50 protein-coding genes and 1 tRNA gene are annotated in these 57284 nt (G+C 59.0%); 22 read left to right on the plus strand and 29 right to left on the minus strand.

Annotation, left to right across the window (positions count from 1 at the left end; translation table 11 throughout):
* Nucleotides 1-194 precede the first annotated feature (194 nt).
* The 3 genes from BLQ12_RS13975 (at nucleotide 195) to BLQ12_RS13985 (ending at nucleotide 2372) form a co-directional block, all read left to right on the plus strand.
* Complete coding sequence (locus BLQ12_RS13975) at nucleotides 195-950, plus strand: alpha/beta fold hydrolase (RefSeq protein ID WP_175469790.1); 756 nt, start codon at nucleotides 195-197, stop codon at nucleotides 948-950.
* 104 nt (nucleotides 951-1054) lie between these two features.
* Complete coding sequence (locus tag BLQ12_RS13980; protein WP_092211287.1) at nucleotides 1055-2065, plus strand: HDOD domain-containing protein; 1011 nt, start codon at nucleotides 1055-1057, stop codon at nucleotides 2063-2065.
* 231 nt (nucleotides 2066-2296) lie between these two features.
* Nucleotides 2297-2372: transfer RNA gene (locus BLQ12_RS13985), tRNA-Ala, on the plus strand.
* A gap of 348 nt (nucleotides 2373-2720) precedes the next feature.
* Here the strand turns inward: BLQ12_RS13985 and BLQ12_RS13990 are convergent.
* From BLQ12_RS13990 to BLQ12_RS14010, 5 genes are read right to left on the minus strand one after another with little or no spacing between them, the layout of a single operon-like run.
* Nucleotides 2721-3869 (minus strand): ABC transporter permease, encoded by a 1149-nt coding sequence (locus tag BLQ12_RS13990; protein WP_092211288.1) that lies wholly within the window; start codon nucleotides 3867-3869, stop codon nucleotides 2721-2723.
* On the minus strand, nucleotides 3866-5056 hold the full coding sequence (locus BLQ12_RS13995; RefSeq protein WP_092211289.1) for an ABC transporter permease: 1191 nt from the start codon (nucleotides 5054-5056) through the stop codon (nucleotides 3866-3868). The genes BLQ12_RS13990 and BLQ12_RS13995 overlap by 4 nt, the downstream gene beginning before the upstream one ends.
* 1 nt (nucleotide 5057) lies before the next feature.
* Nucleotides 5058-6044, minus strand: coding sequence for an HlyD family secretion protein (locus BLQ12_RS14000; RefSeq protein WP_092211290.1), 987 nt, complete (start codon nucleotides 6042-6044; stop codon nucleotides 5058-5060).
* Nucleotides 6044-7474: a TolC family protein gene (locus tag BLQ12_RS14005; protein ID WP_092211291.1), complete on the minus strand. Its 1431-nt coding sequence runs from the start codon at nucleotides 7472-7474 to the stop codon at nucleotides 6044-6046. The genes BLQ12_RS14000 and BLQ12_RS14005 overlap by 1 nt, the downstream gene beginning before the upstream one ends.
* Nucleotides 7474-8058 carry a TetR/AcrR family transcriptional regulator gene (locus tag BLQ12_RS14010; protein ID WP_175469792.1) on the minus strand — a complete coding sequence of 195 codons (585 nt, stop codon included), beginning with the start codon at nucleotides 8056-8058 and terminating at the stop codon, nucleotides 7474-7476. The genes BLQ12_RS14005 and BLQ12_RS14010 overlap by 1 nt, the downstream gene beginning before the upstream one ends.
* A 681-nt stretch (nucleotides 8059-8739) precedes the next feature.
* Between BLQ12_RS14010 and BLQ12_RS14015 the strand changes: the two genes are divergently transcribed.
* From BLQ12_RS14015 to BLQ12_RS14035, 5 genes are all read left to right on the plus strand, one after another.
* Nucleotides 8740-9810 (plus strand): HD-GYP domain-containing protein, encoded by a 1071-nt coding sequence (locus tag BLQ12_RS14015; RefSeq protein ID WP_092211293.1) that lies wholly within the window; start codon nucleotides 8740-8742, stop codon nucleotides 9808-9810.
* Nucleotides 9811-10207: 397 nt separating this feature from the next.
* A complete protein-coding gene (locus tag BLQ12_RS14020; protein WP_092211294.1) occupies nucleotides 10208-10927 on the plus strand; it encodes a hypothetical protein in 720 nt (239 codons plus the stop codon).
* 638 nt (nucleotides 10928-11565) lie between these two features.
* Nucleotides 11566-12537, plus strand: a complete 972-nt coding sequence (wtpA, locus tag BLQ12_RS14025; RefSeq protein WP_092211295.1) for a tungstate ABC transporter substrate-binding protein WtpA — start codon at nucleotides 11566-11568, stop codon at nucleotides 12535-12537.
* Between the two features lie 464 nt (nucleotides 12538-13001).
* Nucleotides 13002-13805, plus strand: a complete 804-nt coding sequence (locus BLQ12_RS14030) for an ABC transporter permease (protein WP_254782055.1) — start codon at nucleotides 13002-13004, stop codon at nucleotides 13803-13805.
* Complete coding sequence (locus BLQ12_RS14035; RefSeq protein ID WP_092211296.1) at nucleotides 13802-14512, plus strand: ABC transporter ATP-binding protein; 711 nt, start codon at nucleotides 13802-13804, stop codon at nucleotides 14510-14512. Before BLQ12_RS14030 ends, BLQ12_RS14035 begins: the two co-directional genes overlap by 4 nt.
* A gap of 129 nt (nucleotides 14513-14641) precedes the next feature.
* On the opposite strand, the gene BLQ12_RS14040 is transcribed toward BLQ12_RS14035, so the two are convergent.
* Entirely contained in the window at nucleotides 14642-15481 is an 840-nt protein-coding gene (locus tag BLQ12_RS14040; protein ID WP_092211297.1) for a radical SAM protein, read from the minus strand.
* Between the two features lie 158 nt (nucleotides 15482-15639).
* Entirely contained in the window at nucleotides 15640-16845 is a 1206-nt protein-coding gene (locus BLQ12_RS14045) for a GGDEF domain-containing protein (RefSeq protein WP_092211298.1), read from the minus strand.
* A 315-nt stretch (nucleotides 16846-17160) separates the two neighbouring features.
* Between BLQ12_RS14045 and BLQ12_RS14050 the strand changes: the two genes are divergently transcribed.
* The 5 genes from BLQ12_RS14050 to BLQ12_RS14070 all read left to right on the plus strand — a co-directional run bounded on the left by BLQ12_RS14050 (nucleotide 17161) and on the right by BLQ12_RS14070 (nucleotide 23880).
* Nucleotides 17161-17628, plus strand: coding sequence for a hypothetical protein (locus tag BLQ12_RS14050; protein WP_092211299.1), 468 nt, complete (start codon nucleotides 17161-17163; stop codon nucleotides 17626-17628).
* A gap of 119 nt (nucleotides 17629-17747) precedes the next feature.
* Entirely contained in the window at nucleotides 17748-18242 is a 495-nt protein-coding gene (locus BLQ12_RS14055; protein WP_092211300.1) for a MarR family winged helix-turn-helix transcriptional regulator, read from the plus strand.
* 514 nt (nucleotides 18243-18756) lie between these two features.
* Nucleotides 18757-21510, plus strand: coding sequence for an efflux RND transporter permease subunit (locus tag BLQ12_RS14060; protein ID WP_092211301.1), 2754 nt, complete (start codon nucleotides 18757-18759; stop codon nucleotides 21508-21510).
* A gap of 298 nt (nucleotides 21511-21808) precedes the next feature.
* Nucleotides 21809-22657 carry an outer membrane lipoprotein-sorting protein gene (locus BLQ12_RS14065; RefSeq protein WP_092211302.1) on the plus strand — a complete coding sequence of 283 codons (849 nt, stop codon included), beginning with the start codon at nucleotides 21809-21811 and terminating at the stop codon, nucleotides 22655-22657.
* Nucleotides 22654-23880 carry a DUF1302 domain-containing protein gene (locus tag BLQ12_RS14070; RefSeq protein ID WP_092211303.1) on the plus strand — a complete coding sequence of 409 codons (1227 nt, stop codon included), beginning with the start codon at nucleotides 22654-22656 and terminating at the stop codon, nucleotides 23878-23880. The genes BLQ12_RS14065 and BLQ12_RS14070 overlap by 4 nt, the downstream gene beginning before the upstream one ends.
* Nucleotides 23881-24138: 258 nt before the next feature.
* Here BLQ12_RS14070 and gcvA read toward each other — a convergent pair whose 3' ends face one another.
* The gene (gcvA, locus tag BLQ12_RS14075; protein ID WP_092211304.1) at nucleotides 24139-25035 is read right to left on the minus strand and encodes a transcriptional regulator GcvA; all 897 of its coding nucleotides are present in this window, start codon (nucleotides 25033-25035) and stop codon (nucleotides 24139-24141) included.
* Nucleotides 25036-25618: 583 nt separating this feature from the next.
* On the opposite strand from gcvA, the gene BLQ12_RS14080 reads away from it, so the two are divergent.
* Nucleotides 25619-26086: a superoxide dismutase [Ni] gene (locus BLQ12_RS14080; protein ID WP_092211305.1), complete on the plus strand. Its 468-nt coding sequence runs from the start codon at nucleotides 25619-25621 to the stop codon at nucleotides 26084-26086.
* Between the two features lie 286 nt (nucleotides 26087-26372).
* On the plus strand, nucleotides 26373-27239 hold the full coding sequence (locus tag BLQ12_RS14085; RefSeq protein ID WP_092211306.1) for a protein phosphatase 2C domain-containing protein: 867 nt from the start codon (nucleotides 26373-26375) through the stop codon (nucleotides 27237-27239).
* An 11-nt stretch (nucleotides 27240-27250) separates the two neighbouring features.
* On the opposite strand, the gene BLQ12_RS14090 is transcribed toward BLQ12_RS14085, so the two are convergent.
* Complete coding sequence (locus BLQ12_RS14090; RefSeq protein WP_092211307.1) at nucleotides 27251-28516, minus strand: glycosyltransferase family 4 protein; 1266 nt, start codon at nucleotides 28514-28516, stop codon at nucleotides 27251-27253.
* Nucleotides 28517-28667: 151 nt separating this feature from the next.
* Here BLQ12_RS14090 and BLQ12_RS14095 point away from each other — a divergent pair, with 151 nt between their 5' ends.
* Nucleotides 28668-29270 (plus strand): transposase, encoded by a 603-nt coding sequence (locus tag BLQ12_RS14095; protein ID WP_175469794.1) that lies wholly within the window; start codon nucleotides 28668-28670, stop codon nucleotides 29268-29270.
* A 467-nt stretch (nucleotides 29271-29737) separates the two neighbouring features.
* On the opposite strand, the gene BLQ12_RS14100 is transcribed toward BLQ12_RS14095, so the two are convergent.
* From BLQ12_RS14100 to BLQ12_RS14130, 7 genes are all read right to left on the minus strand, one after another.
* Nucleotides 29738-30832 (minus strand): SO_0444 family Cu/Zn efflux transporter, encoded by a 1095-nt coding sequence (locus tag BLQ12_RS14100; RefSeq protein WP_092211309.1) that lies wholly within the window; start codon nucleotides 30830-30832, stop codon nucleotides 29738-29740.
* An 89-nt stretch (nucleotides 30833-30921) separates the two neighbouring features.
* Complete coding sequence (locus BLQ12_RS14105) at nucleotides 30922-31278, minus strand: ArsR/SmtB family transcription factor (RefSeq protein ID WP_092211310.1); 357 nt, start codon at nucleotides 31276-31278, stop codon at nucleotides 30922-30924.
* A gap of 106 nt (nucleotides 31279-31384) precedes the next feature.
* Nucleotides 31385-31846 carry a GNAT family N-acetyltransferase gene (locus tag BLQ12_RS14110; RefSeq protein ID WP_092211311.1) on the minus strand — a complete coding sequence of 154 codons (462 nt, stop codon included), beginning with the start codon at nucleotides 31844-31846 and terminating at the stop codon, nucleotides 31385-31387.
* Between the two features lie 4 nt (nucleotides 31847-31850).
* Nucleotides 31851-33455, minus strand: a complete 1605-nt coding sequence (locus BLQ12_RS14115) for an RNA-binding domain-containing protein (protein ID WP_092211312.1) — start codon at nucleotides 33453-33455, stop codon at nucleotides 31851-31853.
* A gap of 102 nt (nucleotides 33456-33557) precedes the next feature.
* Complete coding sequence (locus BLQ12_RS14120) at nucleotides 33558-34154, minus strand: N-acetylmuramoyl-L-alanine amidase (RefSeq protein WP_092211313.1); 597 nt, start codon at nucleotides 34152-34154, stop codon at nucleotides 33558-33560.
* A gap of 28 nt (nucleotides 34155-34182) precedes the next feature.
* Nucleotides 34183-35505 (minus strand): acyl-CoA dehydrogenase family protein, encoded by a 1323-nt coding sequence (locus BLQ12_RS14125; protein WP_092211314.1) that lies wholly within the window; start codon nucleotides 35503-35505, stop codon nucleotides 34183-34185.
* 258 nt (nucleotides 35506-35763) lie between these two features.
* Nucleotides 35764-36663 carry a LysR family transcriptional regulator gene (locus BLQ12_RS14130; RefSeq protein ID WP_175469796.1) on the minus strand — a complete coding sequence of 300 codons (900 nt, stop codon included), beginning with the start codon at nucleotides 36661-36663 and terminating at the stop codon, nucleotides 35764-35766.
* Between the two features lie 208 nt (nucleotides 36664-36871).
* Here BLQ12_RS14130 and BLQ12_RS14135 point away from each other — a divergent pair, with 208 nt between their 5' ends.
* The gene (locus BLQ12_RS14135; protein WP_092211316.1) at nucleotides 36872-37351 is read left to right on the plus strand and encodes a PACE efflux transporter; all 480 of its coding nucleotides are present in this window, start codon (nucleotides 36872-36874) and stop codon (nucleotides 37349-37351) included.
* A 34-nt stretch (nucleotides 37352-37385) separates the two neighbouring features.
* On the opposite strand, the gene BLQ12_RS14140 is transcribed toward BLQ12_RS14135, so the two are convergent.
* The 5 genes from BLQ12_RS14140 to BLQ12_RS14160 form a co-directional block, all read right to left on the minus strand.
* On the minus strand, nucleotides 37386-37694 hold the full coding sequence (locus BLQ12_RS14140) for a hypothetical protein (RefSeq protein WP_092211317.1): 309 nt from the start codon (nucleotides 37692-37694) through the stop codon (nucleotides 37386-37388).
* A 372-nt stretch (nucleotides 37695-38066) separates the two neighbouring features.
* A complete protein-coding gene (locus tag BLQ12_RS14145; protein WP_175469797.1) occupies nucleotides 38067-38702 on the minus strand; it encodes a TetR/AcrR family transcriptional regulator in 636 nt (211 codons plus the stop codon).
* 529 nt (nucleotides 38703-39231) lie between these two features.
* Nucleotides 39232-39546 (minus strand): hypothetical protein, encoded by a 315-nt coding sequence (locus BLQ12_RS14150; RefSeq protein WP_092211319.1) that lies wholly within the window; start codon nucleotides 39544-39546, stop codon nucleotides 39232-39234.
* A 440-nt stretch (nucleotides 39547-39986) separates the two neighbouring features.
* The gene (locus BLQ12_RS14155; protein WP_092211320.1) at nucleotides 39987-40430 is read right to left on the minus strand and encodes a YqaA family protein; all 444 of its coding nucleotides are present in this window, start codon (nucleotides 40428-40430) and stop codon (nucleotides 39987-39989) included.
* Nucleotides 40431-40578: 148 nt separating this feature from the next.
* Nucleotides 40579-41136, minus strand: a complete 558-nt coding sequence (locus BLQ12_RS14160; protein ID WP_092211321.1) for an outer membrane beta-barrel protein — start codon at nucleotides 41134-41136, stop codon at nucleotides 40579-40581.
* A gap of 778 nt (nucleotides 41137-41914) precedes the next feature.
* Here BLQ12_RS14160 and BLQ12_RS14165 point away from each other — a divergent pair.
* From BLQ12_RS14165 to fdhF, 5 genes are all read left to right on the plus strand, one after another.
* A complete protein-coding gene (locus BLQ12_RS14165; protein WP_092211322.1) occupies nucleotides 41915-42295 on the plus strand; it encodes a hypothetical protein in 381 nt (126 codons plus the stop codon).
* Nucleotides 42292-43632, plus strand: coding sequence for a ferredoxin reductase family protein (locus BLQ12_RS14170; RefSeq protein WP_092211323.1), 1341 nt, complete (start codon nucleotides 42292-42294; stop codon nucleotides 43630-43632). Before BLQ12_RS14165 ends, BLQ12_RS14170 begins: the two co-directional genes overlap by 4 nt.
* Nucleotides 43633-43667: 35 nt before the next feature.
* Nucleotides 43668-44252, plus strand: coding sequence for a YceI family protein (locus tag BLQ12_RS14175; RefSeq protein ID WP_092211324.1), 585 nt, complete (start codon nucleotides 43668-43670; stop codon nucleotides 44250-44252).
* Nucleotides 44253-44348: 96 nt separating this feature from the next.
* Nucleotides 44349-45146 carry an acyl-CoA thioesterase gene (locus BLQ12_RS14180; protein WP_092211325.1) on the plus strand — a complete coding sequence of 266 codons (798 nt, stop codon included), beginning with the start codon at nucleotides 44349-44351 and terminating at the stop codon, nucleotides 45144-45146.
* A gap of 246 nt (nucleotides 45147-45392) precedes the next feature.
* Entirely contained in the window at nucleotides 45393-48218 is a 2826-nt protein-coding gene (gene fdhF, locus BLQ12_RS14185; protein ID WP_092211326.1) for a formate dehydrogenase subunit alpha, read from the plus strand.
* A 432-nt stretch (nucleotides 48219-48650) separates the two neighbouring features.
* Here fdhF and nqrF read toward each other — a convergent pair whose 3' ends face one another.
* From nqrF to BLQ12_RS14225, 8 genes are all read right to left on the minus strand, one after another.
* Nucleotides 48651-49871, minus strand: a complete 1221-nt coding sequence (gene nqrF / locus BLQ12_RS14190) for an NADH:ubiquinone reductase (Na(+)-transporting) subunit F (protein ID WP_092211327.1) — start codon at nucleotides 49869-49871, stop codon at nucleotides 48651-48653.
* A gap of 16 nt (nucleotides 49872-49887) precedes the next feature.
* Nucleotides 49888-50496 (minus strand): NADH:ubiquinone reductase (Na(+)-transporting) subunit E, encoded by a 609-nt coding sequence (nqrE, locus tag BLQ12_RS14195; RefSeq protein WP_092211328.1) that lies wholly within the window; start codon nucleotides 50494-50496, stop codon nucleotides 49888-49890.
* A gap of 3 nt (nucleotides 50497-50499) precedes the next feature.
* Nucleotides 50500-51123: an NADH:ubiquinone reductase (Na(+)-transporting) subunit D gene (locus BLQ12_RS14200; RefSeq protein ID WP_092211329.1), complete on the minus strand. Its 624-nt coding sequence runs from the start codon at nucleotides 51121-51123 to the stop codon at nucleotides 50500-50502.
* A 2-nt stretch (nucleotides 51124-51125) separates the two neighbouring features.
* A complete protein-coding gene (locus BLQ12_RS14205; RefSeq protein WP_092211330.1) occupies nucleotides 51126-51842 on the minus strand; it encodes an FMN-binding protein in 717 nt (238 codons plus the stop codon).
* A complete protein-coding gene (locus tag BLQ12_RS14210; protein ID WP_092211331.1) occupies nucleotides 51835-52998 on the minus strand; it encodes an NADH:ubiquinone reductase (Na(+)-transporting) subunit B in 1164 nt (387 codons plus the stop codon). Before BLQ12_RS14210 ends, BLQ12_RS14205 begins: the two co-directional genes overlap by 8 nt.
* Before the next feature lies 1 nt (nucleotide 52999).
* Nucleotides 53000-54337: a 4Fe-4S dicluster domain-containing protein gene (locus tag BLQ12_RS14215; protein ID WP_092211332.1), complete on the minus strand. Its 1338-nt coding sequence runs from the start codon at nucleotides 54335-54337 to the stop codon at nucleotides 53000-53002.
* Nucleotides 54338-54920: 583 nt separating this feature from the next.
* Entirely contained in the window at nucleotides 54921-56006 is a 1086-nt protein-coding gene (locus tag BLQ12_RS14220) for an FAD:protein FMN transferase (RefSeq protein WP_092211333.1), read from the minus strand.
* A gap of 2 nt (nucleotides 56007-56008) precedes the next feature.
* Nucleotides 56009-56986 (minus strand): DHH family phosphoesterase, encoded by a 978-nt coding sequence (locus BLQ12_RS14225; protein ID WP_092211334.1) that lies wholly within the window; start codon nucleotides 56984-56986, stop codon nucleotides 56009-56011.
* Between the last annotated feature and the right edge of the window lie 298 nt (nucleotides 56987-57284).

A 57284-nucleotide genomic window follows, 5' to 3' on the forward strand; every position in this document is an offset into this window, starting at 1 on the left:
CCCGGCAGGGCCGCCGGAGGCTTCTTTAAGACCTGTTTGTTAAACTTTTCAAAAGTTTAGCCCCCGGCAGGGCCGCCGGAGGCTTCTTTACACCATACCCCGTGCGTGGTATGACGGTTCTCACTGCTGAAGCAGGCCTTTGGCCCACGGGACCACCCAACAGGCAGAACCCCTTACCGCACCACGGAGCCCCCATGATGTCTTCACGTCTCAACGGGTTTGGTTTCCTTGCCGGGCAACCCCACCCCGATCCGCACCGGAAAACCCTTCTTTTCATTCACGGCGCCGCACAAAACAGCCTGTTCTGGAAACACCAGGTGAGCGGGCTGGCCTCGCACTTCAACACTGTGGCCCTGGATCTTCCCGGTCACCATCAGAGCAAGGGGCCCCTGTGCACAACCGTTGAAGCCATGGCCTCAGCCGTCCTGGAGTTTGTGGACGCCGCCGGACTTTCCTCGGTGGTGCCCTGCGGCCTCAGCATGGGGGGCGGCATCGTCCTTCGGCTTCTCCTTGATCACCCGTCCCGGTTTCCCGAAGCGATCCTTGCCAATACCGGGGCCCGCCTCAAGGTCCTGCCCGATATCCTGGAGGCGGCTCGCACCAACTACGACGCCTACCAGAAAGCCCTCTTCCACTTTGTGGTTCCCGAACCCCATCGCACCCCGGCCCTCCAGGCTGCCCTCGGCACCGCCACAGAACCCGACAATGCCCCGGCTGTTGCGGACCTTTCAGCCTGCGATAGCTTTGACGTGATGCACATGCTCACCGAAATCCAAAGCCGGGTGCTGGTGCTGGCCGCGGAAAAAGATATCTCCACGCCCCTAAAGTACGGACAGCTTTTGAGCGATAAGATACCTGATGCCTCCCTTCGAATCATTCAAGGATGTGGCCATTTCTCCCCCATGGAATCCCCGGAGGAGTTCAACAATCATATTTCGGCGTTTTTCTGATGACACGGCAACGGTCAGGACACCTTTCATAACGTATGGCTGAACCAGCACGTCCCTGCCCCTGTCAACGTCGTCGTTTTTGATCACCCTGGAGTGTCGAGTCAATGAAAGTCACATGCAGCGGATGCGGCAGAAGCTATAACGTGGATGATGAAAAAATCCCCGAGGGGCGACGAATCGAAACCCCCTGTCCGGGATGCAAGACCCCCATTGTGGTGGTAAAGCGCGGAGTGGATGCGCAGTGCAAAGAAGCAGCCCACGGACTGCCCGACCACGGAGAGGCCCTCCTCAGAAAAATCGTTCGGGAATCAAGGGCCCTGCCCCCCATGCCCGAGGTCATGGGAAGAGCCATCACCGTCCTGGCCGATGAGACCTGCGGATTCAACGAAATAGGCGAGGTGATCAAAACCGACCAGGCCCTGGCCACCCGGGTCCTTAAGATTGCCAACTCCGCGTACTACAGCCTGAGCGTTCCCGTATCCACGGTGAAGCAGGCGGCCGCCATCATGGGCTGCCAGGCCATTTCCGATCTCATCACCGTGGTCAGCACCTCCAAGATGCTGGGGAAAAACCTTTCGGGCTACAGGCTCTCTTCACGCCAGATCTGGGAACACAGCCTGGCTTGTGCCTACACCTCCCGGCTCATTGCCGAAGCCAAGGCCCCCTCCCTTGCCAACGATGCCTTCAACGCAGGCTTGATCCACGACTCCGGCCTGCTGATGCTCGACCCCTTCATCGGCATGCTCAAGCCCGCCTTTGACGAGGCCATGAAACAGGACGGCACCACCTTCTGCGATGCGGAAAAAGAGCTCTTCGGGTTCACCCACGCAGAGGTGGCCGGTCTCTTCTTTCAGAAGTGGAACCTCCCCAAGGTCCAGACCGAAGCGATCCGCTTTCAGCACACCCCCGAGGAGGGAAACAGCCCCCTGGCCCACATCATCCACGTGGCCGATGTCATCGCCATGGGCATCATGGAGAGCCCTGACCCCACAGGCGCCCACAGCCGCACCAACCCTGTTTCGGTGCAGGAGCTGGCCCTCTCGCCCGAGGAGATGGAAGAGATCGGCGCCAGGGCCAAAGGGGCGGTGGCCTCGGTCACCCAGTCCCTGGACTGACCCGCCCTCGCCCTCGGCAAAGGCAAATTCGGGCCCGTCGCCCAAAAAAATCTATCCCGCCCCCCCACAGCCCAACCCGCTGTGGGAACGGAACATTTCGCCTGCCGCAGGCACAACGCGGGGGGTTGCCCGGCCCTGCCGGTACATTTTCCAATTGACAGACCCACCCGGTTTTCCCTATGTAAAGAGCCACGCGTCACCGCAGTCCTGCTGCGGTCGCCACCCGGTTTCGGGGCTGTAGCTCAGCTGGGAGAGCGCATGACTGGCAGTCATGAGGTCAGGGGTTCGATCCCCCTCAGCTCCACCAAATATAAAAAAGCCTGCTGATAACATATCAGCAGGCTTTTTTTGTCTTGTACCGATTCAAATTGCCTCCGGCGGCCCTGCCGGGGGCCAAACGTTTAAAAAGTTTCACAAACAGCTTTTAAGCAAGCCTTTCCAGGATCCGCCGAAACAATGTCGCCTTTTTCCATTAGGAAAGTTTTTTGCGGAGCTTTTTTTTAAAAAAAGCGACCCGCCGGAGGCAAGCTGAACAGTCACCATCCCCATTGCATTTCATTTTAAAGGGGACTGTGATTTGACCCGAGGAACGAGGGGCAAATCACAGTCGCAACCCGCTTTCAAGGTGGCACACCCTGCCGCCGGAGGCTGGTTTTTATTCCCTGCCTTTTTTGTAAAACACCCAGGTCGCGGTGATAAAATAGACCAGGGTCAGACCGAGCAGAATCGTTACATCCCCAGCCACATCCCCCAGACCGGCCCCCATGGTGGAAACCCTTAAAAAACCATCGATACCCGCAGTGCTTGGGATCACGAGAGAAGCAGCCCTCAGCCAGGCCGGAAGGGCCTCCACCGGCCAGGAGATGCCGGAGAGAAAAATCGCCGGCATGGAGGTGCCGATGAGCACAAACAGGCTGGTCTCCCGGTGGGGAAAAAGCACGGACAGGGTCAGGGCAAAGAGGATGACGGCGGCCAGGAACAGGGCCATCATCAGGGCCATCTCAAAAACGGCACCCCGCTCCACAAAATCGTAGAACCGGTGCAACACCCCGAAATAGGCCAGGGCGTGGATGCTGTAGAGGAGCAGATAGGCCGCAAGCTTTGCCGACACCATGGATACCGCCCCGAAGAGGCCCGGGCCTGCTGAAAACCAGGCGCTGTCCCCGGCCTCAGACCGCGCCCCGGCCACCATCCCCACCCCCATGAGCAGGGTCTGTTGAAGGATCAGGGCAAACACCAGGGGCACCACATAGGTGCCGTACCCCCCTGCGGGGTTGAAGAGCTGAACAATCTGCAGGGGAAGGGGATCCATGGCGGCAAAGGCCGCCTCCCCACCCAGACCCGCCGCCCTCAGTCGCTTGATCTCAATGCCTGCCGAAAGGGTTTTGGAAGCGGTCAAAAGCCCCGTGGCCACCTGCCGATAGGTAAAAAAACTCAAGGCCTCGCTCCATACGCCCACCTCGGCCTTTTCTCCTTTAAGGACCTTGCCCTGGAACCCTTCGGGTACGAGAAGGATGCCCTGGACCTCTCCGGCACTGCACAGCGCCTTGGCCTCGGCAAGGGTGGCGGTCCGCCGGGCCACCCGCACCCTGTCCCCTGCACCTGCCATGCGGATCAACTGCCGGGAGAGGCTGGAGTGGTCCAGGTCCACCACGGCCACCGGCACATGGGTCTGCACCTCCGGCGAGTAGGGATACGGATAAAAAAACGCGTAGAGCGCCACTGAGCCCAGCAGCAGCAAGCGGGTAGACGAGTCCCTCAACGTAAGGCTCAGCTCGTCTGCAATCAATCGAAACCAGTTCATGCCATCCCTCCTGCGCTGCCCGGCACCGGCTCACCTACGGCCAGCCTTCGAATAAGCCTGGCCCAGGCCGGGGCCCCGCACACCAGCCCGATGGCCACAAGGGCCCCCAGGGTATTCACGGAGCCTCCGGGGTCAAGTCCCTTTAAGGCCTGCTCGTTGATCAACCGCACCATGTGGGTCAAGGGCAGCGTGGCATGCCAGATCCGTGCGGCAAGGGGCATGGCCGCCGCGGGAAACGTGACCCCTGCAAAGACAAAGGCCGACCCCGCGTAAAGACTCATCATGCTCACCGCCTTGGCCAGCTCCCCGGTAAAGGCCACCAGAAAAAGGGCGGCTGCCTGACAGGCCGCAACAAAAAGAAAGGTGCCTCCCATGAGCGTTGCCACGCCATGGGGGCGAGGAAGTTCCATGGCCCCGAAAAAAAAGGCCAGCATGGCCCAGCACACCAGGGTAAACCAGAGCGTCAGGGGCAAGAGCTTCCCGAAGAGGGCCAGGTGAACCCGCCCTTGGGCCGCCCGGAGCCATCCGGGCACCGTTTCCCTCTTCATCTCTTTTCCCACGCTCCAGACCGTGGCGCTCATGATAAAAATTTTCATGAGAAAGGGGCAGATGGAGGCATACAGGTACCACCGGTAATCAAGGTTGGGGTTGTATAGAATCCGGGACGCGACATGGATGCCCGAAAGACGCTCCCTGGCCCGGGTCTCGGGCATCCCCTTTGCCAGGTTCACCTTCAGCTTCACTCCGGCAGACACCCCGGAAAAAACGTTCAGCATGGCCCGCTTGATCACCCCGGCGGGCAGCATGATCTGGTTGTTGATATAAAACCGCGATGCCGGAGCCCTGCCGGACAGCACCTCCCGTTCCATCCCCTCGGAGAGCACCAAAAGGCCGTAGGCCCTGCCGGAGAGTACCGCCCGACGCCCCTCCCCCAGGTCCTCCACCGAAAACAGGGCCATGGAAGAGCTGGCATCTGCCATGCGGATGATGGACCGGGAGAGGGCGGTCCTGTCCATGTCGCACACGGCCACCGGCAGGTTTTCCGGGCTCCCCTGCTGGAACATGGCGGTAAACAGGCCAAAGGCGGCAAGGGGGAACACCACCATCAGCAGGCGAAACAGCCTGTCGGACAAAAAGGCCCGCCACTCCCGGCCCACCACCTTTGCAACACGCTTTGCGGCATCCATATCAGCTGCCCATGTCCCAGGTCACCACGGCGCTCATGCCGGGACGCAAGCCGTCGATTGCCCCCTCGGGGACGGCACGCACCTCAAAGGTCTTCATGTCGAAATCACCGGTGGCCTTGGTGGCGTGCCAGGTGGCAAAGGCTCCAAGGGCTGCGATGTGATTCACCCGAAGGGCCACCTCCCGGTTTCCCAGGGCGGGGATCTCCGCGTGGAGGACGCTCCCCATGCGGATGCCGGCCAGGAGGTCTTCCCTCAGGTTAAAGGTGACCCACACATCGGAAAGATCCACCAGGGTCACCACCGGGCACCCGGTGGCGGCCAGCTCACCGGGGTCCACCACGATGTCGGATACCTCGGCGGACCGGGGTGCCTGGAGCCGGGTCTCCTGCTCAAAGGCCGTCACTTCGGCAAGGGCACCTGCGGCCTTGTTCACCAGGGCCCGGGCCGCCTCCTTGTCCTCTTGACGAGCCCCCTTTTCCGCCATCTCATACGCGGCGCGGGCCGCCTCGGCACTCTGGCGGGCCGCCTCCATACGCGCCACGGCTTCGTCGAGTTTCTGGGCAGGCAGCACCCCGTCCGCATGCAATGTCTTGACCCGTGTGTGGGTCTTCCGGGCCAGTTCCAGCCCGGCTTTTGCCTTGTTCCAGAGATTTCGCGCCGCCCGGATCTCCTCTTCCCGAGCCCCGAAGTTGGCCTTGTCCAGTTGGGCCGTGGCCCCTTCCACCGCCGCTTCAGCCTGACTGAGCTTGGCACGGATCTCGGGGCTGTCCAGCACAAACAGGAGCTGCCCTTTTTCCACCTGCTCTCCCCGGGAAACCAGCACCTCGGAGACCCGGCCGGGCACCTTGGAGGCCACATCGATCCGGGTGGCGTCCACCTCCCCCTGCACCACCAGGGGGGCGGGCTTCATGGCCAAAAGAAAGGCGGAAGAGCAGGCGATGCCGAGCCCCACCAGAACCATCATCACGGTTGTGTATTGTTTCTTCATCAGAAGGTCACCTCCTGTTCCTTGTCGTTGCGATACGTGTGAAAAGCCGTGGCCAGCCCCGCCGTCTCCAGAAGCCGGGCAAGGGCCACGTCGTAACCATAGACAGCCTGCAGTTGCTCGATCTCCACCCCGGACAGGGTAAGCCGGGCATCCACCACATCCAGCGAGGTGGCATAGCCCTCCTCAAAGGCCCGGGTCTGGACCCGCACCGCCTCCTCGGCCAGAGCGCGGGAGGTTTTCAGCGCATCGTGCTGCTCCAACTGCGCCACCACCTCGTGGTAGAGCTTCTCCGTCAGGGTTGCGATGTCTTTTTTCGCCTGGGCGGATATGTGCGCCACCTGTGATGTCCGCACACGGGCCGATCGAAGGCGGTTCACCGACGAGAAGCCTTCAAAAAGAGACATCTCCATGCCCACGCCCGCCGCCCACTCGGGCTCAAGCATGGTGAGATCGTCGGTCACCAGCTCCTGCCGGGCAAAAAGATAGACCTTGGGAAGGAGGGTCCCCTTCTCCGCTTTGACACCGGCCCTTGCCTGCACCCCTTTTTCATCGATTTGCTGCAACATGGGGTTCAAGCGCAGGGCCGCAGAGACAAAATAATCCATGGGCTCAATGTCCCGGGTCAGAAACAGGGGGGAGACAGGGTGAATCGTCCCATGGACGCCCTCTTCCCCGGCCAGCAGGTTGACAAGGGCCGTCTCGGCGATGGCCTGGTCCCGCACGGACCGCTTCAGCAGGCGATCGGCTTCAGCCCGGGCCACCTCCGCATGGAGACGCTCCGAACGGGAGATCATCCCCTGGGCCTCCAGCTGCCTGGCCTCCGACACATGCTGCTCCATGCCTTCCAAATAGGAGGCCCGAACCTCCACCACTTTTTTGGCAAACCGAAGGCCGTAGTACCGCGTCACCATGTCCCGCATCAACCGGTTTCCCGTTGCCCGGAGCTGGGCCCCGGCTTCCTGCACCCTGGAGGAGGCCGCCTGGTTGGCCGCCTGGATCCGCCCCCCCGCATACAGGGGCAACGAGGCGGTGATGCGCCCTTTGACGAAGGTGTCGTTCTGGACCGGCATGGTGAACGCAGGCACATAGGCCAGTCGGGGATCCCCGGGGCTTCCCGTGATAGGATTCGGCCCGTGGAGAAAGCTCATGGCGTCATGAATACCTGACAAATCGATCTCAATGGGTTCATCGATGCGCGTCCAGCGCATGGTGGCCGCCACCGTGGGCAGGTGAAGCCCGAAGGCCGCCTCCTTTTCATACTCTTTGGCCGCCTTGGCCTCCCGGGCCGCGGCCAGGGTGTCGTTGCCCGCCTCCATGCTGGAGAGGGCCTCATCCAGGGTGAGCTCGCCCGCCGTGCCGACCGCCGTCCAGAGAAACGCCACAGATAAAAGCACCAGCCATGCCCCTGCAAAACGTCGCTGCCAGTCCATCACACCAGCACCCCCCGTCGAATGATGGCCTTGATATGGGTGCGCAGGGTGGCCCAGTCATTCTCCTGGTCACTCGTCACCCGTTCGTACAGGGACTTGCGGATCCCCCCGAGGATGAAATCACAGATCACCGACCCGGGGAGATGGGGGTTCATCACCCCTTCGGCCTGGCCTTCCGTCAAAATGGAGAGGAAAGCCCCCTGGAATTCGGTGTAGTGACGGGAAAAGCTCACCTCTTTGTTTTTCATAAAGTTGTTGAACTCATTTGCAAAGACGATGATCAGGTGCCTGTCGCCGGTCAGCACGTCAAAGATCAGGTCGATGGCGGCCTCCAGCTTCTCCCCGGGACCAAGGTCCTCCCGCTCTGCCAGGGGCATCAACCCGGCCCAGTCCTTTTTCCAGAGCACTTCGAAAATCCGATCCAGGATATGGTCCTTGTCACTGTAATAGGTGTAGAGGCTTCCCGCACTCACCCCGGCCACTTCGGCTATCTTGGCCATCTTGGCCTTGTGAAAACCGTACTCGCTGATCACCTGAATGGCCGCCTTGTGAATGGCCTGCTCTTTGTCAACGCTGACTGCCACGTCTCTGTCCTCCCGATACATGGGGCCGGTTCCCGGCGGCCCTGAAGATGGCCCGCAATAATGCTGCGGGCCCTGTTTTGAACCGTGGTTCAATATCTGATTATTGCATCCCCGATTCGATCTCTATAGCCGGTGCATCCGCTCAGCCGGACGCCCCTTCAAAAACGATTTTTTATCGAACAATTGTTAGTTTGTGGAGTCAATAGCCACTGCCTGCCCACACCGGCCGGGACGTATCGCCAGCCCTGCTTGCAATATTGAATATTGAACCACGATTCAATCTAAGGCTGCCCAGAGATGCTGTAAAGGGGCGAACGCCGTTTTTTTTCTGGATATCGAATCCCCGATCCGATAGGCTCCCCCATGGATTCCCTGTTGGGGAACCATTTTGTAATCCATCGGCCTGTGGTATGATGAATCAACCCTTTACCGAAGCGCCACACCCCCTCTCCTTAGTTGCGGAAGGGGCGAAACCCGTAGGTTTCACCCAACACTGGTGCGCCTGATTCAGATGCGGTCTCTCGAATGCCGGTGCCCGAAATGCCTCAAGGGCACCTTAGCGGCTTTGCTGCCGCGCGTGACCGTACCCTGCGGAGAAGCGACATACCCCGCTTCAGGCTTTCCTAGGCCATCACCGCCATCCGCCGCGCGACAATCCTGAGGCCTTTTAAGGAACGCACCATGGAGATGCAACTCAAAACCACCCGAATCCTCGTCGTGGACGACGACCCGGCAACCCTCCTGCTCCTCAAGCGAACCATTGAAAAACAGGGCGCCCAGTGCCTCACCGCCACCTCGGGGGAAGAAGCCCTTACCGTCATGCGCACCACCCCCATGGACCTGGTGCTCACCGACATCCACATGCCGGGCATGGGGGGGCTGAGTTTTCTGAAACAGCTGAAAGAAGAGATCCCGGTGGACGTGGTGGTGATGACCGGGGACATCAAGGGATTTCGATACGATACCATCATCCACATGGGGGCCGTGGACTTTCTGGTCAAACCCCTGGAACTCAACGAGGTGGTCCTCAGGCTGCAACGGGTTATTCGGGAAAGGCGGTTGATGCGCGAGCTGGAGAGGGCCCACACCACCATCAAGCACTCTTATCTTGATACGGTCCGTCGCCTCGTGGTGGCCGCCGAACACAAGGACGAGGGCACCGGGGACCACATCGTCCGCATGGGAGACTACTGCGTGCTTTTGGCCAGCATGATGGACCTCCCCGATGACTTCATAGAGCTCCTGCGCTACGCCTCCCCCATGCACGACATCGGAAAAATCGGGATCCCCGATGCCATCCTCTCCAAACCCGGTCGCCTCACCGATGACGAGTTTGAAATCATCAAGACCCACACCACCATCGGCGCCAAGATCCTTGCCAACTCAAGCTCCGAAGTGATCCGACTCGGGCAGGACATCGCCCTGTCCCACCACGAGCGCTGGGACGGCAGCGGGTACCCCAGGTGCCTCAAAGGGGAGGCCATTCCCCTGGCCGGCCGCATTGTCTGTGCCGCCGATGTCTTTGACACCCTCACCTCGCGACGGCCTTACAAATCCATCTACCCACCCCATGTGGTCTATGAATTCTTCGAAAAGCAGCGGGAAGAGCACTTCGACCCGGATATTGCCACCCTCATCCTGGACAACTTCGACCACTTCATTGCCCTGGCCAACCTCAACCAGGCCGACCCCTATCCGGGAGACTCGGACCTCTTCTTCCTGAGTGAACGGGACATCGCGGAAATGCGATAGTCGCACCAAAGGGACGGACCGAAACAATCCCCGGGATGTTTTCCGGTGTCGTCCCTGTGCCAAGGACACAGCCCCCCCTCACACCGAATGCCCTGTTCCCGCCAACATACCGCACGGTTATAAACGACGTTAACATTGACGATCCCGGATCATCACCTGTCAACCAGAAACCACTGAAAAATCTTCATATCTCTACTAATGATTTGATTTCCCGGATTTGTCGCTGTAGTATATGGTTTACAAACTAAATTGCTTTTGATTGATATATGAAGCAGTCGCTACGCCCCCCCCGGAGCGACTCATGCGGATAAAAAATGAAATCAATGAATTAGATTTTACGTACAAACCAATCCATACCACAGAGACTCGATACCAACCACAAACTCGGCTACCAAACATGACACCAAAACGACTTAACCCCATTGCGGGCGCTGCCCTTCGCTTTGTTTTCTATATCCTTTGCCTGGGAACCATGGTTCTTCTGGTGACCTGGGAAGCCAAAAGGCACACAGGAGACATCCTCTTTAATGAGAATTCAATCCTTGAGAGCCTTCAGGCCACCCTTCTCTTCCTCACCGCGGCATCGGCCTACCTGGCAGGCCACCTCAACGACTCCGACAGCCCCCTGGCATCGCTCCTTGTGGGTGTCGCCAGCATCGCAGCCATCCGCGAATTTGATTTTGCCCTGGACCGGTATGTCTTCGACGGTGCCTGGCAGGCCATGGCGCTCATCGTCGCCGCCTTTACCTTTATCCACGCCTGGCATCACCGAACGGCGTTAAAAGAGGCCGTCCTCAGCTTTATAGGGCGCCCCAGCTTCGGGGTCATGGCCGCAGGCGGCATCACGGTTCTGGTTTTCTCTCGCCTCCTCGGACGGCAGGTGCTCTGGCAGGCCGTCATGCATGAAGGGTACATGCGGTCCGTTAAAAACGCGGTGGAAGAGAGCTGCGAACTTCTGGGCTACAGCCTGATCTTCTTCGGGACCCTCGAATTTCTCTACGAAGCGATCCTCGCCAGAAAAAATGCCCGCCACACCGCACCGAACAAGGCCCCCCAGGCACCCAAAAAGGACAAGGCATCCCCATACCTCCGGAAAAACTCCGGACTCCACTTTTAGTGCCCCTCCCCAGGCCTCCCCGGAGGCCTGGCGCGATGCCCTCGTTTCACCCGGATATTTCATGAGAAAACGACCAGGGACTCGTGAATGCCCCCCCTTCTGCAGAAACTCTCCCCATGCGTTTCCAGTGCCCACCCCCGGCCCCCAGGGCCAACGCATTTAAATTTTGCCTCCGGCGGCCCTGCCGGAAGCCAACCCTTTTAAAATTTTAACAAACAGACATTGAATGCCATATTGGTTCATTCAAGTGTACTCGTATTTCGATTGATCTCGCCTGATGTGCAAGGCAACCGAAAAGTTTTTGCGGAGCTTTTTTCAAAAAAGCGACCCGCCGGAGGCAACTTGCAGTTAAATACGTTTGCCCTGCCCCGTCCCCCATTCCCCCTTGATATTTCTATCCGCCAAAGATAAGAGTTTAACGTTACACGGCATGATTGATACATTTCACACCCCACTACCAGGGCCCATGCAAAAAACAAACATACGAATTCCATAAGAATGCCGCTGTGAGTTAACCCCAGAAGCGGGGGTTAAATCGCTGCGGCAACCAGCTGTGAAGGTGGCCTACCTTGCCTCCGGAGACATCGATTTCTGTATGTTTTTTTTTACGCCAGCCCCTCACATGGAGACACCCACCCATGAACCGATTCCTTCGACTGATCCTCGTCAATGCATTCCTCTTTTTTCTCCCGGCAGCCCTTTTGGCAGCCCCGTCGGGAAAAGTGATCATCTTCCACGCTGGCAGCCTCACCGTCCCCTTTGCAAAAATCGAAAAGAACTTTGAGGCGATCCACCCGGATATCGACATCCAGCGGGAAGCCGGAGGCAGCACCAAAATGGCCCGCATGATCTCCGAGCTGGGAAAACCCGCCGACATCATGGCCTCCGCCGACTACGCCGTCATCGACAAGGGCCTTGTCCCGGCCCATGCCGACTGGAACATCCGCTTTGCCACCAACCGCCTGGTCCTTTGCTACACCGAAAACAGCCAGTATGCAGGAGAGATCACCGGGGCCAACTGGCATGAGATCCTCCAGCGCAAAAACGTGGTCTGGGGCCACTCCGACCCCAACCTCGACCCCTGCGGTTACCGCAGCGTCATGGCCCTGAAACTGGCTGAAACCCACTACGGACAAAAAGGGCTCTATGACAGCCTCATTGCCAACCGCCCGAAAAAAAACATCCGCCCGAAATCCGTGGAGCTGATCTCCCTGCTCAACACCGGCAACATGGACTACGCCTTTGAATACCTCTCCGTGGCCGTCCAGCACGGCCTCAACTACGTGGAGCTCCCCGCCACCGTCAACCTGGGGGATTACCGCTACGACGACACCTACAAAACAGCCGAGGTAAAGGTGACCGGTAAAAAACCCGGCACCTTCATCACCCGAAAAGGAAAATCCTGCACCTACGGCATCACCCTGGTCAAAGACGCCCCCAACAAAGAGGCCGCCGTCCTCTTCCTCGACTACCTCCTGGACCCCGAAAAGGGCCTGAAGGTCCTCAAAGAGATGGGCCAGCCCCCCTTTGTCCCCTGCCGGGTTCCCTCCGATGCCGCCTTGAGCAAGCTGCCCGCCGATCTTAAAAAAAGGGTTGAAGTGAACATGTAGGGCAACACATGCAACTTGCCTTCTATGGTTAAAGTCGGATGAACCACAGGGTCAAGAGGGTTCAGGAAAAAACAAAAAGATGCCTCCGGCGGCGAGGTGTGCCACCTCGAAAGCAGGTTGCGAACGCGATTTGCCCTTCGTTCCTCAGGGAAAATCACATTCGCTATTGATTCAGATGATACTGAATCTGTTTTTAAAACCTGTTTATCAAACTTTTCAAAAGTTTGGCCCCCGGCAGGGCCGCCGGAGGCATCTTTAACTTGGTTGTCTCCGGCGGCAAGGTTTGCCACATTGAAAGCAGGTTGTGAATGCGTTTGTCCCCTCGTTCCTCGGGGAAAATCCCATCCGCATTTAATCCAGGTTGGTCTGAAACTGTTTGCCAAAACCTGTTTGTTAAACTTTTTAAAAGTTTAGCCGCCGGAGGCTATGTCGAGCTGAACAGCCACAATAAAAAGGCGATTTTCGTGAAACGATCCTTTTCCCGCGTTCATTCAGGGCCGGTTCTCTGGCTCATGGTGTCTGCCAGCGTGATGGTGGCCCTGGTGATCCTGCTGCCCCTGATCCAGATGGTCACCGGGCCCACCCTTGCCCACCTGGCCGAAGCCATAAAGGACCCTGACGTGCGCGGGGCCATCGGCCTGAGCCTGGGCACCTCCTTTGGGGCGGCCACCCTCTGCCTTGTCTTCGGTACCCCCTTTGCCTACCTGCTGGCCCGAAAAAATTTCCGGGGCAAGCACCTGGTGGAGAGCATCGTGGACCTTCCCATCATGATCCCCCACCCGGTCATCGGCATCGCCTTTCTGGGCATCGCAGGAAAGGGCCATTTTATAGGCGATCTGATGCACGCCCTGGGCATTCGCATCATGGGCACCACCACGGGCATCGTGGCGGTCCTCACCTTTGTGGGCCTGCCGTTTTTCATCGGCAACGCGGTGAGCGGGTTCAAAAAGGTACCGGAACGCCTTGAAAACGTGGCCCGAAGCCTCGGTGCCTCCTTTCCCCAGACCTTCCTGCGCGTCACGTTGCCCCTGTGCTGGCGCTCCATCCTCGTGGGGTTTATCATGAGCGCGGCCCGCGCTTTGAGCGAATTCGGCGCCGTCATCATCGTGGCCTACCATCCCATGACCGCACCGGTCATGGTGTACGAGCGATTCACCGCCTACGGCCTCTCCTACTCCCAACCCGTGGCCTTCTGGCTTATTGCGGCAAGCCTCCTGCTCTTTGTGGCCTTGCGGTTCCTCACCCTGCGCGGAGAAACAGCGGAATGATCAAAATCACCAACCTCTCCATCCATCTTCCCGACTTTGCCGTCCAAGGGGTCTCCCTGGCCATCACCCCCGGAGACTTTTTCATTCTCCTGGGCCCCACCGGGGCAGGGAAAAGCCTGATCCTGGAAGCCCTGGCTGGCCTTGTGCCCATCAATGACGGTTCCCTGCACCTCAACGGCCACGAGATCACCCACCTGCCCCCGGAGAAACGCCACCTTGCCATTGTCTACCAGGACGGCGCCCTGTTTCCCCACCTCACCGTGGAAGAGAACATTGCCTTTGGCCTGCGCTACCAAAAAAAAGAGGCGGACGATGCCTGTCAAACGGTCCATGACCTCATGGACCGCCTGGGCATCACCCACCTCAAAAACCGAAAGCCAAAAACCTTGAGCGGCGGTGAAAAACAGCGCACCGCCCTTGCCAGGGCCCTTGCCGTAAAACCGGATGTCCTGCTCCTGGACGAGCCCTTGTCCGCCCTGGACCCCGTCACCCGAAAAGAAATATCTGCCCTTCTGAAAACCCTCCACCACGAGGAAAACATGACCTGTCTCATGGTCACCCACGACTTTGACGAAGCCCGGTACCTCGGCCAGTCCATGGCCGTGATCCGTGACGGCCGCATCGAACAGTCCGGCCCCGTCCACACCCTCTTCCACCACCCCAACACACCCTTTGTGGCCCGATTCCTGGGCGCGGCCACAGGGTAAAACAAAGAAAAAATGCGCCTCCGGCGGCAAGGTGAGCCACCTTGAAAGCTTATTTCCGCAACGCTTTAACCATAGAAGGCTGCTTTTCCACCGACGTCATCCTCGAATGACATGCTTAACAGTCACTGTTCAGGCAAAAGATGCAGCGGGCAGACCGGTTTCCGTGCGGATGCGGGAGACGATGGCTTCAAGGGCGGGGGCGTCAAGAGCCGTGATGTGGGATAAGCGGGGCTGCCGGGCCACGGTGTAGACCTGGACCCCGGCAATGACCGCCCCGGCTTCCGTAAGGCGATTCAGGCACCCGATGTAGCGGTCCACGGCCTCGTCGGAAGGGGGCTGTCCCCACCGCTTCATGAACATGGACTGAAGGGTGACGGGAAGGACCCGGCTGGCATCGAAGATGTTCTCTTCCAGTTTTTCGAGGGGAAAAAGGGTGCTGTTGATGCGGGTCATGCGCTCCTGGTCCCCGGCATCCAGCTTGATCCATACTTCGCCCCCAGCGGCAGCCAGACGGGCCAGAGCCCGCTTTCCCCAGGGGCGATGGATAAAGGTGCCGTTGGTGATAACCACCACGGGGATATCGGCAAACCCCAGGGCGTCCAGGGTGTCTGCGGCCAGATCGATGCAGTGATCCAGGCAGCGGACGGCCATGGGTTCGCCGTTTCCGGCAAAGGTGACATCCCGCAGGGCCGGGGAGTGGGGTGACAGATCGGAGAGCATCTGGTAGAGCTCCTGGCCTAAAGCTTCCGGATCCACCTGCGCCGCTGCGGCCGGTGCGCTCCGGTCCACCTCACAGTAGATGCAGTTATAATTGCAGCGGTTGTCCAGGCTCAGGTTGACCCCGATGGAAAGGCCCCGGGAACGGCGGGAGATCACCGGGTAAATATAGCTGAAGTGGCCGTAGGCCCTTGAGTGGCGTACCGTGGAAAGTTGAGAGCGTTGGGTAAACACGAGACATTCCTCACACATGGCAGGCCCCTGCCGAGGCCCGGAAAAACGATCATGCCAGGGGGACGAAAGCCAAGGGTCCTATCCCCCTCTTTTTTTGATATCTGATATACCACAAAATTCGGACCGCCATCCACCCTTTCCCAAAAAAAACATTACCCGCAGGAGGGGTAGCGTCATCAAAGGGTTACCTGGGCCTGCTTTCGGATCACCACCCGGTTCCTCCCCGCCTCCTTTGCTGCGTAAAGGGCTTCATCGGCCCTGCCGATCAGCCTCTCCCGCGAGTCGCCCGGCCTCGGGACCACCACGGCACCACCGACGCTGATGCTCACGTGCCCCCAGGGCAAGGAAGGATGGGTGATGCGCAAGGCCCCCACCCTTCGCCGCAGGGACTCTCCCACGACGGCCAGGGCATCGGTGTTTCCCCCCGGACAGATCACGGCAAACTCTTCCCCGCCATAGCGCGCAACCACCTCGCCTTGGCGCCGTGCCACGGCCCCCAGGGCACCCGCCACCTGCTTCAGGCAATCGTCCCCGGCCTGATGGCCGTAGGTGTCATTGTAAGCCTTAAAAAAATCGATATCCACCATCAGCAGTCCCAGGGGCGCCTCCCCCCGCATGGCCCGCCGCCACTCCCCTTCCAGGGCCTCGTCAAAGGCCCGCCGGTTGCTCACGCCGGTGAGCCCGTCGAGGTATGTGATGGTCTGCAGCCGGCCGTTGGCCTCAAGGAGTTCCCGGTTCGTCTCCTTGAGCTGCCGGTGCTGCTCTTCCATGGTACGACTCGTCAGATAGCCCCCCACGCGATCGGAAAAGCGGAACCGAACCATGATCAGCCCCACAAGGGCGGTAAGTACCACATCTCCGATATCGAACCAGGAAAACCCTGTCCACCCGCCTGTCCATGCCGAACCAAGAAAAAAAAACAGCAGGGCGCACAGGTAAAGCCCCAGGGAAAACATGGGGGTAATCACGATGAGAAGGGAGCTTAAAAGAAGGACGGTTTCAAACACAAAGGGGGTCCCCGCAAGGATGGCCGTCCATGCGGCCCCGAACATCAGAAGAATCAGGTTCAGGCGATGGATAACAAAGAGCCGGGGAGACTCATAAAGGAACCGCCTGGCGTAAAACGAGATACCCACGGTGAGAAGCGGGGGCAGGAAAACCACCCCGAAAAAAAGACCCCGGTCCATGGCAGGCACCACAGCGGAGAGAAGCGCCCCCATGTCTTCCGTAAAGCCCACCCACAGAAGAGACAAAAGGTACTGGGCGATGACCAGAAGGGCAATGGCCTGCTCGCGGACAACGTTGTGCCGTGCGGCCCGGTGGTTGAACCCCGGCACATCCCGTGGCGGAATATCTTTTCTGTTTTTCAGGTTGCATCGCATCGTGGTCCCCCTTTTTATTCCGGCCCCGGCACACTTCGCGTCATCCCATACAGGCCTGCCGCTGTCATGTTCTATCGGATGAACGCTCACGGAACATGAGAGGGTTTTTTACAAGGGCCCGGCACGAAAACGCCGTCGCCGTTAAAAGGGCGCCCCGGCGGCCGGGGGCACCAATCCGATGAACTTTAAGGACAAAACGGTGGCCCTCACCGGATGAGCCCACGGAATTCACCTTCCGTCACCGATTCACATTGCAGGGAATAGAGCGCTGGAGTATGGTAAGAAAATACCCCCTGAACAACCAAGGAGTGCATCATGGATATTCAAATCGGCATCGGCATCGGCCCGATACATTTCGGCCAGGAAGAAGAGAGCGTGACCGAACACCTGGGCCTTCCCGAATCCCGGGAATACATCGAATTCGAAGATGCCCTGGGAGACGGCACGAAAGTCCTTGGATACTATGGGGACGGCCTCGTCTTCAATTTTGACTCCGACGACGACTTCCGGCTCTCCACCATCGCCATCCGCGAGCCGGGGCACACCCTCTTCGGCACCGACCTCTTCGGCCTGAACAAGCTGCAGGTCCTTACCCACCTTGCCGGGCATATCGACGAAGAGCCCCAGGAAGAGGTCCACACCGAAGACGACGCACCGGATTACCTGCTGGTGGAATACGTGGACCAGAGCCTCTTTCTCTGGTTTGACGCCGACACCCTGGTTGAGATTGAAATCGGCTACAGGTTCGACAATGATGAGCCCGTCTGGCCGAAGAAGGCTTAAGCCGTAAGCAGGCCCTTCCCCTCACCGAGGGGTACAAGGCCCCCCCGACAAAAAAGCGGCGTGAGGATCCTCCGCTTTTTTTCTTGACAAAAATAGTTAAGCACCTTTACCATTGCCCCATGAAACAAAAAGAAGCCCCCATAAAAAACCTGATACAGAAAATCACCCAGGTCCTGCACAAATACGAGCGCATGGAAAAGCTGCCCCTTGTCATCACCATCGACGGGGGCGACCCCTTGACCGTCTCCACCAAAGAGGTCCACACCATTGAGGTCATCGGCAACCACCAGGAAATCAACATCACCGATGTGGCCGGTCACTTCGGCATCACCAAAAGCGGGGCATCCCAGATGGTTTCAAAACTCGAAAAAAAGGGCTTTGTGGAACGCCGGCAATCGGCTCACTCCAACAAGGAGTACTGGCTCTACCTGACCCAAACCGGATGGGCCGCCTACCACACCCATGAACGAATGCACGGGGAGGAGCGGGTTGACCTTTTCGAGCACCTCTCCGAGTTCCCGGTTTCCGAACTGGATAAAACCGCGCAGATCCTTGGAGCCTTGGAAAAAACCCTGGATGCCCGACTGGAACAGGCGGATTTAAAAAAAGCGTAACAAGGTAGCCTTCTTAGGTAAAAGTCAGATAAACCACAGAGTCACAGGCTCAGAAAAAACAAAAGCAATGCCTCCGGCGGCGAAGGCGCTTTCCCCCTCGTTCCTTGGGGAAAATCACATTCGCCTTTGATTTTGGATGGCCTGAATCTGTTTTTAAACCCGCTTTTCATCAATCAGGCAAACGTTTATCCCCGGCAAGGCCGCCGGAGGCATAAACCGGACAGGTGTGATTTTTGCAAGAAAATAGTTAAGCATATTAACTAATAAGCACCCGTTTCGTCACGAAAAAAGCCAGACACAAAATAAATGGTCACATCCGCCGTTGATGCTGCTGTGATTTACACCATGAACGGGGGTTAAACACCTTGCGCCCGGGCAGGACCGGCATCTCTGCTCCCTGCCTTGACGCTAAAATAGTTAAGTGGGTTAATCTTTTTATCGCATACCCATCACGCAGCCCCCCTGCCGGGCTGTCCCCAACGAAAACCCTTCACCCAAGGATTTGGAGATCCCCATGAACGGATTGAAACGATTCCTGATCAACGCGGCCATTATCCACGCCAAAAGGGTGGCCCTGCTCATCCTGGCAGCCACCCTTGCGGCGGCGGCCTTTTTCCCCCGGGTGGTCATGGACACCGACCCGGAAAACATGCTGAAGACCACCGAGCCGGCGCGTCTTTTCAACGATGAGACAAAAAAAAACTTCACCCTGAGTGAAATCGTCATCGTGGGCATCGTCAACGAAGAAGACCCCGACGGCGTCTTCAACCCCGAAACCCTGTCCAAGATCCATACCCTCACCCGGTTCGCTTCCACCCTCAGGTGGCCCGATGCATCGGACCCGTCAAAAACCCACGGAGTCATCGCCGCCGAGGTTGTGGCTCCCTCCCTGGTGGATCACATGAGCCAGGACGCACCGGGCTCCCTTCGCTTTGACTGGTTGATGCCCGAGCCCCCCAAGACCCGGGAAGCAGCGCGGAGCATCCGGGACAAGGCCCTTTCCAACCCCCTCATCAAGGGCCGCATGGTCTCTGAAGACGGACGCGCCGTCAGCCTCTACCTGCCCCTCACCGAAAAACTCATCAGCTACAAGGTCTACACGGCGCTCCGGGAAAAAATCGCCGAGCTCAACACCTCCCCGCAGGGCGATGTCTTCCACATCACCGGCCTGCCTGTGGCTGAGGGTGCCGTGGGCGTTGAGATGTTCACCCAGATGAGCACGGCCTCCCCCCTTGCCATGGTGGTCATCCTGGGCCTTCTGGCCCTTTTCTTCCGGAAATGGGAGCTCATCATCCTTCCCATGATCATCGCCACCGTCTCCATTGTCATCACCATGGGCCTGATGATCGGCGCAGGGTATCCCGTCCATATCCTGAGCTCCATGCTGCCCATCTTCCTGATGTCCATTGCCATGGTGGACTCGGTGCACGTGTTGTCCGAATTCTTCGACACGTACACCCCCAGGGCCGGCCGGGCCGACACCATCCGTTCCGTCATGGAGACCCTGTTTGCCCCCATGCTCTACACGTCCCTCACCACGGCAGCCGGATTTTTGTCCCTGACCCTGGCGCCCATCCCCCCTGCAAAGGTCTTCGGCGGATTTCTCTGCATCGGGGTGATGGTGGCCTGGCTGCTCACGGTCCTCTTTGTCCCGGCCTACGTCATGATGATCCCGGAAAGACGCCTTGAATCCTTCGGCCACAGACACCAGTCCGGCCAGAAGGTTAAGGGACTGGCACGCCTCCTTTCGGCCCTGGGCCGCTTCACCTTTGCCCACGCCAAGGTCATCCTGGCCGGTTTCTGCCTGGTGGTGGCCATTTCCATCTGGGGCATCACCCGCATCCAGGTCAACGACAACTACGCCAAACGATTCGACACCAGCCACCCCATCCGCCAGGCGGACACCGCCTTGAACCGTCACTTTTCGGGCACCTACACCGCCTACCTGGTTCTGAGCAACACCCGGGACGAGGTTCTCAACCAGCAGGATATCCAGGAGCTGATGCGCCGGTTGGCCCACTTTGCCGATGCACACGAGAATCCCCTTGTCCGATCCCTGGCAACCCAGATGGGGCCGAAACTCTCGGCATTGGGTCATGGGGGTCCGTCCGCCACCGAGCTGGCCGAGGGCATCGCCCAATCCATCGAGAAGGCATCGTCCACCGCCGATGACGCCCAATACGATGCCTGGCTCGACATCCAGACCTTTCTCGAAGTCGAACTCCAGAACCACGCCATTTTCAAACGGCCGGACCTCCTGGCCTATGTGGCGAACCTCCAGGCCGCCATGGACGCTGAACCGTATATCGGAAAAACGGAGTCTGCCGCCGACGTGGTCCGCAAGGTCAACCAGGAGCTCACCACCGGCAAACCAGAGGACTTCACCCTCCCGGACAGCCTTCCCAAGGTGGCCGAATGCTACCTGCAATTCCAGCAGAGCCATCGGCCCAACGACCTGTGGCACCTGGTCACACCGGACTACAAAAACGCCATCATCAACCTGCACTTCAACTGCGGGGACAGCATGGCAACCCGCAAAGCCGTGGAGGCGGTCAACGCCTACACAGCCATCCATCCGCCCCCCGTGCCCCTCTCCTTTAAATGGGCCGGCCTGCACTACATCAACCGCGTCCTGGAGATCAAGCTGGTGGGGGGCTTCCTTCGCTCCTTTGCCGGCAGTTTTCTCATGGTGCTGATCATGATGGCCGTTCTCTTCCGGTCCCCCTTGTGGGCAATGCTCTGCATGGTCCCGCTGGCCATTACCCTGCCCCTGATCTACGGCGCCACCGGCCTGATGGGCAAAGACTACGACCTGCCCATTGCCGTGATGAGTGCCCTGTCCATCGGCATGGCCGTGGACTTTGCCATCCATTTCCTGGAACGCAGCCGAAAGGCCGTGGCCCTCACCGGCAGCTGGGAGTCGGCCCTGCCCATGGTCTTCGGCGAACCCGCCCGGGCCATCAGCCGCAACGTCCTGGTCGTCGCCTTCGGCTTTTTGCCCCTGCTCGTGGCCTCCCTGGTGCCCTACAAAACCACCGGAGCCATGCTCTTTGCCATCATGGCAGCCTCGGGCCTCATCACCCTGGTGGTCCTGCCTGCGATCCTCACCGTCTGGGAAAACCGATTCTTCCCCGAAAAAAAACCGCGCCTCCGGCGGCCAGGGGATGATCCCCTGGACCCCAGATTCGCAAATGCTCCCGGCCTTCGTTCCTCAGGCCGATCACATTCGCAGACGGGCTTTGCCCGCAGACAACAAGAAAGGCTCTAAGGAGGGAAAAACCAATGCTCAAATCACAGCGGCATTTTTTGTAAAATTGTCTGTTTGTTTTTTACGTGAGCCCTACCTATTCCGTTCACCTCCGGCGGGTCGCTTTTTCAATGAATACAGCGTTAAAGGCAAATGTGATTTTCCCTGAGGAACGAAGGGGAAAGCGCATTTACAACCTGCTTTCAAGGTGGCACACCTTGCCGCCGGAGGCTTTCTTACATGCACTTTCACCATAGAAGGCATCTTTAACAAGAGGCCCTTCGCCCTTTGTTACCCCAACCCCATGCAAGGAGACACCATGAACACACACAGAACCACCATCCCGGCCTATTGCCTGGCCCTTTGGATACTGGTCCTTGTCATTCCCTTCGGCCCGGTCTTCGCATCCGGTCTCACCGACGCCGATGAAATCATCCGGCGGGCAAACCATGCCGCCCTCTACCCCGGAGACGACAACAGCGCAAGCGTCCGTATGGTCATCACGGACAAACTCGGCCGAACCCGGAAACGGGCCTTCAACACCCTGAGAAAAAACCACCCCGCCGGCAACGGGGATCAGTTCTACCTCATCTACTTCAAGTCCCCGGCCGACGTCCGCAAGATGACCTTTATGGTGCACAAACACGACAGCCCGGCCAAGGACGACGACCGGTGGCTCTACCTGCCCAACCTGGACCTTGTCAAACGCATCGCAGCCGGTGACAAGCGGACCAGCTTTGCAGGCTCCGACTTTCTCTACGAAGATATCTCCGGGCGGAACATCCACGAGGACCACCACGTCCTAAGGGAGGTTACCCACCGGTATTATGTCATCGACAACATCCCCGTGCGCCCGGAGAGCGTCTCCTTTTCCCACTACACCGCCACCATCGACAAAGAGACCTTCCTGCCCGTCAAGCAGGAATTCTTCGACAAGACAGGTGCCGTCACCCGGGTCATCGAGGCCACCGAAGTGGAGGCCATCCCTGCCGTGGAAAACGGACAGGAACGGCACTACCCCGTTGTCACCTGCTCTGTGGCGACGAACCTTGAGTCCGGCAGTGTCACGGAAATGAGGGTCTCCGGCATCCGGTTCAACACCGGGGTGTCCGACACCGTCTTTTCGGAACGGTACCTGCGCCGCCCCCCGAGGAGACTCCTGAAATGAAGGAGATCTGTCGCACCGCACTATTAGCCCTTCTCTTTCTCTGCCAGGCCGGTGCAGCCCGCGGGGAACACGCCCTGCCGGCCTGGCTCCAACCCGTGGAGATCCACGGGTACGCGGAGACTCGCGTGGGCTGGCGGCCGGAAAAGGGCCCGGAAGAGACAGGATGGTCCCCTGTTGAAGCCCGTTTTCAAGGGGACCTTTCGGCCATGTACGATGGGTTTGAGCTGAAGCTGAAAGGGGATATCTGGGCGGATGGGGTCACCGATAAAGTGGAGGATGATCTGCGGGAAGCCTGGGTTTTCACACGGGTGGGCGAGTACACCGACCTGACGGTGGGACGCCAGGTCCTCACCTGGGGCACCGGGGACCTGGTCTTTCTCAACGACCTCTTTCCCAAGGACTGGCAGGCGTTTTTCATCGGGCGGGACGGCGATTACCTCAAGGCCCCGTCCGATGCGGCAAAGGTGAGCCTGTTCACCCCCCTGGCCGGTGTCGACCTGGTCTATACCCCCCGGTTTGACCCGGACCGGTACACGGACGGCACCTATATTTTGCCTGGGAACAGCGGCCCAACGGACACCCCGGACCGCTGGTTCAGGGACGACGAAATCGCCCTTCGGATCCATCGGACCGTAAAAAACTATGAAATCGCAGCCTACGGTTACAAAGGATTCTGGAAACAGCCCTCTGGCACCACGCCCCAGGGCACGGCTCTCTTCCCGGCCCTTGAGGTGTACGGGGCAAGCGCTCGGGGCCAGCTTGGCCAGGGCATCGCAAACCTGGAGGTGGCCTGGTATCGATCCTTAGACGACCTCTCAGGCACCGATCCCCTGGTCAACAACTCCGAAAGACGCTACCTCATCGGTTACGCCCGGGACCTGGCCCACGAGCTGACGGTGAGCCTCCAGTATTACGTGGAAGAACTCCTCGACCACGGGGCATACGCCCGCGATCCGGAGGCCACCCGCGACCACCGGCGCCAGGTGATCACCTGCAGCCTGGAGCAGCTGCTCTTCAACCAAAACCTGAGCCTCGGCTTCTCCGGCTACTGGTCGCCCACGGATGAAGACGCCTACCTCCGGCCCCTGATCGTGTACAAGGCATCGGACCGGGTGCAGCTCACGGCCGGGGCCAATGTGTTCACCGGACGCCATAACACCACGTTTTTCGGGCAATTCGAAGACAACACCAACATCTACGCCTCGATTCGATGTGCCTATTGAAAAACCGGGTAAGGGCCAGCGCAAAAACAACAAAAAAAGCAAAAACATGCCTCCGGCGGCAAGGTGTGCCACCTTGAAAGCAAGTTGCGAATGCGCTTTCCCCTTCGTTCCTCGGGGAAAATCACATTCGCCTTTCATTCAGAGTATGTTGAGAAAATCTTGTCAGACATCTGTTTGTCAAACTTTTCGAAAGTTTGGCCCCCGGCAGGACCGCCGGAGGCTCTGTCCTTATGATGAGCTGAATGGTTACAAAAGGAATCAAATCGGGTTCTGCCCTTGAAGCTCTGCGGTGATCCAGCTCTTGAAGGCCAGCACCTTGGCATCCCGGACTTTGATCTCCGGGGTGAGGAACCAGTACGAAACCGGGGAGATCACCCCCACCTTGAAGGGCACCACCAGGGTCCCGGCTTCGATGTGGTCATAAATCTGAAGGGTGCTGCCCAGGGCCACGCCCTGACCATTGGCAGCGGCCTGGATAGCCATGTAGAGCAGGTTGAAGGTGGGCCCCTGCCGCATCTCGGCCAGGTTCATCCCCACGCTTTCGAGCCACATGGGCCACAGGCAGAGCTCGCTGTTCCTGAGGAGAAGGTGGTGCTTCAGGTTCCGGATGGTTGTCAGGCCGTGGGGCCCTTCCAGGAGCTCCGGACTGCAGACGGCATAGACCCTGCCGTGGGAGAGCTTGGTGCAGTGGACCCCCGGCCAGGGGCCGGCGCCATACCGGATGGCCACATCCACGTCCTCCTTGCCGAACTCCGTGCGGATGGGGGTGGCGTTGATTTTCAGATCGATGTCGGGGTACTCCCGGCAGAACAGGTGAAACCGTGAGAGCAGCCACTGATTGGCAAAGCTGGGGGAGACGTTCACAGACAACACACCCCGGGCGTCTTTCCGAGAGAGAGAGGCCGTGGAAATCCTGATCTTATCCAGTGCCTCGGTGACGGACGGCAGGTAGTCGGCGCCGGCCTGGGTCAGGCTCAGGGACTGATGTCCCCGCCGAAAAAGGGGAAGTTCCAGAAAATCTTCAAGTTTCCGGATCTGCTGGCTCACCGCGCCCTGGGTGATGCAGAGCTCCCCGGCAGCGGTGGTGAAACTCAGGTGCTTGGCCACCGTTTCAAAAACAACCAGGGCGTTTAAAGGGGGTAGATTCTGTGTCATTAGTTTTTCTAATAGGCGGTTAAGTATTTATGGTTTGTCAATTTTCGGCCCGGAGGCTATCACTGTTGTCACTCCAACATGTAACGGCGCCTGCCGGCTCCAGCCATCCTGTTGCCGGCCAGCGTAAAGAACAGATTGATTCTCCTCCTAAGTAGATTTCTGGCCGCCGGCAACGCCGGCGGCGGCCAGGAATTTCCTTCTTCCGCCACCTCAGTTCCACGCATTTTTCCCATTGCAGACTCTCGGTTCCTCCAGAAGGGACACCTGACGACACCATACACCAGGAAACGACTCGGGTAAAAAAGTATTCACAGGTTGCGACCATTCTACCAGACCGTCCACTGCAAGGTGGTTCACTGCGCCTCAGCTGTGATATAGTAAGGACCTGGAAAAACATCGCTGGCACCCATTGCCGCCCATCTTCCCAGCGCCACAAAACTGTTGCCCCTTACCGTCCAGGCGGCCTCTCTCTGCACCCCCCTTTTTCCAATCAGCCGTGCCTCACCCAACCGGGCGTACCACGCCCTCCACCGTGAGAGCCCATCCCCTCTCCGGGTTCTCCCCAAGCTTACAGGAGACAACCATGAAACGATCCTTTTTCGGCCTGTTCCTGGCATGGGCCGTGCTCCTTTCAACACCCACCGCCGCCCTCGCCCATTGCGAAATCCCCTGCGGTATCTACAACGATGAGATGCGCTTTGAAATGATTTTGGAGCACATCAAAACCATCGAAAAAAGCATGAATGCCATCAACGACCTCTCCCTGGCCGATAAGGGCAACACCAACCAGGTTGTCAGATGGGTCTCAAACAAGGAGCGACACGCCGAAGAAATCCAGGAGATCGCGACCCAGTATTTCCTTGCCCAGCGGGTCAAGATCCCAAAGGGTACCAAAGGGATGAAGGACTACGTGGAGAGCCTGAAATACATTCATCAGCTGGTTGTCTTCGCCATGAAGGCCAAACAATCCACGGATATTAAACACGTCAAGGCCCTGCAGGAGACCACGGAAGCGTACCGGGCACTCTATCGTAAAATGACGGGTCACTGATCACATCCGGGGCGTTCTTCCTGAAAGAACGCCCCCCTGCCCCATGCGGTCGCCTGAAAAGCAGGCGCACGCCCATCGATCTTATCAATCCATCCCCGAAAACCATCGATATTACCAATTTGACCCATGTATTGCCGGATTATATAAAATCGTTTCTGAAGGCATACCGACCGTTTAAAACCTGTTTGTCAAATTTTTCAAAAACTTGACCCCGGGCAGGGCTGCCGAAGGCTTTTTTTAACTGAGTGTTTGCTTCTTTTATTTTATCACCAAACCAGGATACTCGATGCAGCGACCAGGCAAGTGCACCACACACACCGTAGAGGCTGAGACCATCCACGACCAGGGAACCGGCGCCATGAACGAAGACGCCGTGCGGGTCAACGGCACCCTCTTCGGGGTCTTTGACGGCGCCACGAGCCTTAACGGAAAAACCTTCGACAGCGGCGCGACCGGGGGATACCTGGCCGCCACCACCGCCGGCGACATCTTTAGCAGAAACGACGGGCCCCTGATGGACCTGGCCCACAGGGCCAACGCCGCCATTCGCTGCATGATGCTTGAAAACGGAGTGGATGTGACCTGTAAAGAGAACCTCTGGAGCACCAGCGCAGCCGTGGGCAGAATCGAAGGAGACAGATTCCACTGGGTTCAATCCGGGGACAGCCCCATCCTGGCAATCTATGAAGACGGCTCCTGCGACCTGCTGGCCACGGGGGACGACCACGACCTGGAGACCCTGAAGCTGTGGAAAGAAACCGCAGCCAGCCGGACCGGTTCCATCCTGGATGAGCTCAAGGACCAGATACGCAAGGTGCGCTCCGGCATGAACATCACCTACGGGGTCATGAACGGCGAGGCACAGGCCATGGACTTTCTCAACCACGGCAGTGTGAGCCTTGAAGGCATCAAGCACATCCTCCTGTTCACCGACGGCCTGTTCATCCCCCGGGAAGACCCCGAGGCAGGCATGGATTTTAAAACGCTGGTCTCTCTCTTCCTGGCCGGAGGCCTACAGGCCGTAAAGCACCATGTACGGTCCGTGGAACACACCGACCCCGGGTGCCGAAGGTACCCCAGGTTCAAAACCCATGACGACATGGCGGCCATCGCCCTCTCCTTTTCCTCAACTGGGCGACGTGCCGCCGCCTGATCCCCAGACCGTCACCCCAAACGCATCCCGCCTGCACTGCCGCCACCGGCCTGTCCGCCTTCCGTCACCTTGTCATACACCCCTTGGATACGCTCAAAGACCCCTGCCCAGGTAAACGGGGCAAGGATCCTGCTGGCCGAGGCCACATCAATCTCCGGGCTATCCATGGCCGAGAGAATCTGATCCTTAAGGGCCCCTGCCAGCATCACCTCCAGTTGGGGTTCATCGGCCCCATGGGGCTCGTCCGCCGATTTAAGGGAAGGCAGGTCCACGAGGCGGACACATCCCGCCGGAGCCTCTCCCAAGACCTCCCGTACCCCCGGCAGCGAGGTGGCCACGATGCGGCATCCCGAGGCAAGGGCTTCCAAAAGCACCAGGGGAAGGCCCTCAAAAAAAGAAGGGAGGACAAAAAGGTGGGATCGTGCCATCAAGGCCGCCAGGGCATCGTGATCGAGCATGCCGTGGAACACCACCCGCCCCTTCAAGGGTTCGGCCAGGTCCCGGCACAGGCCCAGTTCCGTGCCGGTGCTGCTGCCGGCCAGGTGAAGCCGCCAGGGAAGGTCCGTAAGCAAGGACAGGGCCCTCAAAAGCCAGGGCACCCCTTTGGCGCGGCTGAGTTTTCCCGCAAAGAGGATCTCCACGGGGGGTGGGGCGCTTTTCCCTGCCGGGGCAAAGCGCGCATCGTCGTAACCGCCCCCCACCACATGGATGCGCGCCCCAGGAATCCCATACACAGAGGCAATCTCCCGGGCCTGGGCGCGGGTCAGGGCCATGACGCCGTCGATACGGCTGCATGCAGGCTGCACCCGCTCCCCCAGGTGGGGGCACGTCTTGAACTGCCGGAGGTCGGTGCCGTGGCAGCTGGTGACCATGGGGATACCCGGAAAAAGCTCCCGCGCAAGGGCGCTCACCACCCAAAGGTGATGGCTGTGGATGAGATCCGGGGAAAAGGCCTCCACGGCCCGGGCCAGGGCCTCGGAAAAGGTGGTCTCATAGGCGTCCACCTCCCGGGGGCACAAGGCTGAAAACCGGCGGCTCCTGTAGGGCATCACATCGCTCATCCCCACAACGGGAAACGGAAGATCGCCCCCCTCAAACCGGACAAAGGCACACTGCTTCGGGTCAATGCCCGCAAGCTCCGGCGCGTCTTTCTCAGGGATCCCGGAGAGAAAATAATTGTCATGCCCCCGCTTTTCGGCCTCGCGAATGACCGCCTGGACATACATCCCGCTACCGGTGAGCTCAGGGCGCTGACTGATCAGATGCAAAATTTTCATGCGTCCCTTTCCATTTCAAAAACCCGATGACTCGGCTACATGTTTCCGATACCTTAAAAAAGCACACCCCGACACGGGGGGCACGCTCCATAAGAGTCATACCCCGGGCCACCGGTTCAACGCCAGACCAATTCCAACGAAGGAGACACCAATGACAGGCCATGGAAACACCGCATCACCCCACCACGTCATCCAGCGCGGCGTTGACGGACAACCCCTCTTCTTCTCCGACGACGATTACGCCGACTACATCCGCATCATTGCCGAGGCCTGCAGGCAACGCAACGTCCGCGTCTGGGGTTACTGCCTCATGCCCGACCACATCCACCTCATCGCCGTCACCGAAGAGCCCGCCACCCTCGACGCCTGCCTCCACGAGGCAACCCTTGGCTACACCGCCTGCCTTGCCCAGCGAAACGCACCGGTCGTGCCCAGTTTCAAGGAGAGACCGGCACGGCACGCCCTTGACGAAACCTACCTGATCCGCTGCGCACGCTACGTGGAGATCAATCCCGTCAAACGCAACTACGTCCGTGTCCCCGAGGCATGGGCCTTCAGCAGCGCCGCCGCCCACATCAGCGGAAAAGACGACGCCCTGGTCACCGTGGCCCCGCTGCTGGATCGCGTCCGGAAAAACTGGTCTGACTTTCTCGCCACCCCCATCCCCAGCGAAGAGGCCGACCTCTTCTACGCCCACGAACAAAGCGGCAAGCCCATGGTTCGCAAGCCTTCCGATTCCACGTTGACGCAGTGAACATGTTTTAAATTTAAAAGGGAAAAACGAAAGCAATGCCTCCGGTGGCAAGGTGCGGGCACCTTGAAACCCTATGGCGAATGCATGAAGGCAACTATTATGCGATCGTTCTCGGGGCATTCGCGTGATGTATGGCATGTTGCAACTGTTTTTGCAGGAGAGGCCCATTTCACCCTTCTGGAAACACGATGAAGGGCGTTTGGGATTCGCTTGACTTTAACCAGAATAGCTCCGGCGGCAAGGTGTGCCACCTTGAAAGCAAATGGCGAATGCGCTTTCCCCTTCGCTCCTCAGGGAAAATCACATTCGCTATCGATTTTGATTGCTCTGAACCTGTTTTTTAAAGCCTGTTTAGTAAACCCGTCGATCTAAGATCAGGCAAAAGTTTAGCCCCCGGCAGGGCCGCCGGAGGCACGTTTTCCCCCACATGAACCATAGAAACCCGGGAGCAGTCGCGCACCGGAGGGTTACCCGCACTCACACGCCGGGTCGGAGCACGACCCGTGACCGCCCCTACCGAAAAGAACGAGCCCGAAGAGAACCAGGGCGCTGACCGTGCCGATCAGGGTGCGCCCGGCATGTTCGGCACCTGCCTGCCAGCCGGCGGTGAGGCCGGTCATGGAGTAGACGGCGTCCACGGCAAAGCCCAGGATAAAGGAGGAGACCATGATTCCTACAAGGTAAAGAATCATGGATTTTTTCCCCAGGATGCCGGTGATGACGGAAAGGGCCGCGGCATTGGTGGCGGGCCCTGCCAGGAGAAAAACCAGGGCGGCGCCGGGGTTCAGCCCTTTGAGAACCAGGGCGGCGGCGATGGGGGTAGAGGCCGTGGCACACACGTAAAGGGGGGTACCGATGACCAGCATCACCAGCATGGCCACCAGGTGGTTGCCGAGGTAGGCATCCACAAGCTCCGGCGACACAAAGACGGTGATGAAGCCTGCGATAACCACGCCCACAAAGAACCATCCGGAGATATCGGTAAACAGGTCGCCGAAGGAGAACCGCATGCCCATGCGCAGGCGCTCCATGATCGTAGGCTTGCTGGCCGGTGCGGAACACCCGCACCCGCAGGAGGAGGGCTCATCCCCGGCCGGAGCCATGGTAAAGACCTCCATGGGGGCCGGGACGGGCGCCACTTTTTTCACGTCCGGATCCAGGCTGCGCACCAGCTGACCGGTGACCATGGCCGTCAAAAAGGCGGAGAGGGGACGCAGAAGAGCCATCAACGGGTCCAGAAGGGCCCAGGTCACGGCAATGGAGTCCACGCCGGTTTCCGGTGTGGAGATCAAAAAAGAGGTGGTGGCCCCTTTGCTGGCCCCCTGCTTGCGAAGGCCAGCGGCAGCCGGCAGCACCCCGCAGCTGCAAAGGGGGATGGGCACCCCGAAGAGTGATGCTTTCAGAAGGCTTGCCCCGTTCTCCCGTCCGAGGTGACGCGCCACAAAATCATCCGGGATAAAGGCCTTGAGAAGGCCCGCGATAAAAAAGCCAAACAGCATGTAGGGTGCTGAAAGACACAGGACATTCCAGCTTTCCGCGAGAATCCGTTCCAGTAATATCATATCGTTTCCTTTGGCTCATGTGTGACCACATGTTCACATGTTGTATCAAAAAAAAGCGGGAGAGCCCTCCCGCGATCAGCCTGTCCCAACTATTCATTCACGTGCTGAAGCCCCTGTTCAAAAAGGGTCTGCACATGCATGTCGTCCAGGCTGTAAATAGCATTCTTTCCGTCCTTGCGGTACTTGACCAGCTTGTGGGAACGAAGCACCCGAAGCTGGTGGCTCACGGCCGATGAACTCATGTCCAGAATATCCGCCAGGGCGCACACGCAGAGTTCCGAAAAGGAGAGGGCATGGAGGATCCGTACCCTTGTGGAGTCGCCCAGGGCCTTGAAGAGCTCCGCAAGGTGAAACAGGGTCTCATCCGGTTCCATCCTGGTTCTGACTTCATCTGCGACTTCCGGGTTCATGCACTCGATCTGGCAGGTATCGGGTCTGTTGTCCATTGAAACTCCTTACACTTGAATATATGCTCACATATTCCAATACGCAACCCCTGTCAACAAAATCCGGGATTACCCTGTGAAAATATCTAAAAAAACGCCCTGACGTTTACGCCGAAGCCGGCAGCTGGTCCAACTGAATGTTGCGGGGATAAAACCCCAGGCGGCGGTAAAATGCAAGGGCAGCGTCGTTGCCGTACACAACCGAAAGGGACCTCCGGGTCACCTTTTTTTCATCCATCCAGGCAAGCCCCCGGCGGGCCAGGGCCTCTCCCAGGCCGCAGCCCCTGAAGTCCTCCTCCACATAGAGGGAGTCCACCTCCCCCGTCCCGGAAGGCGAAATCGTGCAGACGCAGTACCCCACGTCCCGGCCGCTCCGGACGGCCAGGTCCACCCGCACCTCTCCGCCATGGCACAGGATATCGGCGGTTCGGTCGACAAAGGTGCGCCCCGCCAGAAACTCCGAGAAATGGACCGAATGGGCCGCATGATGAGTTTTAAGTTTCTCCCACAACGGCCCCACCCGCCCCAGGAGCTCTTCGCCGCCGGTGTCAAATCCCACCTTGCTCATCTCACTACTTCCCGGCCCCTAAGTATTTCAACATCTGGCGCATGGTCAGGCTCAGGCTGGAGGGCCCGCTGCGCACATAAAACGACTCATCCTTCTTGTTCAGAAGAAACACGGGCCGATCCGCCCGTTCACATTCGATGACCAGCACGGTGTGGCCGTCGATGGTGCCGATGGACAGGTGAAGGTACTGGGTGAACTCCAGGCCGATGTGCTGGTTCATGAGATTCCGAAAGTGCAGCCGGCATTTGTCCTCGCTTTCAAACCCGTCCGGGGCCGTGCCCACGATCTCCCCGTCATCGTTGACGCCGATGGCAATGATCCCTCCGGCCGTGTTCATAAAGGCCACCACGGTTTTCAACCAGGCGATTTCGATGTTTTTGTCGTTTTTGTCCGTCTTGAGGTTCATGCGCATGGTGGACTTGAACTCCAGGGAGGAGCCTTCACCCCGGGCAATCAGACGCCGCACGTCGTCTTCAAAATGCGCGTCCCGGATCACCTGGTTCGGCATGTCCCGGAGCTGGTGCCTGTATTTCCAGGTGAGGAACCCGGCCATCACAAAGCCCGCCCCCAGGATGATCAGCCCGATGAGCAGGATTCCCCACCGCCGCTCCAAAACCTTCTGCAGGAAGTCGGATTGCGGCACCACCACACCAATCCAGAACTCCCTGGTGTCTGCGGTGATGGGCTGTACCCCCGCCCAGTAGGTCCGGCCTTCGATAGTAAAGGTAAAGGCATCTGTGGGCTTGCCCTTGGCATGCCAGGCACCCATGGCCTGACGGACATCCGGGGCCTCCACCTCGGTGTGGTCCAGGTAAAACTGATGGGTTTCGGTACGTTTTTCGCTGCTCACCGGATGGTAGACCGAGGCATCGCCGTCAAAGAGAAACGCCGTGCCGTTGGGCCCGACGTTGGTTTCGGAAATCCGGTTGAACAAATCGTTGACGGACACATCAAGGGCCAGCACGGAGGTGAGGGGGTCCTTCTCCTCCGAGGTCCAGGCCATGATCGCCGATAACCCGGGGAGATCTATGTAGTCCAGCATGTAGGGGGGAAGCCAGGTGACATCGGCCTGGTTGCCCGAGGTAAGGGAAAGGCCTTTCTTGTACCAGAACCGCTGGGTCACATCGTAGGGTTTTTCTTCCACCCGGGTGTCGATGAGCTGGCCGTTCACCCACTGCTTCCAGGTGGTGACCCCGGGTCGCTTCGGGGTGACGGTCCGGGTGATCCAGATATTTTCATTGGCCGTCAGCAGGTAGGAACGGCCGTCGGTGTCTCCGAACTTCACCGCCGCCGCCTGGGGCATGTTCTCCATCATGGGAATTAGCTTGGCGGTGATGGAGGCAATGTCGTCCATCTGCCAGATCCCTGCGACTCCCCACTTTTGTATCAGGAGCGCATTGTTCCGCACCGGCTCGTAAAACTGAAAAATGGCATCGGATGTGGCCCGCAGGTTCTGGCGGATATGCTCCTGGGCGATGTCGTTGCGTATGTTGGCCCCCTGGATGAGGGTCACCGCCGTGATGGCCCCGGTGGTCAACAGGATCACCACAATCAGGTCGCGCAACAGCCTTTGCCGTGTCCCGGCGGGGTTGAGCAGTGTTTTTATCATTGAAAACCTTTCGTCTCTCAGCTGGCATGCAAAAAAGAGGCAGTATGCCACAAAAACCCAAGAGTCTAAACCTCTGACCGGCCTGGATCTCGGACGTTGTGGCTACACATGCCCTTCCACGCATCGCACGATGGCCCTCTCGTGATAGTCAACGATTCGTTGCCGTCCCTCGACGGACATCAGGAGCTGCCGGCACTCCTCTTCATTGTCCATAAAAAAATTTTCCGTAAGAACGGCGGGCATGGCGGTGTTCCTCAGCACAAAAAAATTCCTGTCCTTGTCATACTCCCCGTCCCTTAAATCAGCACGCAGGGGCTTTTCGGGAAATTCCCGAACAAACTCTTGGCCAAAACAGTGGGCCGCCGCATCACTTTGTGTGGTCCCTTTGGACGTGAACACCTCAAAGCCGGAGCCGCCCCCTGCGTTGGCGTGCACGCTCACAAAAAGAGACGGCCGGCCTTTGTAGCGGTTTGCCCTGTTGACCCGGGTCCGCAGGGTGACGTCCCGCTGCTCGGGAGCAATGAGGACATAGGGGATATGTCTCCGGCTCAGCCGCTCGGACAGCCCGTTGACAATCCACCGATTGAACTCCCCTTCAAAGAGCTGGCTCCCGTCGCTCCATTTGGGGGACCGCTTCCCCGGGGTCTGGTAAACGCCATCGATCACACCGCCATGACCTGCATCCAACAAGATCAACATGAAAATATCTTCCTTTGTCTAAAAACCTTTACGTGCACTCTTTAAAGGCAGATGCCGGGAAAAAACAATACGGACAGGCCTCCGGAGGCTCGTCTCCCTCATGGACGTACCCGCAGACGCGGCACCGGAAGGCTTTCCCGCCCTGATCCCCCATGGGATCTGAGTCGCGCCGGACCGGAAGCTCCTCCATGGATGGCATGGCCGGCTTGTAACCGGACAGCAGCCAGCCCGAGACAATAAGGCGCTGGATTTCACTGGTGCCTTCGTAAATCCGCAACAGACGGATGTCCCGCATGAATTTCTCCACGGGGAACATCTTGGTGTACCCGTAGCCACCCAGGATCTGCATGGCCTCGTCCACAACCTCCCAGGCAGCTTCCGTGGCATAAAATTTGGCGATGGAGGCTGCAATGGTGGGATCTTTTCCCTCATCGGCCTTCCAGGCGGCTTTCCAGGTCAGGAGACGGGCCGTCTCCACCTTCTGGTACATCTCGGCGAGTTTGAACTGCACGGCCTGGAAGCCGGAGAGGGGGGAACCGAAGGCACGCCGCTTCTTGGCGTAATCCAGGGCGAACTCCATGGCGGAACGGGCAGCGCCCACGGCAAAGGCACCGATCATGGGCCGGGTGCGGGAAAAGGTCTTCATGGCCAGGACAAAGCCCTTGCCCGGTTCGGCCAGCACGTTGGTCTTGGGGACCTTGACCTCCTCAAAACGGACCCCCACGGTGTTGGAACACCGCTGCCCCATCTTGGGAATGGGCTTGCCCACGGTGATCCCCTTGCACCGCATGTCCACGAGCAGGGCACAGATTCCCTCGTGGCCTGCCTTTGGATCCACCGTGGCAAAAACCGACATGAAATCGCAGGCTCCCCCGTTGGTGATCCAGTACTTGGTGCCGGTAAGAAGGTAGTGATCCCCGGCGTCCGTTGCCCGGCACTTGATGGCCGACACATCCGATCCCATGGTGGGCTCCGAGGTGGCAAAGCTCACCCGGGAGCCCTCCACCAGCACCTGGGCGAAAATCTTCTTTTTTAAGGCTTCGTTGTCGGAGAGAATCAAGGGTTCCAGGCCCAGGGAGCTGTCGAAAATACTGGTGGCAATGCCGGGACAGGCCGCGGCCAGCTCCTCGGTGACAATGGCCGCGTCCACAAGCCCATAGCCACGCCCTCCGTAGCTTGAGGGGATATCGGCGTTCATGAACCCGGCGTCCAGGGCCTTTTCCAGCACCTTCACCGGCATCTCATCTTGTTCATCATAATACCAGGCCACGGGCAGCACGTGGTCCATGGCAAACCGCCGGGCACGCTCACGAAGCGCCAGTTGAGCGTCTGTCAGATGAAAATTGAGCATGAATCGCCTCCTGTCATGGGTTGGGGAAAGGGAGCTTTTTTATGATCAATCACGTCCTTGGGTACGTGTTTTTTTCATGACACTGTAGGGTACTGCGCCCACGCCGCGTGCAGGAAAAGCGGCGTCACTCCGGCAACAAAGGGGGGGAAACGGTCAAGAAGTAAGGTGCCGGTAAAAGTGGAAAAAGTATACCACAGGGAAGATACCCTGTGCAAAGACGGGGACAAGGGGCCGTGAAAAAAGGCGACAGCCCGCCTGTCAGGTTGGAGGAAGGGACCGTGTTAGAATCCCGGAAAGGGACTCGGCCAGCCACTCTGCGGCAGGGGTCAGGGGCCGCCCCTTTTCCCAGATAAAGTAAATGTCGCTCTGGAAACAGGACCCTGCAAAGCCAACGGGCAACGCCACAAGGCGCCCGACCCGGACATCTTCGGCCACCTGGTGCCGGGCAAGGGCGGCCCACCCATGGCCCCGCAGGACAAGTTCCCTGATCACGTGGCTGCTCTCGCATTGCCAGATCCGCCGACCGAACCGATAGGCCTCGGGCTCCCTCTCCCCCTTCCGGCTCACCGTCACCAGCTGCCTGTGGGGAGCCAGGTCCCGGGGAGAGACCTTTTTGAGGGCGGCCAGGGGATGGTGGGGAGCGGCCATCACCGAAAACCCCATGCGCCCCAGAAGGCGCCAGTCACAATCATCCGAAGGGATCCCCAGGGGCAGCTCTATGCCTGCGTCAACCCGGCCCGAGGAGACCATCTCACCCACGTCCCCCATCACGCCGGTGAGGATCTCCACGTCGGTGTCGGGAAAGTGCCCGGAAAAACCCTCCAGCAGATCCGCCAGGATCGATGAGGGCAGCAGCTCGTCCACGGCCAGGCGGATCATGGGCTCAACGCCCCCTGCCAGGCGATCGGCATGGTCTGAAAAGGCCCGGCAACGCTCACGGATCTCCCGGGCTTCCCGCAGGAGCCGCTCCCCTGCAGAAGTCAGTACCGGGTACTTTCCCGACCGATCGAAAAGGGGCACCCCCAGATCAATCTCCAGGTTGGCAATGGCCGTGCTCACGCGGCTCTGGGCCTTGCCCAGGCGACGCGCCGCCGCCGAAAACGAACCGGTCTCCACCGCAGCGACGAACGCATCCAGATACTCCAGGCTGAATCCCATGGTGACTCCTTTAAAACGAAAAAAACGGGTACCTGCTTCAGCGGCATGCATGGTGGCTTGTACATTTTTTTTCTCTGATTCCTTAATCGCGCCAACCTATCCGCATATCGGATGGTATCAAACTTTTACCCAACCGAAAACACGATTATAAAGCAGGGAAAGCGGTCAAACCATTTCACCTTAAACAGGCCGAGGCCAAGGAAACACAATGAACACCACCATGCGAACAACAAGGGATCGACTCCGTCACGCCCTTCTCTTTGAAATCACCCTGCTCATGATCTGCGTCCCTCTCCTCTCCTGGGTCATGCACGCCCCCTTAGAAAAAATGGGCGCCTTGAGCATCACCATGAGCCTGATGGCCATGGCCTGGAATTACATCTACAACATCCTCTTCGACCACGCCCTGCTCCGGGCGGGCATGCCGCTTTACCCGCGAAGCATGGCCCTGAGGACAGCCCACGCCATGCTCTTTGAGGCCGGGCTCATGTGTGCCACCATCCCCTTGGTCATGTGGTGGCTTCACCTCTCATTTTACAAGGCCCTGATGCTTGATCTGGCTTTTCTGGTGATGGTGCCCATTTACACGATACTTTACAACGGGCTCTATGATCGGATGTTTCCGGTGGGAGGACTCCCTGCAGACCGCAAGGGGATGGAAGGAAAGCCGGCAGGGGCAGGAAACTGAGTCCACCCACGCACCGACAACTATTTCAGGTGGGTTATTTCCAGAACTCCCACCACTTTTTTTCAGGATAAAACGTCCGCTCCATGTCGATGCGGGAGTCGTCATAGGCCACGTCAAGCTCCCAGAGGGTGTGCAAAGAGACCTTCTGGGGGTTCTCCGGCGGATTCAGGGTCCGGGCCTTCAGCTCTCCGTCATGCCAGATGCGTGAGATGGCCTGGAGTTCTGCCTGCCGGGGACTGTCTGCTTTGATGATCATGTTCTGGAAAAAACCCTGTCGTACGGTTTTTCCATCCACCGCCATCAGATAATTGCTGCCGTTCATCAGCAAACGGTACTTTTTCATCGTCACTCGTCAGTTGTATCGGGTTACGGAGCATGGGCAGGGAAAGTCAAACAAACACCCACAAAGGATGCAAGGCCGCTGGCCACGAAGACAAACCGGACGGTTTGCCGCTGAAATGGCTTGCGTGATAAATGGCGACCCATTGCTCATGTGCCCGATTCCCCACCAAAGGAAATGGGTACATAGCACAAGATGGCTTTTCAGAGAAGAAAAAAAAGGTGGTATCACCAGCCGTTACCATCTACGGAGAACACCGGTTGCCAAACGTCTTCACATTCCTCTCGGATGAGGGGCAGTCTCCTTTGCCTAAATTGACATAGACAGAAAACACCCCCTGCACCCGAAGGCCTTTGCCTTCCTTTGCCAGAAAGCTCACCGAGCGCCCCGGGTCAACTCAACCCCCGGGGCAAGGAAGGGAACCAGAACCCCCATCACCGCATACTCAAGGGTGGTCAGGGCCCAGGCCCGGGGGTGCGTCTCCGGCGCCAGGAACCACCGCTGCCCCACCCCCTGGTAGATGGCGGAGATGGACCGGGCCACCGGCTCTGGATCCATGCCGATAAAAAGGCCCTGGTCCATGCCCTCTTGAAGGGTTCCCGTCAGAAGCGCCACACAGCCCTCCACCCATCCGGCAAAAAGCGGCCGGTACTCGGGATGGTGCATGGCCTGGTACATGAAGTCGGCAATGAGGGGGTAGCCGGTGCCCACCTCCTCCCGCTCCCTGTCAAACAGCAGGTGAATGCGGGCAAGGCGGGCAAAGACCGACGGCTCCCGGTCGAGCTCCCGGGACACCGCCTCAAAGACAGACTCAAAGTGGGCGGTGAACGCCGCCTTGATCAGGGACTCTTTGGAGGAAAAGTAGTAGGCGATGCCTCCTTTTGAGAGGCCGGAACGTCGTGCGATATCGTCCATGCGAACATTGGTGCTGCCTTTATCGGCAATGGTGCGCACGGCGGCATCGAGGATCTGGGACTTACGAATCGCTTCCAGCTCAGACAGGTGGGCCATGGGGCTCCTTTTATTCGTATGAATACATGGCGTCGTCGTATCTGTGGCGGCAGGGTGGCCCCTGCGTTTCGCGCTGAGGGAGATCGCAGAACTTGGGCTGTTCATAGGCATCCGACTGTCCGGTCGGCAAGCCGACTGATCGGATTTTTTGAAAGTTAACACTGTTCACACTATCTTGTCAACCCGATGTCCGATGGGAGCCCCATGGCCCCTTGCCGGTATCACGTCGCCTGCCCGCAGACAAAAAAGCCGACCCGTTTTACGGACCGGCTTTTTTGTGTCACCCGGCAGAGACACGATGAGTCAAAAGGTTTTCTCTGCCGGGTAACTCCATTCAGTTACGACGCACACAAGAAAACACATGCGCACGCCACGAAAAAGTACCGCTGCGATTTGGCCCGAGGAACAAGGGGTAAGGCGCTACGGCCACCCCCTGTATGGATGGCCCACCTTGCCGCCGGGGGCATGGCTTTTTCAGCGTTTTATTTTTGCGCCAGCCCTTACGTCCTTGCGGGTCTGTCCGCTGGCCTTACCCGCCAAAGTTTCCGCCCCCGATGATCCCGTCGCTTTCATCCGGCTTCAGGGCAAAGCCGGTGAATTCACCGCCGGGTTCCATGACATTTTCCGCATTTTCCGGGCCCCAGAAGGTGGGGCATTCGGTTCTCAACTGATCAATGCGTTCGTCCATCTCCGCCTCAAGCATCCTCAGGTCCTCCACAAAGGGCAGTATGTGCTGCTTCTCCGCTGAGGAAAGTTTTGCGATGATTTCGTTTTCCTTGTGGATGGCATCCCGCCACCTCTGGAGCTCCGAACTCAGGTTGGCACAGTATTGCTTGGTATCCATGGCCCCTCCTTGCTTTTTTTCGTCGTTTTCATCGTCACCCGGACAGGCAGCACCAGCCCGAAGTGGCGCCATACAAAAGTCAAAAGGCACAATGATCGTCGAAGACACCTCTGTCACAAAAACCGTGTGCACCGCCCGGGAGTTAAGGAGCTGGCGACGATTTTTATCGCGTGCATTCGCGTTGGGTGATGTGCCGGTACAATGATAAAAGGAAAAGGGGGGGCATGCATTTCATGGAATGCTTGCTGCAAATCCGGGACAGGAAACGATCTGGAGGTGTCTGTCAAAAGAGGAAAGAGACGGTGAGGGTTGGGCTGCCCTGCCGGTCACATCTGCCTTATTCTTAATCAGGGGCAAGGGCAAGTCAACAGGAAAAAGACAGCGATCTTCTATATTTATATTAAATTTAGTTCACGACATCAGACAAAGATGACGCCGCCTTACACCACAGCGTTCACCATGGCCACAATAAAGGCATACCGACCAAGTTTTCCAATCAAAACCAGGAAAGCAAACCGGAAAAATGGGATTCGGAAAAGCCCGCCCACGAGGCAGAGGGGGTCCCCTATGACGGGCACCCAGGAGAGCAGAAGCGACCAGCTCCCCCACCGCCGATACACCGAGCGGGCCCTGGCCTGGGCTCTGGGGTCGATGCGCAGCACCCTCTCCATCAAAAAAGGCCCGCCCCATACCCCGATGGCCCAGGTGGTCAGCGCCCCCAGCACATTGCCCGTGGTGGCCGACGCAAGGAGCAGCCCGGGATGCAGCCCTTCCGTCAGCAGGGCGACAAGGAGCCATTCGGACCCCAGGGGCACCACCGTTGCCGCCAGAAAGCTCACCACAAAAAGTGACAGGTAGCCGTGTGCGACTAAAAATTCCAGCATGTGCAATGGGGCCCTTTCCCTGTGCGGCGCAACGCATGGACGCTTTGGTTTCACGCCATTGGTCGGCGCAGGTAACGCGATGTGCCCAAGAATACATCACCGGGCCCCTCAAGGGAAAGCCTTTAAAGGGGGCCTTCAAGGCTCCTGGTCACTCAAGCAACCGCACCCCGAAGACCAGGGAGACGGAAACGTCCAGAATGTCGATTTCACTGGTGCGACCGATCCCCGTGGTGTAGCCGGTGCTGAAGCGAAGGGACAGGTGGGGGGTGAGGGCCTGGTCCACACCGACGCCAAATCTAGCCGCCCCGCCGGAACGACTGGACGTGGTGGCCTTGCCCTTGGGATCCAGATCCATCATCCCGCCGGCAAGGTCCACGAACCCGCGCGTCGTACTCTCCGGGTTGAAGAGCCAGCGGGTCTGAAGCATGAGGGTGGAGATCTCCACCTCACCGTTCGTGATATCGTTTTCGGCTTCAAAATTGCCGGTCCTCATGAATATGGCGCCGATCTCAACATGATCCGTGACACCGGCAGCATAGGCAATCTGCCAGCCCACGGAGGTGTCACCGCCGGACACATCGTATGGGGCCAGCACACCGCCCGACAGTTCGATGGATCCGACGTCGCCGTAAGCGGTGCCCACGACGGCACACACCCCGAGGAGACAGACCAACGGGATCCAAAGGGAAAAAAGGATGCGCTTCATAGCGTCCTCCCGATCAAAACCCGGCTGCCGAATCACCTGGAACACACAAAAACAAATCTCAGGGCAACACGCGGAAGGCACGGGCACCGCCAAAAAACTGCGGCACCGTGGACCGAATTCATGGAATCAATAATGATGGGGATACCCCGGAGCCTGTGAAGACCACAACGATCCGGGATGGAAGGCAAGCAGGACAAAGCGGAGGGAACCAACGGCAGGAAACGAAGGCAATGGATATAATGGGGTAACGATAAGTGACTAACGGTGAAAAAATCCTGTAAGCCTGACAATGATTTATCTTCTCTGATATCGCGCGATATGTCAACAATAACCCATTGTCATTGCAAGAAATACCAACACACCAACCGCCTTCTTTACTGGCAGTTTCACTATGCAATGCGAAACGTCCCTTCGCGGAGAAACAGTCCCCACCGCAATCTCCGGTATCGCGGCAACCGTGCCCCCGACAGCCGCTCTTTACACGACCCCAATAACCTGTTAAAAATAAATACGTTACCACAAACCCACGTGAATGGATTTCATTTTAGGGGCGGATGTGATGTTCCCCCAGGAACGAGGGGAAAACGCATTCGCAACCTGCTTTCAAGGTGGCAGACCTTGACGCCGTCAGCTTTTTAAGGGCTGCGTCTCCAGGCGGCCACGTTCCGTCCGTTTTTTGCCAGAGCCTTTTCACCCATAAACATCCCAAGGCACCATCCGGCAGCCCCCCAGGCGCTGTGATGCCGAATGTACACCACCAACAAACCCGGGGCTCGTCATGATTCGTAACCCTGCCCACATGCTTGTGTGTGCCCACATCCTCCTCAGCTTAGGGGGACTGTTTCTTCACGCCGGCCTGCACCCGCCCATGAAGAGCCTCTTCTTCTGGTGGGCCGCCCCCATGAGCACGGTGAGCCTTCTTCTGCTGCCTCCCCTGTTCCTTCGGCCCGCCACCGTGGGCGTGGCTGTCTTGATGAATGCCTTTACCGTGACCGCAGGGGTCGTGGGCATGGCCTACTTTTCCCTTCTCAACCCGCCCCTTCCCCTGACCCCGGGAAGCCTTCTGGCACACTCCACCCTGGCCCCCGTCTGTATCCTCCTGTGCAAGCTCCCCCTGGCCCAGGCCATCTTCATCGTGATGCAGCAGGAGGCGCCATGAGCATCCGCACGGCTCCTGTCCGGCCCCGGGGTGTACGCTACGGCCTTTTCATCGGCTGCCTGGCTGTGCTGCTCCTTCTCTTCTGCGGTGCCTTTTCCATCCCGTTTCTCTTTGAGTCCTTTTCCATCAAATACAAATTCGGCATTGCCAAAGGCCTTCTCAGGAGCGGCAAGCTCATGGGCATGGCTGCGGCCCTTCTTCTGGGAGTACAGCTCGTCCTGGCATCGCGCCTCACCTGGGTCAACCGCATGGCTGGCATGGACAGCCTCCTTGCCGTGCACAAGGCCAACGGCATCCTCATCGCCCTCATCGCCCTGGGTCACCCCCTCCTCGTCTTCGCCCCCGAAGAGCTCACCGCCCTTCCCCTGAAAGCAGACTACTGGCCCGAAATCGTGGGAGCCTTTCTCCTCATGGGGCTTTTTTACATGACCGCTGCCGCCCTGTTCAAAAAGCCCCTGGGGTTTCCCTTTCATCTCTGGATGCGAGCCCATCAGGCGGGCGGGGTCCTTGTGCTGGCCCTGCTCGTCGTCCACCTTCTCTTCTCCAGCGAAACCTTTGAAGAGGGCCTCCCCCGAGCCCTCGGCCTGGCCTTCGGGGCCCTTTGCCTGGGGCTCCTCCTCCGCCGCCACCTCCCTGCCCTTCGCCCCCTCTCCCCCTGGAGGGTCTCACGGGTCTTTCCCGCCGGAAAACGTGCCACCCGCATCCACCTCAAACCCGAGGGCAAAGGGACTTTTTCCTATCTCCCCGGGCAGTTTGCTTTTCTCTCCTTCCCCTCTTCTGTGGTATCATCTGAAGAACATCCGTTCACCATCGCCTCTTCCCCGACCCGAACCGACACCCTGGAGTTCATCATTGGAAAAAGCGGAGACTGGACCCGGGGCATGGACTGTGTGAGAGAGGGTGATCCCGCGATCATCGACGGACCCTACGGCAGCTTTTCCCATCTGCTGCTGCCCGACGGCTCCCCGGTGGTCCTCATTGCCGGGGGCATCGGCGTTACCCCCATGCTCAGCATGCTCCGGTACATGGACGATACCCGGGACAGCCGCCCGGTCATCCTGATCTGGAGCAACCGCACCCACGACTCCCTGTTCAACGCCGAGGAGCTTGTTCGGATCAAACGAAATCACCCGACGCTTTCGGTACACCTCCTCTTCACAGGGGAGCCGGAAAAAGAACGGCTCACTGCCGGAGCCCTGAACACATTCATCGGCCACCTCTCCCTGCCTCAGGTCTTTCTCTGCGGGCCCCCCCCCATGATGACCGCCGTTGAAACCATGCTCAAAGGAATCGGCATCCCCAAGGGACGGATCCATACCGAGACCTTCGGTTTTTGATATGTTTCATCTTTTATATTAAGGAGAATACCGCCATGAAAACCAGGCACCTCGCCATCCCCATACTGCTTCTTTTCATCACCGCCGCAGCCCAGGCCGCACCGGCCACCTGGAAGCTGGATACCGCACACTCCGGGATCTACTTCGATTCCCGGCACATTTTTTCGACGGTCCGGGGCCATTTCGAAGACTTCTCGGCCACACTCACCATCGATCCCGACGCCATGGAAAACTCCCAATGCCGCTTCACCGTCAAAACCAAAAGCATCACCACCTTCAACCGGAAGCGGGACACCCACCTGCGCTCCGCCGAACTCTTCGATGCCGGCAAACACCCCACCATGACCTTTGAAAGCACCCGGGTCACCCCTAAGGGAGGAAACCGCTACCTGATCGAAGGAGACCTCACCATCCGTGGCATCACCAAAAAAATCTCCGCCCCCCTGATCTTCCACGGGGTGAAACCCAACCCCTTCAAACCCTCACAGCAGGTGGCGGGGTTCACCACCCAATTCACCGTCAACCGCCTCGATTTCAAGGTGGGCGACGGCACATTCTTCAACATGGGAGTCATGGACAAAGAGGTGGACATCACCATCTCCATTGAAGCCTTGAAGTAGCACGTCACCATTACAGGCCGACCTCTCTGTTGCCCTCTCCCTTTGTTCGGTGATAAAACAAAGGCCACCACACCAAACACCACACAGGGAGGCCCCATGGATATCCACGCTCTGTTTGATGCCGCCACAGGCGACGACACCGGAGTCAACCTCACCATCCCCGACACCTGGCTCCAGGGCCGCACCGCTTTCGGCGGCCTCGTGGCCGTCGTCGGACTCGCCGCCATGCGTCAACAGGTGGGGCACGACCTTCCCCTGCGAAATCTCCTCATCGCCTTTGTGGGGCCCACGGGCACCGGCGGCATCCGGGCCGAGGGGACGATTCTCAGGCAGGGCACCTCCGTTACCCACGCCCAGGCGCAGGTGGTCACCTCCCAGGGAGATCTCTGCGCCACCCTCCACGGGTGCTTCGGCGCGGACCGCCCCTCACGCATCCGCCGCCAGGACCACACCGCCCCGGCCTGGACACCCCCCGACGAACTCACCGAGCTCCCCTTTATGGAAGGGCTGGCCCCGAGTTTCACCCAATACTTCCGCTACCACTGGGCCGAAGGGCCCTACCCCTTTGAGGGCCGCTCCGAAGGGGCCTACGGCGGCTGGATCAGCTTCCGGGGAGAAAAAAAAGAGACCCACGAAGCCCATCTTCTTGCCCTTATGGACGCCTGGCCTTCCCCGTCATTGTCCATGCTAAACGATATTGCACCGGCCAGCACCCTCACCTGGCACCTTGAGATGTGCGACACCGGACGGGGATTCGCCACCACCGACGAATGGCGATTCAAAACCCGGGTGGACACCGCACAGCACGGCTACGTGGGCGAAGAGGCCAGGCTCTGGGCTCCGGACGGAAAGCTGGCGGGAATCTCAAGGCAGATGGTTACGGTGTTTGGTTGATCCTTGCGACGTGAATCAACCTGAAATTTGGGACTTATCCCGGATATTTATATTGACAATTGGTGATATTCCGATTAACCGTTATGACAATTATGGCATCATGGATCCGACCTTTTTTGGCTCTCCATGCATTGCGTAACACACGAGCGTTTCAAAACAGAGACATCCGTCCCAGAAGAACCCTATTCTCCGAATCTGCAGCGGGCGCCCCGCAGCCGAGCGGATCATCCAGCGGAGGTTCATCCCATGTCTGACGGCACCATTGTGATCAACGGCAACAGCCACCCCTTCAAACCCGGCCAGACCATCCTCGAGGCGGCGGAAGATGCGGGAATTCCCATTCCCACCCTCTGCCATTTAAAAGGCGCCACCCCCACCGGAGCCTGTCGCCTCTGCGTGGTGGAGGTCGCGGGAGCCAGGAACCTTTTGGCCTCCTGTTCCACTCCGGCAGAGGCCGGAATGGAGATCCAGACCGAATCCCCGACGGTCGTCCGGTCGCGGAAAATGACCCTTGAACTCCTCCTCTCATCGGGGAACCATGACTGCATCGACGACGGCTCCGTCAAAGACCCCAAGGCCCTTTTCGACGCCAGGGCCGAGGCCGACGGACACTCCGAGCACCTCTGCCCCTCCTGGGGGGATTGCAAGCTTCAGGAATACGCCCTTGAATACGGGGCCACGGGAACCGCCTACCCGAAAACCCCGCCCCTTTACCCGCCGGAACTCAAGAACCCGCTGATTATCCGTGATTTTTCCCGGTGCATTCTCTGCGGGCGTTGCGTGCAGGCCTGCAACGAGGTTCAGGTCAACGAAGCCATCAGCCATGGTTACCGTGGCGCAGAGAGCAAAATCGTCGCCCTGGGCGACCTGCCCCTGTCCGAATCCTCCTGTGTCTTCTGCGGGGAGTGCATCCAGGCCTGCCCCACCGGGGCCCTGGTGGAAAAGAAAGCCAAGGGCATCTGGCGGCCCTGGGACGTGGAGACCATCCGCACCACCTGCCCCTACTGCGGGGTGGGGTGCCAGCAGACCCTCCATGTCAAGGAGGGAAAAATCGTCAAGGTCACCGGCGACGAAGAGGCCCTTCCCAACAAGGGCCGCCTCTGCGTGAAAGGGCGTTTCGGCTACGACTTCATCTACTCGGAGGAGCGGCTTAAAACGCCCCTCATACGGGAAGACGGGGAACTCCGGGAGGCCTCCTGGGACGAAGCCCTGGACCTTGTTGCCGACAAACTCAAAACCATCATCGGCGAAAGCGGTGCCGACGCCGTGGCCGGTGTCAGCTGCGCACGAAGCATCAACGAAGACTCCTATCAGATGCAAAAACTCTTCCGGGGGGTGTTCAAGACAAACAACATAGACCATTGCGCCCGCACCTGACATGCCCCCACCGTCGCCGGTCTGGCGACAAGCTTTGGTTCCGGTGCCATGACCAACTCCTTCGGGGAGTTTGATCGCGCCAAGATGTTCTTCGTCATCGGCTCCAACATGACAGAGGCCCACCCCGTGGCGTCCACCTTTCTTAAAAACGCCGTTAAAAAAGGGGCAAAGCTCATCGTGGCCGACCCGCGGCGCCACAAACTGGTGGATTACGCGGACCTTCACCTTCAGCTCAAGGTGGGCAGCGACATCGCCCTTTTGAACGCCCTGATGCATGTGATCATCGAAGAAGAGCTCTTCGATCCCGCCTTTGTCGCGGAAAACACCGAAGGGTTCGAGGCCCTGTCTACGGAGGTCTCCAAGGCCACCCCCGAGGCCATGGCCCCCATCTGCGGCATTGAGGCCGATACCATCCGACACGCCGCCCGCATGCTCGCCTCGGTGCGCCCGGCCATGCTCTGCTACACCCTGGGCATCACTGAGCACACCTGCGGGAAAAACAACGTCATGTCCGTGGCCAACCTCCAGATGCTCCTGGGGAACATGGGCGTGGAGTGCGGGGGGGTCAACCCCCTGCGCGGCCAGAACAACGTCCAGGGCGCCTGCGACATGGGCGCGCTTCCCGGGGTCTTCCACGGGTACCAGAAGGTCACCGATCCTGCGGCCCGTGAAAAGTTCGAGAAAGCCTGGGGCGTCACGGACCTTCCCGCCACCCCGGGCCTCATGATCCCCCACATGATGGAAGGCCTTGAAGACAAAAAAGTCCGGGCCTTCTGGATCTTCGGAGAAAACCTGGCCAACACCGAGCCGGATATCCGAAAAGTCGAGCATGAGCTCGCCGCAGCCGAATTTCTCATCTGCCAGGATATCTTCCTCAACGAAACCACCGAGTTCGCCGATGTGGTCCTTCCGGCTGCCGCCTGGAGCGAGAACGACGGCACCTTCACCAACAGCGAGCGCCGGGTCAGCCGCGTCCGCACCGCCTCCACCCCGCCCGGTGAAGCCCGGCCCAACTGGTGGATCTTCCGAGAGATCGCCAAGCGCTTCGGCCAGGAGTGGCCGTCGGTGAGCGCCCAGGAGATCTGGGACAACGAGATCGCGGCCCTTGCCCCCAACTTCAAGGGGATCACCTACAACCGCATCGAAGGCGACGGGCTCCAGTGGCCCTGCCCGGATGCCACCCACCCCGGCACCGCCTTCCTCCACAAAGACGGACGGTTCACCCACGGCAAAGGGATCTTCAACCCCACGGCCTGGACCCCGCCCGCCGAGGTAACCGACGAGGCCTACCCCTTTGTCCTCAGCACCGGACGGCGGCTCTACCACTACCACACCCGCACCCAGACCGGCCGATGCGACGGTCTCAACGACCTGTTGGGCGAAGAGACCTGCGACATCTCCCCGGTTGACGCCAGGCGCCTGGGCATCCGACAGGCAGAGCCCGTCCGGGTCTCCTCCAAGCGCGGAGCCGTCACGGTGAAGGCCCGGATAACCCATGAAATCCCCGAAGGCATGATCTGGATGGCCTTCCACTTCCGGGAGGGCAACGCCAACTGGCTCACCAACCCGGCCTACGACCCGGAAACCCTCACCGCCGAATACAAAGCCTGTGCGGTCCAGGTGGAGAAGGTCACAGCCCCTGTTGAAGGGACGGCCGAAACCACGGAAAGCCTCACGGCCGCGGCCGGTTCCTGATCGACAAAGCCATCAAACCAGAAAAAACCCTTTGCACGGAGACGTGCAAAGGGTTTTTTGGTTGAAGCGATGCCGCTTGCCTCCGGCGGCCCTGCCGGGGGCTAAACTTTTAAAAAGTTTAACAAACAGGCTTTAAATACAAATTCGCAACTTGCTTTCGAGGTGGCACACCTCGCCGCCGGAGGCAACCCGGTTAAAGGTGCCTTCGTTGACCCTGCCGAGGGCCAGACTTTTGCCTGATTTATATAAACCGGTTTTAAAAACAGATTCAATTCAACCTGATTCAAAGGCGAATGTGATTTTCCCTGAGGAACGAAGGGGAAAGCGCATTCGCAACCTGGGGTCCAGGGGATCATTCCCTGGCCGCCGGAGGCAGGCTTTTCCATGCACGTTGGCCATGGCAAGGCAACCGTGCTCCGGGGCGATTAGGTCTTACGAAAATTTATCAAAAAGGATCATCTCCTCTTCCACACCGAGGCTTTCCAGCATGGCAAGGACGGCGTCGATCATGAGGGGAGGCCCGCAGAGGTAGTACTCGATCTCGGCGGGATCGGGGTGATTTTTGAGGAAATTTTCGTAGACGGCGTTATGGATAAACCCGCGATAGCCGCTCCAGTCGTCTTCGGGATGGGGGGCGGAGAGGGCCACATGGTAATCAAAATTGGAATAGTCCTCTGTCAGTTGGTTGTATTCATCGTCGTAAAACATCTCCCGCTTGGAACGTGCGCCGTACCAGAAACTCATGGTCCGTTTGCAGTCCAGGGTATGCAGCTGGTGGAAAATATGCCCGCGCATGGGGGCCATGCCCGCACCGCCGCCGATGAAGCAGAGCTCCCGCTCTGTCTCCTTGACAAAAAACTCCCCGTAGGGCCCGGAAAGGGTCACCTTGTCGCCGGGCTTCAGGTTAAAAAGATAGGTGGTCCCCACCCCGGGGGGGGCATCGGGTGCGTTGGGCGGGGGCGTGGCAATACGGATGTTGAGCATCACGCGGCGGTTGTCCGAGGGAGGATTGGCCATGGAGTAGGCCCTGAAGGAGTTCTCCTCATTCTTATGGGAAAGGGACCACAGGTTCTGGGCATCCCAGTCTTCCCGGTACTCCTCGGCGATGTCGAAATCGGTAAATCGGATGTCGTAGGGGGGAATATCGATCTGGACATAGGAACCGGCCTTGAACTCCATGACCTTGCCGTCGTCCAGGTCGATGATGAGTTCCTTGATAAAGGTGGAGACGTTGTCGTTGGAGACCACGGTGCCGTCGTATTTGCAGATACTGAAGATCTCGTCGGGCACATGGATCTCCATGTCATCCTTCACCTTGAGCTGACAGGCCATGCGGACGCTTGCCATGCGTTCCTTGCGTGAGACGTGGCTGAGTTCCGTGGGTAAAATATCCCCTCCCCCCTTGCTCACCACGCATTTGCACATCCCGCAGGACCCGCTGCCCCCACAGGCGGACGGCAGCAACACCCCGCGCCCCAGAAGGGCCGAGAGCAAAGTGGGGGTACCCTCCACCCGAATGGGGTTGCCGGTATCCTCGTTGATGATGATGGTCCGCTCCCCCTGAATCGTGACGAAGCGCTCCACGATGATCAACAGGATCACCAGAAAAAGAATGATGCCCACAAACACGCACAAGCTGACCAGGTAAATCAAGGGTGCCTCCTTGCGTTTACGTCCCCATCCCCGAAAAGATCATAAAACTCATGGCCATGAGGCCGCTGACGATCATGGTGATGCCGAACCCCTTGAGCCCGTGGGGCACATGGGCATAGCGCATCTTCACGCGAATGGCGGCCATGGTGATGATGGCCACCATCCAGCCGGTGCCGGACCCGAAGCCAAACACCACGGACTCCGTGAAGGTGTAATGCCTCTCCACCATAAACAGGGAGGTGCCCAGGATGGCGCAGTTCACGGCAATAAGGGGTAGAAACACGCCCAGGTTGGTGTAGAGGGTCGGCGAATACCGATCGATGATCATCTCCACCACCTGCACCATGGCGGCGATGGTGGCGATAAAAGTGATGTACTTCAAAAAATTGAGATCCACCTCGGGCAGGCCTGCCCAGGACAGGGCTCCGGGGGCCAGGAGCAGGTGGTAGATCAACCAGTTGGCAGGCGAGGTGATGGTCAGCACGAACACCACGGCAAGCCCCAGCCCCACCGCCGTGCGCAAGGTCTTGGAGACCGCCACAAAGGAGCACATCCCCAGGAAGTAGGCCAGCAGGATGTTGCCCACGAACACCGAGTTGAAAAACAGATCGAATAAGTCGCCCATCCTTTAGTCCTCCTCCTCCGGCATGCCACCCTGGATCCAGACCAGGAGACCGATGACGATAAACGCGCCCGGTGCCAGGGTCATGAGGCCCATGTTCATGAACCCTGCATCGTACAAGGCCTGGGGCACCACGGAGACGCCGAAGATCTTGCCGGCCCCTAAGAACTCCCGGAGAAAGGCCACCCCCACAAGCACAAGGGCGTAGCCCAGGCCGTTGCCCAGGCCGTCGGCCACGGCAAGGGGCGGAGGATTGGCCATGGCAAAGGATTCGGCGCGGCCCATGATGATGCAGTTGGTGATGATAAGCCCCACAAAAATAGAGAGCTGCTTGCTGATGTCGTAGAGGTAGGCTTTCAGGATCTCATCGGCCACCACCACCAGGGAGGCGATGACGGTAAGCTCCACGATCATGCGGATGTTGCGGGGAATCTGGTTGCGAAGGATGGAGATGATCAGGTTTGAAAAGGTCAGCACCGCTGTCAGGGCAAGGGCCATGACCAGGGCGGTTTTCATCTGGACCGTCACGGCAAGGGCCGAGCAGATCCCCAGGATCTGACGGGAAATGGGGTTGTCTTCCCAGAGGGCCGCCTTAAACGTTCGAAACAGTCGGGTTCGGGTAAAGCCCATGATCACTCCAGGGGTTTCAGGTTATCCAGGTGTTTTTTTATGAGGTTCTGGCGAAACCTCAGGGAAATTCTCTCGTAGGTGGCAAGGTTGGTGGCCAGCCCCTCGCTGAGGTAGCGCCCGGTGAGGGTGGCCCCGCTGATGCCGTCCACCTCATTGTCCAGGTCTCCCAGGGCCTTGCCCTTGGCAATTTTGATGGCGGCGAATTCACCGGATTTTCCCACGATCTTTTTGCCCACAAAGTTCTTCTGGAACCAGTCGCTTTCGATTTCGCCCCCCAGGCCGGGTGTCTCCTGGTGGGAGTAGACGGTGAATCCCTTGATGGTGCTGCCGTCGGCTTCGATGGCCATGTAGCCCTTGATGCGCCCCCAGAGGCCCCGGGAATCCACGGGCAGGATGTAAGAGACGATCTCCCCGTCATCCAGGGTCAGGTACAGGGGCAGCCGCTGCTCACCGCCCTCGGTGGGTTCGGGGTAGAGCTCTCCGTCGCTTCCGGCCCACACCTGGAAGATGTGGGCCTTGAACAACCCTTCGATCTCCGCAGGAGTCGCCTTTGCTGGATCATAGTCAATGGACGCCGCTTTGAGGATATTCTTCTGGCGGTCGAGGCGCATGTTGACCTGCTGCCTTGCTTTGAGCCCCGTGGACGCCGCCGTGATGCAGAGGCAGCAGACCAAGGCAACAACCAGGGCAAAACCGATGGCCTGTTTCGTATCAGACATTGGGCACCCGTTTTCCTGTCCGGAGTTTGATTTCAAGGATCTCCAGCATGGGAGAGAAAAGGTTCATAAACAGGATGGCCAGCATCACCCCTTCGGCATAGGCCAGGTTATAGGCCCTGACGATGACCGTGAGGACCCCGATGAAAAACCCGTAGACCCACCGGGCGCCATCGGTGCCGGGGGCAGACACCGGATCGGTGGCCATAAAGGTAATCCCGAAGGCAAAGCCCCCCATGATCAGGTGATTGACGGGGTTGATCCAGTGCCAGGGGGAAAGCTCCGAGGAGAGAAACACCACGGCCGAGCCCATGGCGCACACCCCCAGAACCCCGCCCACGATGATGCGGAAACTCGCCACCCCCACCATGCAGAGAAACACAGCGCTGATGAGGCACAGAAGAGCCGAGGTCTCCCCCACGCTCCCCGGGATCTGTCCGGAAAACATGGTCCAGAAGGTATACCCGTTTCGAACAAGGGCTTCGGGTACCGCCTCCCCTTTGGCCCCTAAGGCCAGGGAGAGGGGCGTGGCCGCGGTGACGGCATCCACGGCCTTGGTGGCCACCCACACGTTGTCCCCGCTCATGGACACCGGGTAGGAGAAAAAGAGAAAGGCCCGGGCGGTGAGGGCCGGGTTCAGGATGTTGCGCCCGGTGCCCCCGAACACCTCTTTTCCAACCACCACCCCGAAGGAGATCCCGGCGGCCACCTGCCAGAGGGGCACACTGGGGGGCAGGGTCAACGGAAACAAAAGGCCGGTCACAAGAAAGCCCTCGCTGATCTTGTGGCCCCTGACCACGGCAAAAATCCCCTCCCAGGTAAGGCCCACCCCATAGGAGACCACCAGCATGGGAACAAACGCTTCAGAGCCGCGGTAGAGGGCATGGCCCCAGGTGGGGTCGACCCCTTCGGCCACAAGGGCCATGGTGCCGGTGTTGATCATCCCGAAGAGGGTCTGGGGAATAAGGGCCACGATCACCAGGGACATGAACCGTTTCAAGTCCAGGCTGTCCCGGACTGCCGGCATGCGCACGGTGGCCTCGCCGGGCACAAAAAAAATGGTGCGGATCGCATCGTAGACGGGATGCAGGGCCTGGAGTTTCGTCCCCTCCTGAAAATAGGTGCCCAGGCGATCCAGGGCGTTTTTGACGTTTTTCATGCTATCCGTCTCGCTCCTTCCGGTACTGGGCCTTGGCGGTTTTCAGGGTATCGAGCAGTTCGATTTTCGACGGGCAGACATAGCTGCAGAGTCCGCACTCAATGCAATCCAGGAGCCCGTGGGCCAGGGCCTCCTCCACCTCTCCGGCCACCATGCACTTCATGGTGTACTGGGGCAGAATCGCCACCGGACAGACCTGGGCGCACCGGCCGCAGTTGATGCAGGGACGTCCCTCCCCATGCATGCCGCAATCCAGGTTCAGTGGCTTTTTGTTGAACACGGACAAAAAGGTGCGGGACTGACTGGGCCGTGTGTACCCGGCCCGGAGAAACCCGAACAGGTCCTCCTCATCCCCCACGGGCAACAGGGTCAAGCCCTTGTCGAAGAAGTTCATGTAGCCCGTGGCCGGAAGAAACAGCCCGGAAAAAGGGGAGCCCCCGATGCGCCGACGCCGCTTTTCCTGGGGATCCAGGGAGGAGACAGGGGCACCGACACGGGTGCGGACGTGCCCGCACACGGTGGCACCGTTGCCCCCCACCGCCATGACCCGTTTGGGGTAGAAGCATCCCTCGGTGACAAACCGGGCCAGGGCCACAAGGTCCTGGCCTTCGATGTACCAGCTGCGGTTCTCCGAGGGCTCTTTGCGGATGTGGTAGAGGTAGTGGCCGGGATCACCGGCAGGGTAGCCCCCCCGGATATGTGCGGTGACGGTTTTTAAAATGGGTTCGGAGAGCTCGCCGGTATGGGCCGGGGTGATGACATGCACCGACGGACAGAACTGCTTAAGGATGGCCAGGCCGTTTTGAAAGGCCATCTCTTCCCCTTCCAGGGCCAGGGCGGGCAAGGCCAGGTGCCCCCCGGCCCAGCCCAAGGTGACGATGATATGGGCGGGACGGCTTGCGGGATCGGGGTGATCCCGAAAGGGAAGCTCCCGAAGCAGGGGCCAAACCCCTCCTTTAAGGAGCATGTGACGAAGGGTGTCCGGGTCCGTGGCGGCGATCCGGTTGGGCGAAACAGGCTCGAAGCGCTCCCAGCGCTCCTCCTCATCCAGGGTGATCACCACCTCGTCAATGCGTCGACGCGGCCCGTAGACAATGCGTTCCACCACCCCGCCCCCCGGGCTCGGGTAGGTGACCACGGGGTTTCGCTTGTCTTCGAACAAGGGAGCGCCCCCGTTGACGGCATCGCCCTCTTTCACCAGAAGGCGCGGCTTGACATGGGGGATCCATCCCGGCATCAACGCCACCGTGGTCGGAACCGGGGATTCTGCCACACACTCGGCCACCTGCCCGGAGGTGTTGAGAGAAAAACCGTTCGTTAGGGTCAGGGTTTTCATCATCGAGACACAGCTTTCGGGAATGCGGCGCCTTTCTCCGGGGCATCAAGGGGAAGACGCGTTGGTTAGGGGCATGGGAACCATGAAGATATCGCTTAAAGTCAGCCCGGTGAGGGGCTGTTGACGGCACACGCGTTTTTGATGGGTTCAAGGGGTGCGACGGGCAATGGAGAAGAGGCAAAAACGGTAGAATAAACGGTTGCCCATGGCATGGGACAGACCCACATCGTGTCTGACAGAGTACACCAGGCAAAAACAATGTGTCAACCAAAGGAACCAAATCAAACCAGATGGTGGGGCTCCTTCTGAATAAAGCCTTCCATGGTCAGAGTGTAAGGATTCAGTTTATGCCTCCGGCGGCCCTGCCGGGGGCTAAACTTTTAAAAAGTTTAACAAACAGGCCGTAAAAAAACTGCTTGAATGAATTTCGTTTTATAGGCGGATGTGATTTGACCCGGGGGACGAGGGCGAAAGCGAAGCGACAAACAGCTTTCAAGGTGGCTCACCTCGCCTCCGGAGGCAGGCTTTTTCCCGCCACGTTGAGCATAGAAGGCATCGCTTTTGCCTGTTTCCTTTTGTCCCGCTCCTAAGAAAGGGGCCGGGCCACCCAGCCATCCGAGGCAGACACCTCCAGGGACCCGTCGGGCTTGCGGACGATGAGCAGGCACTCCACCCCCTTGAGCCCGTTGACCAGGGCGAGGCCTTTTTCCGGCCCCATGACCATCAGGGCCGTGGCCAGACCGTCTGCAAAGACCGTGGAATCGGCCAACACAGAGGCGCTGGTGACCCCGTTTTCAACGGGATACCCGGTGAGGGGGTTGATGACGTGGGTCCAGATGCGCCCCTCTACCTTTCGATAATTGCGGTAATCTCCGCTGGTGGCAAGGGCCTGGCCCTTCAGGGTCCGAACCTGAAAGAGGTCTCCCACCATGGCCCCGCGCTGGGGCGTGTTGATTCCCACGCGCCAGGGTTTACCGTCCAACCGAAAGCCCTGGCCGTACACCTCGCCCCCGATCTCCACCAGAAAATGGGCGATCTTTTTCTCACGGAGCAGGGCTGCCACGGCATCCACGCCGTACCCCTTGGCGATGGAGCCAAAATCCAGGTAAAGGCCCTCCCGGTCTTTGACAAGGGCCCCTTCCCCTTTGCGTGAAATGGCGGCAAACCCGACCCGGGACAGGGCATGGGCCACCTCGTCCTCCCGGGGGAAGCGCTCCTCAACCTTGCCCGGTCCAAACCCCCAGAGGGTGACCAGGGGCCCGACGGTGGCGTCCCACGCTCCGTCGGTGAGATCATGGATACGCGAGCCCACGGAAAAAACCGTGAGCAGGTCCTGGGAAACGTGCACCGCAACGCCTTTGCCTGCGCGGTTGAACCGGGAAATCTCGCTTTCCGGGTCGTAGACCGACATGCTGCGGTTGATGGCCTCAAGGCGCCGGGTCACGGCAAGGCCCAAGGCATCCGCCGACATCTTGCCCGATACCACGGCTTTTATATGGTAGGTGGTGCCCATGGTCCGCCCGGACAACACCACCTCCTGCTTCGTATTAAAGCCGGTGGTCACCCCGGCGGCCACCACCAGGGTAAAGACCCCGAAGGCCACCACGATGGCTGCCAGGAGCTTGTTTCTGCTTATTTTCTTTGACGCGTGTCGCGTGTTGGTTGTCTTCATGGTCACCGTGATTCAATGCGCCCGATAATCCAGCGCTGCATTTTTACATCATCTTCGCTGACGGCATCGATCCCGCACTCCGCCACCACCATCTCCGCCCGGGCCATATCCTTGTGGCCCCCTGCGCTGCCAAAGCAGCCGAAACTCTTCTCGGCAAGGCGTCCGGCATTTTTCCTCACCCCGTCGTTTCTGAAAATCACCACCAGCTTTTTGCCGTAAATCCCGGAGACGATGCTCCAGCTCACGGCATCCACCTTCATGAAAAAATCGGCGATGAGGACCAGCACATCCGGTGTGGGCACCGTGCCCACATGGGCGTACATCCGGCTTCGCCTGATGATCCGGTTTTTAAGGGCCCTCTGAAAATACTTAAGAAAACTGGGTTTGAGCTCGGCCTGCTCCACCTTCTGGAGCATGTGCACATTGCAGAGGCGGTACAGGTATTGAAAGGCCCGGACATCTTCCACCAGGGTCTGCCGCTGAAAGTTGTTGGTATCGGTCTTGATGGCGTAAAAGAGGCCCGTGGCCAGGCGCACCGACGGCTTGATGTGGGCCCCCCGGAGGTATTCGGTCATCATGGAGGCCGTGGCCCCGTAATCCGGGCGAATATCGGTGTAGCCGTCGCGTCGCCCCCCGTCGGGGTGGTGGTCGATCACCACGTCAAAATTGATTTTTTCAAACACCTCCGAGTGGTGAGGCTGGGAGTCCACCAGCACAAACCGGTTGAACCCCTCCATGAGGGAATGGGAACACGGCTTGATATCGGCCTTCATGTACCGCACCAGGGCCAGGTTGTCGGGCCGCTTGATCACGTTGATGGAGGCAATGACCACATGGCTGACCCGCCGCCACAGGAGCCGTTTGAACGCCACAGCGCTGGCGATGGCATCGGGATCGGCGTTGATGAGGATCAACACATTGTCGTCCCGGTTGAACCGCGAATAAAGGCCGGCCAGTTTCTCTTTTATTTTTAAGCTCATGAATCACTTTTCAGGTATCAGGTGTCTGCTTTTTCAGGGTTGACCTCAAGGTCTCCGATTTCACCGCCCGGCGAACATCACCGACGCATCAGCGTTTCTCCGGGTGGGTCTCCATACACCTGCATTCACCGGCAAGCTTGGCATGGGTGATTTTCGTCAACAGCGTGGAAGTCCCGTGAAGTGCAAGGTCATCGGCAATGTCCCCGCGGGTCAACCCGAAACAATAACAAAGGATCTCTTGGTGATTGATTGGTTTCATAACCATTTATTATGGGGCCCCTGCCCCCTCGAATGCAAG

The organism is Desulfoluna spongiiphila (genome assembly GCF_900101345.1).
Classification (GTDB): Bacteria; Desulfobacterota; Desulfobacteria; order Desulfobacterales; family Desulfolunaceae; genus Desulfoluna; species Desulfoluna spongiiphila.

What these genes read in the sequence shown, in the direction of transcription:
- BLQ12_RS13975 (WP_175469790.1), top strand. Translation starts at nt 195, where the DNA reads ATGATGTCTTCACGTCTCAACGGGTTTGGTTTCCTTGCCGGGCAACCC.
- BLQ12_RS13980 (WP_092211287.1), top strand. Translation starts at nt 1,055, where the DNA reads ATGAAAGTCACATGCAGCGGATGCGGCAGAAGCTATAACGTGGATGAT.
- BLQ12_RS13990 (WP_092211288.1), bottom strand. Translation starts at nt 3,869, where the DNA reads ATGAACTGGTTTCGATTGATTGCAGACGAGCTGAGCCTTACGTTGAGG.
- BLQ12_RS13995 (WP_092211289.1), bottom strand. Translation starts at nt 5,056, where the DNA reads ATGGATGCCGCAAAGCGTGTTGCAAAGGTGGTGGGCCGGGAGTGGCGG.
- BLQ12_RS14000 (WP_092211290.1), bottom strand. Translation starts at nt 6,044, where the DNA reads ATGAAGAAACAATACACAACCGTGATGATGGTTCTGGTGGGGCTCGGC.
- BLQ12_RS14005 (WP_092211291.1), bottom strand. Translation starts at nt 7,474, where the DNA reads ATGGACTGGCAGCGACGTTTTGCAGGGGCATGGCTGGTGCTTTTATCT.
- BLQ12_RS14015 (WP_092211293.1), top strand. Translation starts at nt 8,740, where the DNA reads ATGGAGATGCAACTCAAAACCACCCGAATCCTCGTCGTGGACGACGAC.
- BLQ12_RS14020 (WP_092211294.1), top strand. Translation starts at nt 10,208, where the DNA reads ATGACACCAAAACGACTTAACCCCATTGCGGGCGCTGCCCTTCGCTTT.
- wtpA (WP_092211295.1), top strand. Translation starts at nt 11,566, where the DNA reads ATGAACCGATTCCTTCGACTGATCCTCGTCAATGCATTCCTCTTTTTT.
- BLQ12_RS14035 (WP_092211296.1), top strand. Translation starts at nt 13,802, where the DNA reads ATGATCAAAATCACCAACCTCTCCATCCATCTTCCCGACTTTGCCGTC.
- BLQ12_RS14040 (WP_092211297.1), bottom strand. Translation starts at nt 15,481, where the DNA reads ATGTGTGAGGAATGTCTCGTGTTTACCCAACGCTCTCAACTTTCCACG.
- BLQ12_RS14045 (WP_092211298.1), bottom strand. Translation starts at nt 16,845, where the DNA reads ATGCGATGCAACCTGAAAAACAGAAAAGATATTCCGCCACGGGATGTG.
- BLQ12_RS14050 (WP_092211299.1), top strand. Translation starts at nt 17,161, where the DNA reads ATGGATATTCAAATCGGCATCGGCATCGGCCCGATACATTTCGGCCAG.
- BLQ12_RS14055 (WP_092211300.1), top strand. Translation starts at nt 17,748, where the DNA reads ATGAAACAAAAAGAAGCCCCCATAAAAAACCTGATACAGAAAATCACC.
- BLQ12_RS14060 (WP_092211301.1), top strand. Translation starts at nt 18,757, where the DNA reads ATGAACGGATTGAAACGATTCCTGATCAACGCGGCCATTATCCACGCC.
- BLQ12_RS14065 (WP_092211302.1), top strand. Translation starts at nt 21,809, where the DNA reads ATGAACACACACAGAACCACCATCCCGGCCTATTGCCTGGCCCTTTGG.
- BLQ12_RS14070 (WP_092211303.1), top strand. Translation starts at nt 22,654, where the DNA reads ATGAAGGAGATCTGTCGCACCGCACTATTAGCCCTTCTCTTTCTCTGC.
- gcvA (WP_092211304.1), bottom strand. Translation starts at nt 25,035, where the DNA reads ATGACACAGAATCTACCCCCTTTAAACGCCCTGGTTGTTTTTGAAACG.
- BLQ12_RS14080 (WP_092211305.1), top strand. Translation starts at nt 25,619, where the DNA reads ATGAAACGATCCTTTTTCGGCCTGTTCCTGGCATGGGCCGTGCTCCTT.
- BLQ12_RS14085 (WP_092211306.1), top strand. Translation starts at nt 26,373, where the DNA reads ATGCAGCGACCAGGCAAGTGCACCACACACACCGTAGAGGCTGAGACC.
- BLQ12_RS14090 (WP_092211307.1), bottom strand. Translation starts at nt 28,516, where the DNA reads ATGAAAATTTTGCATCTGATCAGTCAGCGCCCTGAGCTCACCGGTAGC.
- BLQ12_RS14095 (WP_175469794.1), top strand. Translation starts at nt 28,668, where the DNA reads ATGACAGGCCATGGAAACACCGCATCACCCCACCACGTCATCCAGCGC.
- BLQ12_RS14100 (WP_092211309.1), bottom strand. Translation starts at nt 30,832, where the DNA reads ATGATATTACTGGAACGGATTCTCGCGGAAAGCTGGAATGTCCTGTGT.
- BLQ12_RS14105 (WP_092211310.1), bottom strand. Translation starts at nt 31,278, where the DNA reads ATGGACAACAGACCCGATACCTGCCAGATCGAGTGCATGAACCCGGAA.
- BLQ12_RS14110 (WP_092211311.1), bottom strand. Translation starts at nt 31,846, where the DNA reads ATGAGCAAGGTGGGATTTGACACCGGCGGCGAAGAGCTCCTGGGGCGG.
- BLQ12_RS14115 (WP_092211312.1), bottom strand. Translation starts at nt 33,455, where the DNA reads ATGATAAAAACACTGCTCAACCCCGCCGGGACACGGCAAAGGCTGTTG.
- BLQ12_RS14120 (WP_092211313.1), bottom strand. Translation starts at nt 34,154, where the DNA reads ATGTTGATCTTGTTGGATGCAGGTCATGGCGGTGTGATCGATGGCGTT.
- BLQ12_RS14125 (WP_092211314.1), bottom strand. Translation starts at nt 35,505, where the DNA reads ATGCTCAATTTTCATCTGACAGACGCTCAACTGGCGCTTCGTGAGCGT.
- BLQ12_RS14130 (WP_175469796.1), bottom strand. Translation starts at nt 36,663, where the DNA reads ATGGGATTCAGCCTGGAGTATCTGGATGCGTTCGTCGCTGCGGTGGAG.
- BLQ12_RS14135 (WP_092211316.1), top strand. Translation starts at nt 36,872, where the DNA reads ATGAACACCACCATGCGAACAACAAGGGATCGACTCCGTCACGCCCTT.
- BLQ12_RS14140 (WP_092211317.1), bottom strand. Translation starts at nt 37,694, where the DNA reads ATGAAAAAGTACCGTTTGCTGATGAACGGCAGCAATTATCTGATGGCG.
- BLQ12_RS14145 (WP_175469797.1), bottom strand. Translation starts at nt 38,702, where the DNA reads ATGGCCCACCTGTCTGAGCTGGAAGCGATTCGTAAGTCCCAGATCCTC.
- BLQ12_RS14150 (WP_092211319.1), bottom strand. Translation starts at nt 39,546, where the DNA reads ATGGATACCAAGCAATACTGTGCCAACCTGAGTTCGGAGCTCCAGAGG.
- BLQ12_RS14155 (WP_092211320.1), bottom strand. Translation starts at nt 40,430, where the DNA reads ATGCTGGAATTTTTAGTCGCACACGGCTACCTGTCACTTTTTGTGGTG.
- BLQ12_RS14160 (WP_092211321.1), bottom strand. Translation starts at nt 41,136, where the DNA reads ATGAAGCGCATCCTTTTTTCCCTTTGGATCCCGTTGGTCTGTCTCCTC.
- BLQ12_RS14165 (WP_092211322.1), top strand. Translation starts at nt 41,915, where the DNA reads ATGATTCGTAACCCTGCCCACATGCTTGTGTGTGCCCACATCCTCCTC.
- BLQ12_RS14170 (WP_092211323.1), top strand. Translation starts at nt 42,292, where the DNA reads ATGAGCATCCGCACGGCTCCTGTCCGGCCCCGGGGTGTACGCTACGGC.
- BLQ12_RS14175 (WP_092211324.1), top strand. Translation starts at nt 43,668, where the DNA reads ATGAAAACCAGGCACCTCGCCATCCCCATACTGCTTCTTTTCATCACC.
- BLQ12_RS14180 (WP_092211325.1), top strand. Translation starts at nt 44,349, where the DNA reads ATGGATATCCACGCTCTGTTTGATGCCGCCACAGGCGACGACACCGGA.
- nqrE (WP_092211328.1), bottom strand. Translation starts at nt 50,496, where the DNA reads ATGGGCGACTTATTCGATCTGTTTTTCAACTCGGTGTTCGTGGGCAAC.
- BLQ12_RS14200 (WP_092211329.1), bottom strand. Translation starts at nt 51,123, where the DNA reads ATGGGCTTTACCCGAACCCGACTGTTTCGAACGTTTAAGGCGGCCCTC.
- BLQ12_RS14205 (WP_092211330.1), bottom strand. Translation starts at nt 51,842, where the DNA reads ATGTCTGATACGAAACAGGCCATCGGTTTTGCCCTGGTTGTTGCCTTG.
- BLQ12_RS14210 (WP_092211331.1), bottom strand. Translation starts at nt 52,998, where the DNA reads ATGAAAAACGTCAAAAACGCCCTGGATCGCCTGGGCACCTATTTTCAG.
- BLQ12_RS14215 (WP_092211332.1), bottom strand. Translation starts at nt 54,337, where the DNA reads ATGATGAAAACCCTGACCCTAACGAACGGTTTTTCTCTCAACACCTCC.
- BLQ12_RS14220 (WP_092211333.1), bottom strand. Translation starts at nt 56,006, where the DNA reads ATGAAGACAACCAACACGCGACACGCGTCAAAGAAAATAAGCAGAAAC.
- BLQ12_RS14225 (WP_092211334.1), bottom strand. Translation starts at nt 56,986, where the DNA reads ATGAGCTTAAAAATAAAAGAGAAACTGGCCGGCCTTTATTCGCGGTTC.